The organism is Streptomyces sp. NPDC001443 (assembly GCF_053597355.1).
The window spans coordinates 114,560-172,230 of sequence record NZ_JBSFIA010000010.1; the positions used below are offsets into that span (position 1 = coordinate 114,560).

General features: G+C 68.7%; 51 protein-coding genes, 1 pseudogene and 2 CRISPR repeat arrays (2 of these 54 running past the window's edge). Of the genes and pseudogenes, 29 read left to right on the top strand and 23 right to left on the bottom strand.

What is annotated here, in order from left to right; all coding sequences use genetic code 11:
* From ACWC24_RS13940 to cas2e, 13 genes are all read left to right on the top strand, one after another.
* Window positions 1-1,645: the end of a hypothetical protein gene (locus ACWC24_RS13940; protein WP_450663031.1), read on the top strand. The gene continues 4,643 nt to the left of window position 1, outside the view; only the last 1,645 of its 6,288 coding nucleotides appear in the window; its start codon lies beyond the left edge, outside the window; its stop codon occupies window positions 1,643-1,645.
* Entirely contained in the window at window positions 1,617-2,360 is a 744-nt protein-coding gene (locus tag ACWC24_RS13945) for a hypothetical protein (protein ID WP_450663032.1), read from the top strand. The genes ACWC24_RS13940 and ACWC24_RS13945 overlap by 29 nt, the downstream gene beginning before the upstream one ends.
* A 395-nt stretch (window positions 2,361-2,755) precedes the next feature.
* Window positions 2,756-4,840: an ATP-dependent nuclease gene (locus ACWC24_RS13950; RefSeq protein ID WP_450663033.1), complete on the top strand. Its 2,085-nt coding sequence runs from the start codon at window positions 2,756-2,758 to the stop codon at window positions 4,838-4,840.
* Entirely contained in the window at window positions 4,837-6,651 is a 1,815-nt protein-coding gene (locus ACWC24_RS13955) for a UvrD-helicase domain-containing protein (RefSeq protein WP_450663034.1), read from the top strand. The genes ACWC24_RS13950 and ACWC24_RS13955 overlap by 4 nt, the downstream gene beginning before the upstream one ends.
* Before the next feature lie 399 nt (window positions 6,652-7,050).
* A protein-coding gene (locus tag ACWC24_RS13960; RefSeq protein WP_450663035.1) for an IS3 family transposase occupies window positions 7,051-8,261 on the top strand; the annotation gives its coding sequence in 2 pieces (ribosomal slippage) (window positions 7,051-7,297 and window positions 7,297-8,261; 1,212 coding nt in all).
* A gap of 54 nt (window positions 8,262-8,315) precedes the next feature.
* Window positions 8,316-10,296: a CRISPR direct-repeat array (repeat unit 29 nt; unit sequence CGGGACACCTCCGCTCGCGCGGAGCCGAC).
* A gap of 210 nt (window positions 10,297-10,506) precedes the next feature.
* Entirely contained in the window at window positions 10,507-13,452 is a 2,946-nt protein-coding gene (gene cas3 / locus ACWC24_RS13965) for a CRISPR-associated helicase Cas3' (RefSeq protein WP_450663036.1), read from the top strand.
* Window positions 13,453-13,688: 236 nt separating this feature from the next.
* Window positions 13,689-15,275 carry a type I-E CRISPR-associated protein Cse1/CasA gene (gene casA, locus ACWC24_RS13970; protein WP_450663037.1) on the top strand — a complete coding sequence of 529 codons (1,587 nt, stop codon included), beginning with the start codon at window positions 13,689-13,691 and terminating at the stop codon, window positions 15,273-15,275.
* A 48-nt stretch (window positions 15,276-15,323) separates the two neighbouring features.
* Complete coding sequence (gene casB, locus ACWC24_RS13975) at window positions 15,324-16,055, top strand: type I-E CRISPR-associated protein Cse2/CasB (RefSeq protein ID WP_450663038.1); 732 nt, start codon at window positions 15,324-15,326, stop codon at window positions 16,053-16,055.
* Window positions 16,056-16,129: 74 nt separating this feature from the next.
* Window positions 16,130-17,311, top strand: coding sequence for a type I-E CRISPR-associated protein Cas7/Cse4/CasC (cas7e, locus tag ACWC24_RS13980; protein ID WP_450663039.1), 1,182 nt, complete (start codon window positions 16,130-16,132; stop codon window positions 17,309-17,311).
* Window positions 17,308-18,183 carry a type I-E CRISPR-associated protein Cas5/CasD gene (gene cas5e, locus ACWC24_RS13985; protein WP_450663040.1) on the top strand — a complete coding sequence of 292 codons (876 nt, stop codon included), beginning with the start codon at window positions 17,308-17,310 and terminating at the stop codon, window positions 18,181-18,183. The genes cas7e and cas5e overlap by 4 nt, the downstream gene beginning before the upstream one ends.
* The gene (gene cas6e / locus ACWC24_RS13990) at window positions 18,180-18,860 is read left to right on the top strand and encodes a type I-E CRISPR-associated protein Cas6/Cse3/CasE (protein ID WP_450663041.1); all 681 of its coding nucleotides are present in this window, start codon (window positions 18,180-18,182) and stop codon (window positions 18,858-18,860) included. Before cas5e ends, cas6e begins: the two co-directional genes overlap by 4 nt.
* Window positions 18,857-19,858, top strand: a complete 1,002-nt coding sequence (cas1e, locus tag ACWC24_RS13995; protein WP_450663042.1) for a type I-E CRISPR-associated endonuclease Cas1e — start codon at window positions 18,857-18,859, stop codon at window positions 19,856-19,858. The genes cas6e and cas1e overlap by 4 nt, the downstream gene beginning before the upstream one ends.
* A 21-nt stretch (window positions 19,859-19,879) precedes the next feature.
* Window positions 19,880-20,197, top strand: a complete 318-nt coding sequence (cas2e, locus tag ACWC24_RS14000) for a type I-E CRISPR-associated endoribonuclease Cas2e (RefSeq protein ID WP_450663043.1) — start codon at window positions 19,880-19,882, stop codon at window positions 20,195-20,197.
* Window positions 20,198-20,215: 18 nt separating this feature from the next.
* Window positions 20,216-21,281: direct repeats of the CRISPR family, unit length 29 nt; unit sequence GTTCTCTCCGCGCGAGCGGAGGTGTCCCG.
* A 174-nt stretch (window positions 21,282-21,455) separates the two neighbouring features.
* Here cas2e and ACWC24_RS14005 read toward each other — a convergent pair.
* A pseudogene (locus ACWC24_RS14005) lies at window positions 21,456-21,809 on the bottom strand (DUF317 domain-containing protein); the annotation flags it as partial.
* A gap of 372 nt (window positions 21,810-22,181) precedes the next feature.
* On the opposite strand from ACWC24_RS14005, the gene ACWC24_RS14010 reads away from it, so the two are divergent.
* Complete coding sequence (locus ACWC24_RS14010; protein WP_450663044.1) at window positions 22,182-22,682, top strand: hypothetical protein; 501 nt, start codon at window positions 22,182-22,184, stop codon at window positions 22,680-22,682.
* A gap of 32 nt (window positions 22,683-22,714) precedes the next feature.
* Here the strand turns inward: ACWC24_RS14010 and ACWC24_RS14015 are convergent, their stop codons facing one another.
* From ACWC24_RS14015 to ACWC24_RS14120, 22 genes are all read right to left on the bottom strand, one after another.
* Window positions 22,715-23,854, bottom strand: a complete 1,140-nt coding sequence (locus ACWC24_RS14015) for a DnaB-like helicase N-terminal domain-containing protein (RefSeq protein ID WP_450663045.1) — start codon at window positions 23,852-23,854, stop codon at window positions 22,715-22,717.
* Window positions 23,854-25,125 carry a DNA cytosine methyltransferase gene (locus ACWC24_RS14020; RefSeq protein ID WP_450663046.1) on the bottom strand — a complete coding sequence of 424 codons (1,272 nt, stop codon included), beginning with the start codon at window positions 25,123-25,125 and terminating at the stop codon, window positions 23,854-23,856. Before ACWC24_RS14020 ends, ACWC24_RS14015 begins: the two co-directional genes overlap by 1 nt.
* Complete coding sequence (locus tag ACWC24_RS14025; RefSeq protein ID WP_450663047.1) at window positions 25,122-25,994, bottom strand: hypothetical protein; 873 nt, start codon at window positions 25,992-25,994, stop codon at window positions 25,122-25,124. Before ACWC24_RS14025 ends, ACWC24_RS14020 begins: the two co-directional genes overlap by 4 nt.
* Before the next feature lie 215 nt (window positions 25,995-26,209).
* Window positions 26,210-27,997, bottom strand: coding sequence for a type IV secretory system conjugative DNA transfer family protein (locus ACWC24_RS14030; RefSeq protein ID WP_450663048.1), 1,788 nt, complete (start codon window positions 27,995-27,997; stop codon window positions 26,210-26,212).
* 212 nt (window positions 27,998-28,209) lie between these two features.
* A complete protein-coding gene (locus tag ACWC24_RS14035) occupies window positions 28,210-28,698 on the bottom strand; it encodes a hypothetical protein (RefSeq protein ID WP_450663049.1) in 489 nt (162 codons plus the stop codon).
* A 140-nt stretch (window positions 28,699-28,838) separates the two neighbouring features.
* A complete protein-coding gene (locus tag ACWC24_RS14040) occupies window positions 28,839-29,666 on the bottom strand; it encodes a DUF317 domain-containing protein (protein ID WP_450663050.1) in 828 nt (275 codons plus the stop codon).
* A complete protein-coding gene (locus tag ACWC24_RS14045; protein ID WP_450663051.1) occupies window positions 29,657-30,016 on the bottom strand; it encodes a hypothetical protein in 360 nt (119 codons plus the stop codon). Before ACWC24_RS14045 ends, ACWC24_RS14040 begins: the two co-directional genes overlap by 10 nt.
* 27 nt (window positions 30,017-30,043) lie before the next feature.
* Window positions 30,044-30,832: a DUF317 domain-containing protein gene (locus ACWC24_RS14050; protein ID WP_450663052.1), complete on the bottom strand. Its 789-nt coding sequence runs from the start codon at window positions 30,830-30,832 to the stop codon at window positions 30,044-30,046.
* Window positions 30,829-31,218: a hypothetical protein gene (locus tag ACWC24_RS14055; protein ID WP_450663053.1), complete on the bottom strand. Its 390-nt coding sequence runs from the start codon at window positions 31,216-31,218 to the stop codon at window positions 30,829-30,831. The genes ACWC24_RS14050 and ACWC24_RS14055 overlap by 4 nt, the downstream gene beginning before the upstream one ends.
* Window positions 31,219-31,582: 364 nt before the next feature.
* Window positions 31,583-32,356 carry a hypothetical protein gene (locus ACWC24_RS14060; protein WP_450663054.1) on the bottom strand — a complete coding sequence of 258 codons (774 nt, stop codon included), beginning with the start codon at window positions 32,354-32,356 and terminating at the stop codon, window positions 31,583-31,585.
* A 535-nt stretch (window positions 32,357-32,891) separates the two neighbouring features.
* Window positions 32,892-33,329 carry a hypothetical protein gene (locus tag ACWC24_RS14065; RefSeq protein ID WP_450663055.1) on the bottom strand — a complete coding sequence of 146 codons (438 nt, stop codon included), beginning with the start codon at window positions 33,327-33,329 and terminating at the stop codon, window positions 32,892-32,894.
* Window positions 33,330-33,431: 102 nt separating this feature from the next.
* Entirely contained in the window at window positions 33,432-33,929 is a 498-nt protein-coding gene (locus ACWC24_RS14070; RefSeq protein WP_450663056.1) for a hypothetical protein, read from the bottom strand.
* Between the two features lie 117 nt (window positions 33,930-34,046).
* Window positions 34,047-34,385, bottom strand: a complete 339-nt coding sequence (locus ACWC24_RS14075; protein WP_450663057.1) for a hypothetical protein — start codon at window positions 34,383-34,385, stop codon at window positions 34,047-34,049.
* 169 nt (window positions 34,386-34,554) lie between these two features.
* Entirely contained in the window at window positions 34,555-35,205 is a 651-nt protein-coding gene (locus ACWC24_RS14080; protein ID WP_450663058.1) for a hypothetical protein, read from the bottom strand.
* Between the two features lie 106 nt (window positions 35,206-35,311).
* Window positions 35,312-36,358, bottom strand: a complete 1,047-nt coding sequence (locus ACWC24_RS14085; RefSeq protein ID WP_450663059.1) for a hypothetical protein — start codon at window positions 36,356-36,358, stop codon at window positions 35,312-35,314.
* 96 nt (window positions 36,359-36,454) lie between these two features.
* Window positions 36,455-37,960, bottom strand: coding sequence for a VirB4 family type IV secretion system protein (locus tag ACWC24_RS14090; RefSeq protein WP_450663060.1), 1,506 nt, complete (start codon window positions 37,958-37,960; stop codon window positions 36,455-36,457).
* A gap of 28 nt (window positions 37,961-37,988) precedes the next feature.
* Window positions 37,989-38,453, bottom strand: a complete 465-nt coding sequence (locus tag ACWC24_RS14095) for a DUF6238 family protein (protein WP_450663061.1) — start codon at window positions 38,451-38,453, stop codon at window positions 37,989-37,991.
* A 59-nt stretch (window positions 38,454-38,512) separates the two neighbouring features.
* Window positions 38,513-39,985 carry an SCO6880 family protein gene (locus tag ACWC24_RS14100; RefSeq protein WP_450663062.1) on the bottom strand — a complete coding sequence of 491 codons (1,473 nt, stop codon included), beginning with the start codon at window positions 39,983-39,985 and terminating at the stop codon, window positions 38,513-38,515.
* Between the two features lie 91 nt (window positions 39,986-40,076).
* Window positions 40,077-41,447, bottom strand: coding sequence for an SCO6881 family protein (locus tag ACWC24_RS14105; RefSeq protein ID WP_450663063.1), 1,371 nt, complete (start codon window positions 41,445-41,447; stop codon window positions 40,077-40,079).
* Window positions 41,448-41,487: 40 nt separating this feature from the next.
* On the bottom strand, window positions 41,488-42,174 hold the full coding sequence (locus ACWC24_RS14110) for a hypothetical protein (RefSeq protein ID WP_450663064.1): 687 nt from the start codon (window positions 42,172-42,174) through the stop codon (window positions 41,488-41,490).
* A complete protein-coding gene (locus ACWC24_RS14115) occupies window positions 42,174-42,482 on the bottom strand; it encodes a DUF6112 family protein (protein WP_450663065.1) in 309 nt (102 codons plus the stop codon). The genes ACWC24_RS14110 and ACWC24_RS14115 overlap by 1 nt, the downstream gene beginning before the upstream one ends.
* Before the next feature lie 126 nt (window positions 42,483-42,608).
* Window positions 42,609-43,721 carry a C40 family peptidase gene (locus tag ACWC24_RS14120; RefSeq protein ID WP_450663066.1) on the bottom strand — a complete coding sequence of 371 codons (1,113 nt, stop codon included), beginning with the start codon at window positions 43,719-43,721 and terminating at the stop codon, window positions 42,609-42,611.
* Window positions 43,722-44,238: 517 nt separating this feature from the next.
* On the opposite strand from ACWC24_RS14120, the gene ACWC24_RS14125 reads away from it, so the two are divergent.
* The 15 genes from ACWC24_RS14125 to ACWC24_RS14195 form a co-directional block, all read left to right on the top strand.
* Complete coding sequence (locus ACWC24_RS14125) at window positions 44,239-44,994, top strand: DNA-methyltransferase (protein ID WP_450663067.1); 756 nt, start codon at window positions 44,239-44,241, stop codon at window positions 44,992-44,994.
* A 244-nt stretch (window positions 44,995-45,238) separates the two neighbouring features.
* Window positions 45,239-45,796, top strand: coding sequence for a DUF4913 domain-containing protein (locus ACWC24_RS14130; protein WP_450663115.1), 558 nt, complete (start codon window positions 45,239-45,241; stop codon window positions 45,794-45,796).
* On the top strand, window positions 45,793-46,272 hold the full coding sequence (locus tag ACWC24_RS14135; RefSeq protein WP_450663068.1) for a hypothetical protein: 480 nt from the start codon (window positions 45,793-45,795) through the stop codon (window positions 46,270-46,272). Before ACWC24_RS14130 ends, ACWC24_RS14135 begins: the two co-directional genes overlap by 4 nt.
* A 198-nt stretch (window positions 46,273-46,470) precedes the next feature.
* Complete coding sequence (locus tag ACWC24_RS14140) at window positions 46,471-47,172, top strand: hypothetical protein (protein WP_450663069.1); 702 nt, start codon at window positions 46,471-46,473, stop codon at window positions 47,170-47,172.
* 260 nt (window positions 47,173-47,432) lie between these two features.
* A complete protein-coding gene (locus tag ACWC24_RS14145) occupies window positions 47,433-47,894 on the top strand; it encodes a hypothetical protein (protein WP_450663070.1) in 462 nt (153 codons plus the stop codon).
* A complete protein-coding gene (locus tag ACWC24_RS14150; protein WP_450663071.1) occupies window positions 47,891-48,340 on the top strand; it encodes a hypothetical protein in 450 nt (149 codons plus the stop codon). Before ACWC24_RS14145 ends, ACWC24_RS14150 begins: the two co-directional genes overlap by 4 nt.
* A 57-nt stretch (window positions 48,341-48,397) precedes the next feature.
* On the top strand, window positions 48,398-49,261 hold the full coding sequence (locus ACWC24_RS14155; protein WP_450663072.1) for a winged helix-turn-helix transcriptional regulator: 864 nt from the start codon (window positions 48,398-48,400) through the stop codon (window positions 49,259-49,261).
* Entirely contained in the window at window positions 49,258-49,740 is a 483-nt protein-coding gene (locus ACWC24_RS14160) for a hypothetical protein (protein WP_450663073.1), read from the top strand. The genes ACWC24_RS14155 and ACWC24_RS14160 overlap by 4 nt, the downstream gene beginning before the upstream one ends.
* Before the next feature lie 65 nt (window positions 49,741-49,805).
* Complete coding sequence (locus ACWC24_RS14165) at window positions 49,806-50,951, top strand: MFS transporter (protein WP_450663116.1); 1,146 nt, start codon at window positions 49,806-49,808, stop codon at window positions 50,949-50,951.
* A 176-nt stretch (window positions 50,952-51,127) separates the two neighbouring features.
* Window positions 51,128-52,354 (top strand): ATP-grasp domain-containing protein, encoded by a 1,227-nt coding sequence (locus ACWC24_RS14170; protein WP_450663117.1) that lies wholly within the window; start codon window positions 51,128-51,130, stop codon window positions 52,352-52,354.
* On the top strand, window positions 52,351-53,496 hold the full coding sequence (locus tag ACWC24_RS14175; RefSeq protein ID WP_450663074.1) for an MFS transporter: 1,146 nt from the start codon (window positions 52,351-52,353) through the stop codon (window positions 53,494-53,496). Before ACWC24_RS14170 ends, ACWC24_RS14175 begins: the two co-directional genes overlap by 4 nt.
* The gene (locus ACWC24_RS14180; RefSeq protein ID WP_450663075.1) at window positions 53,493-54,113 is read left to right on the top strand and encodes an HAD family hydrolase; all 621 of its coding nucleotides are present in this window, start codon (window positions 53,493-53,495) and stop codon (window positions 54,111-54,113) included. Before ACWC24_RS14175 ends, ACWC24_RS14180 begins: the two co-directional genes overlap by 4 nt.
* A 28-nt stretch (window positions 54,114-54,141) precedes the next feature.
* A complete protein-coding gene (locus ACWC24_RS14185) occupies window positions 54,142-55,011 on the top strand; it encodes a DUF317 domain-containing protein (protein ID WP_450663076.1) in 870 nt (289 codons plus the stop codon).
* 30 nt (window positions 55,012-55,041) lie between these two features.
* The gene (locus ACWC24_RS14190; protein WP_450663077.1) at window positions 55,042-55,530 is read left to right on the top strand and encodes a hypothetical protein; all 489 of its coding nucleotides are present in this window, start codon (window positions 55,042-55,044) and stop codon (window positions 55,528-55,530) included.
* A 952-nt stretch (window positions 55,531-56,482) separates the two neighbouring features.
* Window positions 56,483-57,671, top strand: partial view of a YDG/SRA domain-containing protein gene (locus ACWC24_RS14195; protein WP_450663078.1) — the 5' portion only. Its footprint extends 173 nt past the window's final position; the window shows 1,189 of its 1,362 coding nt (coding positions 1-1,189); it begins with the start codon at window positions 56,483-56,485; its stop codon lies off the right edge, out of view.

A 57,671-nucleotide genomic window follows, 5' to 3' on the forward strand; every position in this document is an offset into this window, starting at 1 on the left:
AGGCTATCTATGGGCGGTTCTCGGTGACCCCGAGCACGGCGCTAGGTGGCGGGCGGCGCACTGCGTCCGACTCCTCGTTGAACTCGGTTGCAAAGAAGAACTCGACGCGCTGCAGCGCTTCGCGCTGGGCAGTCTTGACGTCACCCCGTTCCACGATGCCCGTCTGCCTTTCTACGACCGACACGCCCTCCAATGGCTACTCTTCGCCCTTGCACGCGCCGCTCAGAACACGGCAACGCATCAAGGACTGATCGAATTCGAGCCGTTGCTGCGTAAGGTCGTCTTCGATGACGAACCGCATGTCGTGATGCAGGAAAGTGCGAAAGTGATCTGCCTCGCCCTGGCCTCTTCCGGCTACGGAAGTCTGACAGCAGACGAACTCGACATCGTGCGCAGCATCAACAGACCGAAGAATGTTGTCAGCCAGCCATGGGCTGAACGCAGGGCAAGGGAATCGAGTGACGCGGATGAGGGATTCCTCGCACTTGAGCCGAGCGATTTCCGGTTCGACTGGGACTTCAAAGACCGCTGGTGCAAATCGCTAGGGGAGGCTTTCGGGATCTCAGAGGAGACGGTCCTGCGACTCGTCGGGCACACCATCACGGCCACCTGGCAGCTCGCCTGTCGTGGCGTACATGAGGACGACCCGCGCTACGCGCTCAAGTTGTACAGGGAAGGAAGCACCTTCGCCCACCATACGACCTGGCCGGACGCTGACGATCTAGACTTTTATCTCTCCACCCACGCCGTGTGGACTGTCGCCGGGGAACTGCTGAAGACGCATCCCGTGTACCAGGACAGCGAGGCGGACACAGACCTGTTCACCGACTGGCTCGGTGACTTCCTACTCACGCGCGACGACGGCAGATGGCTTGCCGACCGGCGAGACCCCTCGCCCCAAAGCGTCTTCCAGGGACCATACGACTCACCAAGACCCGACTGGATCTGGCGGTTGAACAGCCAGCACTTCAGTGAGCGTCTCCTGGCGAGCGACGGGTGGGTCACGGTCTGGGAGAGCTCCGACGACACGAGCTATGAGGCCGCGCAACAAGTCCTGATCCGCAGCGCTCTGGTCACTCCCGAAAAGGCCAGGGCGCTCGCGCTCGCCCTGCAGACCGCCCCTTCGTACATGGCATACCGCATCCCGGACGCCGACGACAGTGAGTACCAGTTCGATACCCAAGGCTTCCAACTGACGGGATGGATTGCCGTCCCGGACGGCCGCGAAGGCCAGGACAACAGAGACCCGCTAGCCGGCGGGGTCCGGTACCCGCCGTACCGGCCCGTTGAGGAATTCGTCGGTCTGCTTGGGCTGGAACCGGACGCAGACATGCGCGAATGGACCCGTGCCGACGGCCTCGCCCTCCGCAGCACTGTCTGGGACGACACAGCCGCGACCAGCTCGGACCGAGTAACAGGAACTGAGGGACAGCGGCTGGAAATCCGGCGCGATGCCCTCCAGCAAATCCTTTCCCTGACCGGACGCAGCATGATTGTTGAAGTGATGATCGACCGCACTCATAAAGATCACAATGAGCCCTACTCGGTGAGGTACGACCAAGACGATGACGAATCCCTCCCCCCACGCGAAAGGTCCTACAAGATTTACCTCTTCGATGACTCCGGAAGATGCGGAGAGCTTTGAGCGCACCCTCGAACTGGGCAAAGAGATCGCAGCTAGCCTCCCGGACCACGATGTACTGGGCCGATGGATGGCCCACCACATCGGCGACTTGATCATCCGCGCCGAGACAGCCTCTGAGGCGGAAGCTGACGACGTACGGCGTGAAACGGCGACCGCTGTGCTCGCGCTTTGGAACCACCGGGCGGCACTCCCCATCTCCAGACCGCCGCTCGACACGTTCGGGTCCGTCTTCACCGCTCTGGAACGGCTGAGCGAGCCTCAAGACCCGTGGGACTTCTACCGGATATTCCAGCGGGGGAGTGAACCCAGCGAGGACGACATGGCAGCAGCGCCGCTGCTTCGGATCGCATTGAACCTTGAGGAGATCGTCCGCCGCGTCGTACGTACGATCGTCACAGTCGCTGCAGGGGAAGCCGCCGACAGGGAGGCGAAGTGGCTGAGGCTCTCTGACCATGTCGAAGACGACGAGCAGCGAGCCGCGCGGGATGCGATCCTCGAGTTGGCACGGACCCTCGAAACGTACGCCGGTGATGCTGACGGTCAACCAGCAGCGGGGGATACCGGGTTCTCGAAGTTGATCAGTGACCTCCTGCGTGCCGAGGCTCAGCTCGGAGAAGCCCGGGGAGCACTTGAGGGCTGGCTACCCGGGAATCGGTCAGAGAGCGAGTCCGGGGGTCCTGTGTGGGGGCGGGGGACATCTGTTGCTGCTGATTGACCTCTGCAGTTCATGACGGCCTCATGCAATTGGCGGTCTTTTTCGGCGTGTTGTGCTGCGCGGGCATGCCTCGTCGATCGGTGGGGTGCCGTCGTCGCCTTCCTGGTGGCCGGATGGGTGCCGTATCTCGAACATTCGGGGATGAATTCAGATCGATAGGCAACCGAAACTGAATCAAATGCGACCGCTGTGCATTTAGAGAATTATGGTGACAAGATACGGCCCCATATCCTGAGGGGGTGACGGCATCTCATGGGGCTTGTGGCTTCCTTTGCTGTGTGTTCCCAGGGTGTTTACGAGCGCAGCAAGGAGCCGCGATGACCCAGCCCAGTGTTCCGCGTGCCATCCCAGGCCCGCGAGACGGCTCCGCCGAACCACACGGGACCGTAGTCCCGGTGCCGCCCCGGCTCACCAAGGCGGTCATCCGCAACTTCCGGCTGCTCCGCAGAACCGAGCTTTCCTTCACGGACAAGGTGACACTGTGCGTCGGACGCAACAACACGGGAAAGACCTCGCTGGCGAAACTGTTCGAATTCTTCGTGGCGAGGAAGAAGGCCGCGCTGCGCATCGAGGACTTCTCTGCCGACTGCTACGAGGAGTTTCTGGCCGCCCATCGCCTCTTCGCCTCGGGTGAGGCGGAGCAGGCGCGCGACACGGTTCCGGCAGTCACCCTCACCCTCCACATCTCCTACGACAAGGACTGCGGCCAGTACGGACCCCTGGCCCCCTTCGTGGTGGACCTCGACCCCGACTGCTCCGAGGTGGTGATCAGGTTCGCCTTCGCGTTGGGGGACGGTGCCTTGAAGGAGTTCTTCGGCGGCGTGCCGGTGGGGCCGGATGCCACGGCCACGCTTGAGCAGTTGGGCAGAGGCATCCCGAAGTACTTCGAGATGTCGGTGATGGCGGTGGACCCGACCGATGAGGCGAACGTCCGACCGGTCGACCTAGCGGACGTGCGCACCCTGGTGAGGGTGGACTTCGTCGAGGCGCAGCGAGGGCTGGACGACGAGAGCGACGGACATGCCGCACCAATCGGAGCGGTCTTTGAGCAACTGCTGACCGCGGCGGAGAAAGGCCAGAACGCGACGTGGCTGGAGGAGCTCGCCGCGAACATCGACACGACGCTCGTGGACACCTCCGGCAGTCTCGACAGCAGCCTCCAGAAGGTCCGCGAACAGGTGGCACCGACGTTGAAGGCATTCGGCTATCCGGGTCTGGCCAACCAGGAGTTCGTCACGGCCGCCCGACTGGACTCCAAGAGGCTGCTCAGGAACTTCGCGCGCATTCACTATCCAGGAGTGGCCGGTGTGCGGTTCCCGGAGTCGTACAACGGCCTCGGTACGCGGAACTTGGTGATGATTCTGCTCAGGCTCTTCACCTGCTATCGCGACCATACGGCGACCTCCCCGGAGTCGGGGATCCATCTCGTCTTCCTGGAGGAACCGGAGGCCCATCTGCATCCGCAGATGCAGGAGGCGTTCATCCAGCGACTCACGTACTCCGTCAATCTGTTCCCTCGGATCGACGCGCAGATGAGAGCGAGGATGCCCGGGCAAAAGGGAGCGGTCGAGGAGAGCAGCACCGCAATCGACAGCAGCCCCCGGTGGAACGCTCAGTTCGTGGTGACCACCCACTCGGCACACGTGGCCAACCGGGGACACTTCTCCGACATCCGGTACTTCCGGAAGGAGGAGGACACCGTGGAGAGCGGAAGCGAGCCGGGGCCGGCCCGCACCGTCATCAAGGACCTGTCCCAGGTGACCGGCGACGAGAGGTTCCTCCGCAAGTACCTGACCCTCACCCGGGCCGACCTCTACTTCGCGGACAAGGCCATCCTCGTCGAGGGCGCCAGCGAACGTATCTTCGTCCCGGCTGCGGAGGAGAAGCTGGCGGCGAGGAGGCCCGGAGAGACGCCCCAGCACCAGTACGTGACCTTGATGGAGGTCGGCGGGGCGCATGCCCACAGGTTCTATCCGCTGCTGAAGGTCCTCGGGATCCCAGCCCTGATCATCACGGATCTTGATCCCGTCGACGACAGGGATCCCAAGATCCGCAAGTGCCTGGTGTCCGAATCCGGACGCACGTCCAACCAGTCCATCAGGGCGTGGTCTCCCGAGATGGCCGACATCACGGTGGCCGAGCTGCTGCAGCGGGCCGAGACGGACCCGCCGATCGCCAGCGGCAGCATGTGCCTCGCCTACCAGGTGCCGGAGGAGCCCGGCGGTCCGTGCGGCCGCACTTTCGAGGACGCCTTCGCGCTGGCCAACCGGGCTCTGTTTGGTATCCCCACAGGCGCCGCTCCCGCCGAGGAACTGGAACAACAGGCCCGTAGCAGCGTGGAGACCAGGCGCAGCAAGGTCGACTTCGCCCTCGACCACGTCCTCGGAGACCACGACTGGCAGGTCCCGAAGTACATCAGGCGCGGCCTCGAGTGGCTCATGGCACAGGACGGGACGGCGACGAAGGCGGACGTCCAGTGACGACCGAGGCGGAAGACGTCACGCACACGATCCTGACGGCTCTCCAGGCGAGCCGTCACTTCAAGGTGGAGGCCGGTGCCGGTGCGGGCAAGACCAGCTCACTGATCGAGGCGCTCCAGAGCATCCTGGCTGACCGCCCCCGCTACCTCCCGCGGCCCCACCAGCGCATCGCCTGCGTCACCTACACCAATGTGGCCCGCGACGAGATCATCAGCCGTACCGACCGCAGCCCGTACGTGTTCGCCGAAACCATCCATGGTTTCCTGTGGCAGCTGCTCTCCCCTTTCCGCAAGCACCTGTTGCGCCACATCGTCGAGCTGGACCTCATGCCATCGAAGATGGAGGGCCACACCTCACTGGACGGCTACACCGTCGAGTACAGCACCGGCTTCCAGAAAGTGGACCACGACAGCCGTCGCGTGCAGCTGGGTCACAACGATCTGCCCGTCCTCGCGAGGGCGTTTTTCGCCCTTCCCAAGTTCCGGGCCCTGGCTGCCGACCGGTTCCCGATCGTCTTCGTGGACGAGTACCAGGACACCCCCACCGGTCTGGCGGAGGCCATGCTGGGCACGCCGGGCGATGAGGCCACCGCGCGCGGCCCCCTCTGCGGCTTCTTCGGGGACCATTGGCAGCAGATCTACGACAACGCGTGCGGGGCACTCGAGGACGCCCGCCCGACACCGGTCTTCAGACGGCGCAATCGGCGCTCGCAGCGCGCCGTCGTGAACCTCCTGAACACGATGCGTCCCGAACTGACTCAGACCACGGCGTCAGGAGTTGGCGAGGGCACCGTTGCCGTCTATCACACCAACGAATGGGCCGGGACGAGGCTTACTCACCACCGGAAGGGTCAGCTCGGCTGGGACGCGGCCCACGCGGCCCGGAAATGGGTACTGGACGACGTCCGCGACCGGTTATGGAGCACCGGGGCATCCGGTCACGATGCCCGGGCGCGGGCGGAGGAGCCCAGTACGAAGATCCTCATGCTCACGCACGAGACGATCGCCGGCGAACTGGGGTATCAGAAGCTCCACGGGGCCTTTCGGCGCAACGATTCTTACGTGAGGAAGGAGGACCACGCCATGGCCTTCTTCATGGACACGCTGGAACCGGCCCTGCTCCACCACCGGAACAAGCGCTACGGCGCGATGTTCGACGCACTCGACCCCCGTGGCCGCCCACCCATCAACTCGTCTGCCGACAAGCAGGAATGGATGGCGTTCCTGACGAAACTGGGGGAGGCCCGCAAGACGGGCACGGTCGGCGACGTCCTCGACCTCTGTCTTGAGCAGCAGCTCTTCGACGGCCTGGGGAAGGTGCGCGAGCGTCACCGGAAGGCCGTGTCACCATCCGGCACCGACCCGCAGGTTGTGAGTGACAACAAGGCCGAAGCCCGGGTGGCGGCGCGGTCGAAGGAGTACCAACAACTGCGCCAGGTGCCGTACGCGGAGTTGCTGGCGTTGAACGAGCACCTCGGCGGCGGCACGCCCTTCGCCACACAACACGGAGTCAAGGGACTGGAGTTCAACCGGGTCCTCGCCGTGGTCAGCAAGGGCCACTCCCGCTTCCAGATCCCCGAGATGCTGGCTAACTTCTCCCGGCGCGACGAACTGATGGACAAGGAACTGGAGGCGTTCATCAGGGCACGCAACCTCTTCTACGTGGCATGTTCACGGGCCAGAGAGCACCTGGCCATCCTCTTCACCACGAAACTTCAGCCCGCTGCACTGGACACCCTCCGGGAGTGGGTCGGCGAGTCGCGGATCACGTCGCTGCAGTTCGACGGGGATACGGTGGCGGGTGGCGAATGAGGGACGAGGCGGGCCGGACGGATCCCCGGGCCACAAGCTCCGTGCCTGCGCAAGGAGTCGGCACCTGCTGGAGGTGCACGAGGGAGAACAGGCTTTGTCAGCAATGACAACTGTCGCGTGCCATCGCAGGGGACGTTCCCAGCGGTCAAGGGCGGATTCACTACCTGGAGGAGCGGACCGCCCCCCAGACTGCGATGCAAGAGGGCGCGGCTGACTACAGGGGGTGGGGCGGCGCGTCAGCCTGACTGTCAGTGGTGCCGCATACCCTGAATGAGCACCTCGGCCGGCTACTTGCCGACGGGTCGTGTCCAGCAAGGAGGATGAGGCGATGGCTGAGGCTGATCCTTTGGAGTGGACACCCTGACAATGGATCTTGATGGTCCAGGGAGGGATGTCCAGGTGGGACGCAAGTCTCCGTATCCGGAGGAGTTCGGGAGGGACGCCGTCGCGTTGCACGGCGCCGCTGCCGGAAAGCGGACGTATGCGGCGGTGGCCGCGGATCTCGGCATCATCGCGGAGTCGCTTCGGACCTGGGTGCGCAAGGACGAGGCCCAGACCGCGCCCGAGGACCGCGTCGGCAGGACAAACACGGCGGAGGAGTCGGCCCGGCTGCGGGCGGAGAACGCCCAACTGCTCAAGGCCGAGCAGGAGTGGCAGCTGGACCGCGAGATCCTGCGCCGGGCAGCGGCCTATTTCGCCCGGGAGGTGAAGTGAGCCCCCGCCGCCGGGACTTCATCTCCAACAACCGCGCCGACTTCGGCGTGCAGCGGATCTGCCGGGTGCTCGGGACGTCCCGCGCCGGCTGCTACCGGCATCTGGCCACTGAGCAGGCCCGCGCCGAGCGCCGGGCCGAGGAGAAGCGGACCGTGAGCGAGATCCGCGCCATCCATGCCGAACACCAGGGAGCGTACGGAGCTCCGCGCGTGCATGCTGAACTGCATGCGAGGGGACGGAGGATCAACCGCAAGCGCGTCACCCGGCCGATGCGGATCAACCACATCGTCGGCCGCCACCTGCGCAAGAAGAAGCGGACGACGATCGCGGACAGGACCGCGCCGCTTGCGCCGGACCTGGTGATGCGCGACTTCACCGCGGACACGCTGAATACCAGGTGGTGCGGCGACATCACTTACACAGCCGTCGGATCGACGTGGCTCCATCTCGCCACGGTGATCGACATCTGCTCCAGGAAGGTGGTGGGCTGGTCGATCGTCGGCCACATGCGCATCTCGCTGGTCACCGACGCGATCGAGATGGCCGTGGCCGCCCGCAGCGGCCGGGTTCGCGGCGTAGTTTTCCACACGGACAGAAGCGCCCCATACAGCGCGGCCGCCTTCGCCGAGGTCTGCCGCCGGCACGGCATCCGCCGCAGCACGGGCCGGATCGGCTCAAGCCATGACAACGCCCTCGCCGAGTCGTTCTTCCAAGGTCTCAAAGGCGAATTGCTCCACGGAAGGCGCTGGACCTCGAAGGCACAGACCCGGCTGGAACTGTTCCGCTGGCTGTCCTGCTACAACCAGCGCCGTCGGCATTCCGCGCTCGGCTACCTCACACCAGCCGAGTTCGAACAGCAACTGACCACATCACATGCGCTGTTGCTCGTCGCATGAAACCCGGTGTCCACTCCCGTGGATCAGCCTCACCGTCGTCCACCCCCTCGGCGCCGGGACACTTCCGCTCGCGCGGAGCCGACGTCCGCGCTCTGCTTCTGCTCGTCGAGCTGGGCGGGACACCTCCGCTCGCGCGGAGTCGACGCCATGGCGATGGCGGCGGTGGTGCGCATGGTCGGGACACCTCCGCTCGCGCGGAGCCGACACCGACGTCGACGGGGCCAGCGTGATCCGCAGCGGGACACCTCCGCTCGCGCAGAGCCGACTCGAAGGTGATCCCCTCGTTGTCAGCGAGCGTCGGGACACCTCCGCTCGCGCGGAGCCGACGCGGGACTGGGTGTCGCCGGTGATGCGGGTGGTGGGACACCTCCGCTCGCGCGGAGCCGACCTCGCCAACAGCCCGGCCAAGGCGCTGGAGCGCGGGACACCTCCGCTCGCGCGGAGCCGACTCCACGCTCGCCACCTGCTTCGTCGGCGCCGTCGGGACACCTCCGCTCGCGCGGAGCCGACCACCTGGGACTGCATGAACGCCAGTCCCGCGGCGGGACACCTCCGCTCGCGCGGAGCCGACTTGTCCCAGAACTCCTCCGGGTCCGAGCCGACCGGGACACCTCCGCTCGCGCGGAGCCGACTCGGACAGGATGGGCATGTAGCCCCGGATAACCGGGACACCTCCGCTCGCGCGGAGCCGACACCTCGCTCAAGAAGCTCGGCGCGAAGCACGGCGGGACACCTCCGCTCGCGCGGAGCCGACGTGATGAGCGCCTTTCCACCGTCCCACAGGGCCGGGACACCTCCGCTCGCGCGGAGCCGACGTGGGCACGTTCGGGTCCGTGGGCGGCGTCGGCGGGACACCTCCGCTCGCGCGGAGCCGACTCCTCGTCCCGGAGACCCTGCGCTCGCAGCTGCGGGACACCTCCGCTCGCGCGGAGCCGACGTGAGTCCCTTGGACATCCGGGCCCCCTACTGCGGGACACCTCCGCTCGCGCGGAGCCGACGACATGTGCGAGGAGCACGGCGAGCGTTTCCGCGGGACACCTCCGCTCGCGCGGAGCCGACGACATGTGCGAGGAGCACGGCGAGCGTTTCCGCGGGACACCTCCGCTCGCGCGGAGCCGACGGCAGCTACGAGACGGCCGACCCCATGGCCGCCGGGACACCTCCGCTCGCGCGGAGCCGACGAGCTGGAGATCACTGTGAAGCTCGTCGACGCCGGGACACCTCCGCTCGCGCGGAGCCGACGTACGGCCACCGGCCATCCGCCCGCGGCGCGTCGGGACACCTCCGCTCGCGCGGAGCCGACACTACACCCGCCCGGAGATCACCAGTGGCCACCGGGACACCTCCGCTCGCGCGGAGCCGACGAGCCACGCTCGCGGCAGGTGTGGGAAGAGGTCGGGACACCTCCGCTCGCGCGGAGCCGACTCCAAGCTCTCCTGGGCGACACAGGCCGCGAACGGGACACCTCCGCTCGCGCGGAGCCGACGACTCCGACACGCCCACCTGACTTACCCGAACCGGGACACCTCCGCTCGCGCGGAGCCGACGGAACCCCGATCGGCCGGCGCCCCGCCCTCGTCGGGACACCTCCGCTCGCGCGGAGCCGACGTGAGCGAGCTGACGTCCAACCGGCCCGCGGTCGGGACACCTCCGCTCGCGCGGAGCCGACCCGGTGAGCGGCAGGCCAGCCGCCTCCCACGCCGGGACACCTCCGCTCGCGCGGAGCCGACTGGTTGGTGCGACTCCGGGTCATGGGTCACAGCGGGACACCTTCGCTCGCGCGGAGCCGACTTGCGCAGCGCTTGTGACGTCCGCGGCAGACCCGGGACACCTCCGCTCGCGCGGAGCCGACGCAGATCAGATCTTCCCGCCCGTCCTGAGCGCCGGGACACCTCCGCTCGCGCGGAGCCGACGCTCGACGACGATGTGCCGGCCACCCCAACAACGGGACACCTCCGCTCGCGCGGAGCCGACCAGTACGCCTAGGAGCAGCCCGCATGTCCCAGCGGGACACCTCCGCTCGCGCGGAGCCGACGCTTCGTGACCTGCATCGTTAAGAGCGCTTGGTCGTTTCTTTACCAAGGTGGTGGCGAGTGATCATCTGATGTGGTGATCTCATCGGTTGAGGAACAGATCGTGCCGTCGTGACGGCTTCTGCGTCTGCAGGTTACCGCGCGGCGTGGCTAAGCAGGGTAAACATACAGGTCAGCTGCTGTTGTCAGTGGCGGATGCTAGAGCTTCCCCCATGAACGACGATGCGGTGCTTGTCGGAGGACGGCTCGACACGCGGGTCTGGGGTAAGGAGCGGGGTCTTCCGTATCCGTACCCGCTGATCTGTCATTTGCTGGATGTCGCCGCAGTGTTCGGCGTGCTTTGGGACGTGTTGTTTCATCCGCGTCTGCGCGAGGGTATTGCCGCGGAGCTTGGGATGAGCGTGGCGCAGGCGCGGGAGGTGTTGGCGTTCTGGGCAGGGCTTCACGATCTCGGAAAGGCCACGCCGCCGTTTCAGGCGCAGGTGCCGGCCGCCTACAAGGAGTTGGTGGATGGCGGGTTCTATACGGCGAAAGCGGGTGCTGAAGGGCTGCGGGAGTTCCGTCATGAGCAGGGGACTCACTGGGCTCTGATCTCGTTGCTGACCGAACGCGGTTATCCGGTAAGGAGGTTGCAGCCGCGGAGTCTGCCGCACCAGGTGGCGCAGATGCTGGGCGGACATCACGGTTGCTTCGCCGATGTGGTTCCGGCCCGGAAGGCTGCGAGGGCTGACGAGTACCAGGAGGGGCTGGGAGCGCGGGGCTGGCAGGGGCAGCGGCGCCAGCACCTGGAGGAGCTGGCGAGGGTGGTGGGCGCCGAGACGGTGCCGTCGGGAGAGCTGTCGGCACCGACCGCGGTGAGAGTGCATGGTTTGGTGGTGTTGGCTGACTGGCTGGCCAGCAGTGTGGATTGGATCGCGCCGCTGTTGCCGGGGCGCGGATGGCCGGGAACGCCGGAGCAGTTGGATGCCCACTATGAGCGGGCCACACTGGCCGCTCCAGGGGTGGTAGCAGCAGCGCGGCTGGGGCGGGCGGAGTTCCCGGCGGGACCGGACCTGTCGTTCGGCAAGCTGTTCCCGTTCAGTCCGAACGCCTTGCAGCGCGACATCGCCGAGGTGCTGCCTGCGGTGGTGAAGGAGGGAGCCTCAGGCCTGGTGCTGGTGACGGCGCCGACGGGGGACGGGAAGACGGAGGCGGCCTTGTTCGCGGCCTCGGTGCTGGGACAGGCCTGCGGCGCCCGGGGGTTGTACTTTGCGCTCCCGACGATGGCGACCGCGGACCTGATGTTCCCGCGTGTGGCCGCCTTCGCGGAGCAGGCGATGACGGGGGAGCGGGCTCTGCTGCTGTTGCACGCTGCTGCGTGGCTGAGCACCGTCATGGACGGCGACCAGGCGAAAACCTCGCCGGACAGCTGGAGCCTGCACGATGCGGTCCTGCCGGACCCAGCGGCCGAAAAGGCTGAAGAAGAGGCGCCGTTCAGTGCCGCGTCGGCCACGGCGGTGGAGGCGCAGCAGTGGCTTCGGCAGGGCGGTAAGCGCGGGTTCGCGGCTCCGCTGGGCGCGGGCACGATCGACCAGGCACTTACGGCGGTCCTGCCGGTGTCTTTCAACGCGCTGCGTCTGTTCGGCCTGTCGGACAAGGTGTTGATCGTGGACGAGGCGCATGCGTACGGCCCGTGGATGCAGATCCTCATGGTCCGTCTCCTGGAGTGGCTCGGAGCGCTTCGGGCTCCGGTGGTGCTGCTGTCGGCCACCCTGACAGGGCGCACCGCGACGGCACTGGTCGACGCCTACCGGCGGGGCGCCGGTTTCACCGAACCCAGCCGCATCCAGCCAGCCTATCCGGGGTGGCTGTTCGCCGAGGCGGCCACCGGCACGGTGACGGGCCCTCGGCCGGTCGCGACCAGTCGGCCCCGTACCGTGGACCTGAGCCTGCACCGTGTGCTCTGGGACTGCGAGGACACCTCAGGAAAGCCGGTACCGGGCGGACGCAGAGGTGCTCTGCGGGACCTGCTCGCCCCGGTCGCCGAGCATGGGGGCACGGCACTGGTGTGCTGCACCACGGTCGCGGAAGCCCAACGCACCTATCGCGATCTGAAAGCCGCCTTCCCCGAACTGGCGGCCCGCCAGGGCGGGATCCTGCTGCTGCACTCACGGTTCCCGGGCCTGCTGCGACAGGAGATCACCACCACCTGCGAACACATCTACGGCAAACCGGCCGCAGATGAAACACCTGCCGCGCGGCCGGCATCGATTCTGGTGGCCACTCAGATCGTCGAGCAGTCACTCGACTTCGACTTCGACCTCATCGTCAGCGATCTCGCCCCCCTCGCCCTACTCCTGCAGCGCGTCGGCCGTGGACGCCGTCATGCCCGCGGGCCCAGTGGTCGGCCCTCATGGGCTGCGGCCGAGGACCACCCGGCCCTCGCCGTTCTGGAACCCGTCGGGCCCGACGGGCGCACGCAGCCACCACGGTCCTGGGGTGACGTCTACGACCACGGTCTCCTACTGCGCACCGCCACCCTCCTCGCGCAGAATGCCCAGAGCGGCATCGCCGTTCCCGGTGACGTGCAGGCACTGGTGGACGCCGTGTACGCGGAAGACTTCGTCGACCATCTGCACGCGGCCGGCCGCACGGAAGCCGAAGCTGCCGCAAGCCGACTCGTAGTTCTGGACCAGCGCCGTGAGGGCGAGCGGATCGCGGAAGAGACCCTCGCGGTCATGACCGGCATCAGCTCCCCGTACGCGGTGTGCGGTGACCTGTCCGTACTGAGCAAGGGCACCGCTGGGGTCACCGCCGACCTGCTCACCACCCGCCTGGGTGCCGACACCGGACGCGTTCTGTTGCTCTTCACCCAGGATGACGGCAGGACCACGCTCGACGAGGAAGGCCATTTCCCCCTGCCGGGCAAGGGGAATCTGTCCCAGGCCTTGGTCCGTCGGATCGTTGCCCGCGCTGTTCCGGTGCCCGGGAGATGGCTCCCGCCCGTGGAGGGCCGAATGGTGCTGCCTCCGACGTGGCGTGACCGCAGCCACCTGCGCGACCTGGTGCTCCTGCCTATGGCCCGGGCCAGCGGGGACGGTGAAGAAGCCCCTTGGGGCGGTCAACTCGGCGGAAAAAGTGTGGAGTTCACGCGTGCGGTCGGGATTGAACGAGTGTGACCCAATTCCTTAGGTGAATTTTCCTGATTGGTGCTACGCCATACAGTCTTTGGTTAATGATTGACCCTGGCCCCTGATGGTGCCAGCATTCAGGGGTCAGGGCCATAGGCGCCCGTCTGCGCGGGCGTGGGGGGAGTTCCGCAGTCTGGCTTCGCCACACAGTCGGGACACCTCCGCTCGTGCGGAGCCCTCCACCATTGTGCCTAATCCCGCGTCTCGGGAGTGTGATCTGCGAAGTGTCCCTATTCTCTCTTGGCGAAGAGCCGTGGCTGCCGGTCTTGTGGACGGCGGACGCACATAAGATCGGTGTGGCGCTGCCCGAGTCGGTCGGGCTGCGCACACTGCTGGAGCGCAGCCACGAGATCAGCGCTCTCGCGATCACCGAACCGCCCGCCCACGCCGCCCTGTTGCGGGTCTTGTACGCCCTGACCGCGCGGGTGTGCGGCCTGGATGAGGCCGCCGACGGCTCGGGCGAGGACTGGTCCGACCGCCGCTTCACCGTCCTCGACGCGGGTCGGCTGCCTGCCGCCGGTATTGCCGCCTACTTCGACAAGTGGGCTCACCGGATGCGCCTGTTCGACGCCACCCGGCCCTGGATGCAGGACCCGCGCCTGGCCGAGCAGTGCGACCCGAAGCGTTCCGCCGGTGTCAACAAACTGGTGCCGACTCGTCCTTCGGGCAACAATCATGCCTGGTTCACCCACGTTCAGGATGAGGACCCCGAGCCCATTCCGGCGGCCGAGGCCGCGTTGAGCCTTCTGACCTGGCACTACTACGGGCCCTCCGGACGCGGTTCGGCCCGTACCGTCAACGGCACTGCCACCGCGAGCATGAAGGCCGGACCTCTGCGCGGTGCCCTGTCCTACCACCCGGAGGGCGCCAGCCTCTTCGAGACGCTGCTGGCCGGCCTGATCCGCCCCGAACCGCAGGTGCGCCGCAGCCAGGACCGCTGCATGTGGGAGTGGGAAGAACTGCCCGACCCCGATGCGGCGCCGCCCGCCGTGCAGGGGCCTTGCTCGCGGCTGACGGCCGTCTCCCAGCACGCCCTGCTCCTCGTGTCCGCCGGAGACGACAGCGGCAGCGTGACGGACGCGTTCATCACCTGGGCCTACCGCGACGGTCGGCTTCCCCGTGACGATCCGTTTCTGATCTGGCAGGTCAGCCAGCAGGGCAACCCTTATCCGCGGCCCGCGGACGCCGGCCGTGCCCTGTGGCGCGACCTCGACGCCCTGCTCCTGATCGAGCCCGGCGGAACTGCCCAGGCCCGGCATCCGGAGGTCTTCGCCTACGGACACGCCTTGGAGGTCTCCGAGACGCTTGAGCGTCCGCTCGCCGTGCGCGCGCTCGGCTTCGACCAGGACGGCCAGGCCAAGGACCGGCAGTTCGTCGCCGGTCTGACCCCGCCCGTCCTCGACTGTGCGGAGGAGGTCAGCCCTGCCACCCACATCGCGGTGGGGCGGCTGCGGCGTATGGGGGAGATGTTCGGGCGGCGCCTGGAGTACGCGGTGCGCCGTGCCTGCCAGCTCTACACCGGCGAGCCCAAGCCGAAGGAGGCCGAGGCGTGGGCCGCCCGCGCGGCGGCCGTGTACTGGCCGCAGGCGGAAGACGAGTTCTGGAGCCGCTTCGCCGCCCTGGACCGCGACGAATCCTCCCGCGTTGAGGCCGGCCTGGACCGGGCCGACGCACGAGCGGCGTTCCAGCGGATCGCCGAGCGCGCCTATGAGCAGGTGACCCGGCCCGTCTGCCACACCCAGCGCGGTGCGCGGGCCGCCGCCGACGCCCGCATCGAGCTCTACGGCGGCTATCGACGCCCCCGCCCCTGACCACGCCTCAACTCCCACCCCTGGCCTGTGTATCGGGAGGACCACCGCATGACTACCACCACACCGTCCCCGACTCGCCTCGACGCCTACCGCAGGTATGTGGCGTTCATCGAGAAGACCTGCGCGAAGGATCCCGGCGCCCGCGTCGCGCTGCGGCGTGGACTGCGCCGCGGTCTGGACGACGTACCCGGTATGCACCGCCTGGTAGCCGAATGGCTGCCACACAACCGGTCCGAGGCCGAGGAACGCGCCTTCTACACGGTGGCCGCCCTGATCGCCGACCGCCCCCGCCACTCCTTCACCGTCGCCGACGAGGAGGAACCGGACACCGGCCAGGCGGCCGACGGCCACACGCTGACCGGGACGGTGACGGGGAGCGAGGACGCGGCAGAGTCGGAACCTGCGCCGCAGGAGAGGCAGACCCGGGTGCGCCGGGACAGCCTGGGTGCCGCGTTCGCGCGCGCCGTCCCCGCCCGGACCGGACAGCCGGGCGTCCGGCTGGAGACGGCCGAGGCCCGACTCAACCTGCTGACCCGGCAGAGCCTGGACGGCCTGCATCGCCACCTGCCCGGCAGCATCCGTCTGCTGCGCACCAGCGACACCGATATCGACTTCGCAGTCCTGCTGGACGACCTCGCAGCCTGGCCCCGCTATTCGAAGACCATCAGTCGACGCTGGCTCCAGGACTTCTACCGCCTGCGCCGGGCCGCCCTGGAAGCCGCCGCCCGCCATGCCGACACCGATAACGATGCCGACGACGCATCCGGCTCCCACGACTGACTGTTCACCCCACGCCGATCCCACCCCACCGGCGTCAGCCGGCAACAGACCACACGCCGTTCGGAGGACCCGCCATGCCCGCAAGGCCCCGTTTCCTGGACATCCACATCCTGCAGTCCGTCCCCTTCGCCAACCTCAACCGCGACGACACCAACTCCGTCAAGACCGTCCTGTACGGCGGCGCCCTGCGCACCAGGGTGAGCAGCCAGTCCTGGAAGCGGGCGGTGCGCGTGGAGTTCGAGCGGATCTCCGGTGACAGCACCCTGCGTACCCGCCGTATCGGTGAGGCCGTCACCCGCGAACTCGCCGACCGTGACTGGCCGCGGCCGCTCGCTGAGCGCGCTGGCGCCCACATCGCCGCTGCCGTCGGCAAGTTCGAGGTCGACATCGACGACGCAAAGAAGCCGGTCCCCAACCGTGTCGTGACCAACGCGATGGTCTACGTCCCGCAAGCCGCCGTGTCCGAACTGGCCGACTACGCCCAGGAGCACCGCGAGATCCTGGAGTCGACAGCCAAGGACATCAAGAAGAACGGCGACGTGAAAGCTTCCGCGCTGCCGAAGGCCGGGATCGATGCGGTGCTGCGCAGCCGCAACGACGTCATCAACCTCTTCGGCCGCATGCTCGCCGAGATCGAACGCGCCGGCGTCGACGGCGCCGTCCAGGCCGCCCACGCCATGACCACCCACGAGAACGACGTCGACCTGGACTACTTCACCGCGGTCGACGACCTCACCTCCGCCTGGAAGGACGCCACCGGCAGCGCCCACATGGGCCACGCCGAGTTCAGCGCCGGCACCTTCTACCGCTACGCCACCGTCGACCTCGGCGAACTCGCCGCAAACCTTGCCGGCACCGGCAGCGACGTCCAGGAACTGCTCACCGCCTTCCTGACCGCATTCGTGCTGGCCGTGCCCCAGGCCAAGAAGAACTCCACCGCCCCCCACACCCTGCCCCACCTCGTCCACCTCTCCCTGCGCGCCGACCGGCCCGTCTCCTATGCCGCCGCCTTCGAACAGCCCGTACGCCCCGCCGCCCGCGGCGGCCACGCCGTCCCCTCCGCCGAAGCCCTCGCCGCCTACGCCCAGGCCGCCGGGGCGTTCCTGGGCATCCGGCAGCTGCTCTGGCAGGGATGGTCCAGCCCCGAGCTGAAGGACCTCCCCGACGGCCTCGGCCTGCGTGCCGACGGCCTCGACGCGCTGATCACCGACGCCGCCGCCCGCCTCTCCGCGCAGGACGAGGACGACGTCGCGTGAGCACCGCCGACCGCCCCCGTGTTCCCGGTCTGCTGCTGCACCTGTCCGGCCCCCTGCAGTCCTGGGGCGAGCACAGCCACTTCAACGACCGCGACACCCTGCCCTTCCCCAGCCGCTCCGCACTGACCGGCATGCTCGCCGCCGCCCTGGGCCGACCTCGCCACCAACCCCTCAACGACCTCGACATGACGCTCACCGTGCGCGTCGACCGGCCCGGCAACCGCCTGCGCGACTTCCACACCGTCGGCGGTGGCCTGTCCGGCCAGCGCAGCGTCGTCACCGCCGACGGCGGCCGCCGTCCCGGCGACACCTCCACCCTCACCAGCACTCGCTGGTACCTGGAAGACGCCGCCTTCACCGTCGCACTCACCCTGCCCGACCACACTCCGCCCCCTCCCACCTGGGCCGATGCCCTGCGCTCCCCGCGCTGGCCCCTCTACCTCGGCCGCCGCTCCTGCCCCCCGGCCGGGCCCCTCCTCATCGGCTCCAGCACCGACGTCCACGCCGACCTCGTCCGCCTCCCCCTCGCCCAGCCCGCCCCCGCAGCCCGCCCGGAACCGCAAGGCGCCCAGGAAGAACGAGCCGTCGAGGTGCTCTTCCTGTCCGACCAGCCTCTGACCACCCTCCCCACGCCTGCAGGGCACAGCACAGGTGACGCCGGACAGGTGCACTCCACCGTTCTGGATGCACCTGTCGACTTCACCCCCGGCCACCGCCGTTACCGGGCCCGCCCCCTCTACCGGCGCACCCTCCTTATTCCCGCCGACTGGCGCGCCGGCTACGGCTCCGCCTACCTGCGAGCACTGGCCGCGTACGTCTCGCCCTCCTTCACACCCGAAGCCCGCCCCGTTGCGGAAGGGAGTATCCGATGACCCTGTGGCTCACCCGGCTCACCCCCAGCCCCACCTCGCGCCTGGCCCAGCAGGAACTGGGTGGCACCCACGTCACCTCCCTGCACCGCCGCGTCATGTCCCTGTTCCCCGACGGCGTCCAGGACGCGGCCCGCACCCATTACGGCGTCCTCTTCCGCATCGAGGACACCTCCCGCGGCAGCCACCTCCTGCTGCAGTCCAACCGGCCACCCGACCCCGCAGGCCTCCCCGCCGACTACGCCACCCTCACCACCCGCCCCCTCGACGACCTCCTCGCCGCCCTCCAGCCCGGCCGCACCGTCCACTTCCGGTGCACCGCCTCACCCGTCCGCAAGCCCGGCGCCACCACCCGCGCCCTCTACAGCCTCCCCGCCGTCGTCCCCCTGCGGGGCAACGCCGCCGACGAATGGTGGCAGCGCCAGGCCGACGCTGCCGGCCTGAAGACCCTGACCCTCACCTCCCAGCCACTCGACGCCGTCCGCGACCGCCCCGGCACCCGCCCGGCTGACGCCGCCAAGTCCGCCAACACCATCCGTCACCACCGCGTCCGCTTCGACGGCACCGCCACCGTCACCGATCCCGACCTACTGCGCAACGCTCTCCAGCACGGCATCGGCCGCGGCAAGGCATACGGCTGCGGCCTGCTCAGCATCGCCCCCGCCCCGGACCCGGCATGACCACCCCCACCCCCGCGGCCTCCGCCCCCTCCAGCGGGGGCCGCCGTCGTCTTGCCGCCCCCACCGTCGCCATGCTGCCCCGCGTCATCGACAGCCTCTCCTTCCTCTACCTCGACGTCGTCCGCATCCACCAGGACGACACCGGAGTCCGCGCCGAGATCACCACCGAACGCCGCGGCCGCGAAACCGTTTACCTCCCCACCGCCGCCCTCGCCTGCGTCCTCCTCGGCCCCGGCACCTCCATCACCGCCCCCGCCCTGGCCACCTTCGCCCGCCACGGCACCACCGTCCTGGTCACCGGCATGGGCGGCGTCCGCTGCTACGCCGCCACCGTCCCCGGCACCCTCACCACCACCTGGCTCGAACACCAGGCCCGCGCCTGGGCCGACGACACCCGCCGCCTCGCCGTGGCCACCGCCATGTACGAACACCGCTTCGGCCCCGGCCAGGCACCACCCGGCGCCACCCTCCAACAACTGCGCGGCCTGGAAGGCCAACGCGTCAAAGCCCTCTATAAACTCCTCGCCCAGCAACACCGCATCGGGCGCTTCCGCCGCAGCTACGACCCCGACGCCTGGGATACCCAGGACCCCGTCAACCTCGCCCTGTCCGCCGCCAGCACCTGCCTCTACGGCATCGTCCACGCCGCAATCGTCGCCCTCGGCTGCTCACCCGCCCTCGGCTTCGTTCACAGCGGCAACCAACAAGCCTTCGTCTACGACATCGCCGACCTCTACAAGGCCGAACTCACCATTCCCCTCGCCTTCTCACTCCACCAGTCCACCCACCCCGAAGCAGAAGCCCGCCGCTCCTTCCGCGACAACCTCCGCCTCTTCCGCCTCATGCCCCGCATCGTCCGGGACCTCCAAAACCTTCTCGTCCCCAACCACACCCCGACCCGGCCCGACGACGAGGAACTTGACGAAGAACTGGTCGACCTCTGGGACCCCGTCATCGGCCCCGTCCCCGGCGGCACCAACCACGCTCCCGCAGACTGACGACGAAAGGCCCACCCCACCGTGCCCGCCGTGACCGTCATCTCCGCCACCGCCGTCCCCGACCACCTCCGCGGCGCCCTCACCCGCTGGCTCCTCGAAGTCACCCCCACCCTCTACATCGGCACGCTCTCCGCCCGCGTACGCACCGAACTCTGGAACAGCCTCACCTCCTGCCTCACCGACGGCAGCGCCGTTCTGGCCTACCCCGCAGCCAACGAACAGGGCTTCACCCTCCACACCGCCGGCCCCCAACGACGCGACCCCCTCGACTTCGACGGCCTCACCCTCATGGCCTTCCAACACTCCAGCACAAGTCAAGAAACTGCAAAGGGCCTATAGAATCGCAGGTCGCGAAGTGTTCTCTCCGCGCGAGCGGAGGTGTCCCGTGGAGATCGTGCAGATGATTGAAGGCGGCATCGTTCTCTCCGCGCGAGCGGAGGTGTCCCGCCGTACTACGTCGTCATGCCGGTGGCCAGCAAGTTCTCTCCGCGCGAGCGGAGGTGTCCCGGTCCCCAGCATCTCCCAGAGCATGTCGGTACGGTTCTCTCCGCGCGAGCGGAGGTGTCCCACCCCTGTCATCGAGCAGCGGCGCCGCGGCCGGGTTCTCTCCGCGCGAGCGGAGGTGTCCCGGTGGTGGAGGCCTGGCGCGGCGTCCAGGGCGGGTTCTCTCCGCGCGAGCGGAGGTGTCCCGAACGCGGTGGTGCGCAGGATGCCCGAGCCGCCGTTCTCTCCGCGCGAGCTGAGGTGTCCCGGTCACCAGCGAGCCGGAGACCTACCGCAAGGGGTTCTCTCCGCGCGAGCGGAGGTGTCCCAAGGGCGGCAAGGTCCTGGAGGCTTTGGCCCGCGTTCTCTCCGCGCGAGCGCAGGTGTCCCGCCCAGCCCGTCGAGCAGCAGCCCGCCATCCCGGTTCTCTCCGCGCGAGCGGAGGTGTCCCGCTCCCCGACCGGGTGAGCCTGTGCGGGAACGAGTTCTCTCCGCGCGAGCGGAGGTGTCCCGTTCTGGACCGACCACTCCAACTTCACGGAGTCGTTCTCTCCGCGCGAGCGGAGGTGTCCCGGACTCGTCCGGGAGTTGGCGGGGAACGCTCACGTTCTCTCCGCGCGAGCGGAGGTGTCCCGGCGAACGCCCCCGGCGGTCACCAGGGGCGTTCGTTCTCTCCGCGCGAGCGGAGGTGTCCCGAAGGCCGCTGAGTCCGCTAAGACGGAGCTGGGGTTCTCTCCGCGCGAGCGGAGGTGTCCCGGAGGGGTGGCAGGTCCGCTCTGACCAGCTCTCGTTCTCTCCGTGCGAGCGGAGGTGTCCCGCGGACCGGTTTCCGGATCGTGCGTCAGTGGCCGTTCTCTCCGCGTGAGCGGAGGTGTCCCGAACCAGCTCGGCCCCGAGATGGCCAGTGGACGGTTCTCTCCGCGTGAGCGGAGGGGGCCCGTCGGGCGTCGCCGTGATGTGTTGGGGAGTGTCTGATCAACGGCGGCATAGCCGTTGGCGTGGTGCGAAGACGCGTGACGCGCTCGCGTGGGGCGGGGTTGGATTGGCGGGTGCCAGTTGCGCGGGTGAGGGTGTCGGCGAGGTCGGCCAGCAGTGAGTGGGGGGTGTAGGGAGACGCTGTGACGGTCCAGGTGGGGTGGTCGATGCTGGGGCCGGCCCAGATGGTCCAGGTGGCCAGGGTGCTGTTGGGCTTCTGGGCGGCGAAAGCGTCGAACTGGATGCCGACCTCCTCGGACGGGTTCGTCCAGCGGATCCAGCGTCCGTCGACGGTGTGGTTCCATCCGGCGCTGGTGAGGGGCTTGGTGGCGGCGGTGACAGTCTTCTCGGTGATGGGACTTCCGATGGCGGTGTCCCATCCGTCGCCTTCGGCGAGGTGATGGAGCAGGATCTGGAGTACGGGGGCGGGAGTGGTGCCGGTCGCGGTGAGGTGCCACATCCGGTCGGAGACGGGTGTCTCGTACGCGGCCATGGTCCAGGCGGTGTCCCGGGGGTCGGCTTCGTGGACGCGTTCGATGCGCAGAGTCTGTGATTCGTGAATCGCGTGGGTGGTGTCGTCGGAGAAGGTGTGCCACTTGTCCCAATCGCCGTGCGTGGTGAGGAACTGGTCGAGGATGATGTCATGGTCACCGGCGTCGGCAGCGTAGGCGGGCACGATCTCCGTTTCTTGGACGGTCGGTTCGGGGTTTGCAGCCGGTGTGCCTGGCAGAGTGCGGGCTTGGGCGGCGGCGTGCTCGGTGCTCGTGAGGGGTGCGGGGCCGGGGCGCAGAGCATCTCCGTGTAGACGTTCGAATGCAGTGAGGGCCTGGGCGGGTGAGGAGAAGGTGTCGGCGATCTGCCGCAGGTGGTTCTCGCCGCGCAGGTAGACGCTCCCGGTGTTGTCGCGGTAGGTGCCTATGGCGACGGTGGTGCCGTTGTCGTCGGCGTGGGCGTGGATGATGAGCCGCCCGTGGCGGATGTCGTCGTAGATCTTCTGAGCCTCGTTCGAGGCATCCCGGGCCTCTGCGTGGATGCGCCAGGACATCGGATTCGTGCCCTGGGGCTGCTCCTTGTCGATCGCGGCGCGCAGCCGGGTGGTGACCTCGGTGGTGAAGCCCTCTTCGGTCAGAGTCAGTGCGGCCTCCTCGGCCCAGTACGGCTCCTCATGGTCGATGCGGGCCATGACCAGAGTGTCGTCGTCGATAGCCTCGAAGCCGCGGGTGCTCAGCAAAGTGCGAGCCTGCTCCTGGGCGGGGCCGCTGATCGTGGCGATCACGGCGCTGTGCGTGGGGTGGCTGTCGAGGCGGATGTGCGCCTTGGCGAAGGGGGTGATCACGAAGGGGTGCTCGTTTCTGCCGGTGGCTGAACCTTTTCAAGCCCGGTCACCTGCGGGTTGGTTCAAGGCCAGCGGGAGATATGCGCTGCATAGGGAGTTGTGGTCCGCGGTGGGCCGGCCTGGGAAGGGGTTGCGGCCCTGGTGTGTGGGGGCGTGGTCGGTGGTGCGGGTGAGGTGGTGTGGTGCCAGCGGGTGCGCACGGTGGACAGGTCGGCGAGTGCGCGGCGGCTTGCGATGACGAGTTGATGCGGGGTGATTGCCGGGTCGTCGGCGAACGCCTCGATGCGTTGGCCCACGTGCTGCGCGATCGCGAGGAGGGAGCGTCGGAGGATCCGTTCGCCCCAGTGCTGGGGGGAGCCGGGCGAGGCTGCGAGGACATCGAGCAGGTCGGCAGGCTCGGTGCCGGATGCAAGGAGGCCGCGCTGCTGGGCCTCCCACAGGAGGGTGACCGGGTCGACGGGGGTACGGCGCCGGGTCAGAGCAGTCAGGCACTGCCACAGTCCGGCGTGCAGGGGCTGTGTGAAGTCGTCGGCGGTCAGCCACCGCATCTCCTCGACGCTGATGGGGTGTGCCGTTGAGGTTGCGAGCAGCTGCCGCTCTTCTTCGGCCGCCTCCTCGGCGTTGTCGGTGGCAGTGACCGGTGGGGGTGTGGGGGTGCGGGGCAGCAGGGCGGAGCGCGGCGGGAACCGTGCGGCGATGGCCTCCACGGCTGCGGCGAGGGTGTCTGCTGTGGCGAGGGTGGTGGGCACGGGGTGCGGGAGCGTGAGGTCTGCTGCGGTCTGGGTGAGGCGCTGGGCGTGGGCACGCAGGGTACGGCGGGCATGTCCGCTCTCGATGATCCGCGCGTACGCGGACGCGTGGCTGGGTGACGGGCAGATCTGGATCAGTGTGTGCAGGTAGGAGGCGGTCAGTCCGCGGTTCTGCCGACAGGCGGCAGCGAGTACCGCGTTCAGCCAGCTGGTGGTCTGTGCGTGCTGGACCGGGTCGGGGGCCGGCAACGTGCGGATCGCGGTGAACAGGGCACCGTGCGCGGGGGCAAAGAACGAGGCGGGCTCGATCCCGGTGACATCGTCGAGGCGGTGGGGTTCGAGCAGGAGCGCGCCGAGGAAGGCCTGTTCGGCGTAGTGCACGGGCTGTGGTGGATGCGGGCTGGGCAGACTGCCGAGGTCGTCGTCCTTGTCGTGGGCAGGGGTGCGGAGCATCAGGCGGCCAGGGTGAAGACGTCGAGGTCGAGGGTGATGTGAAGGTGTGGGGAGAGGAGGTGGGCCGCGAGGAGCGGGGGCACGGCGTTGCCGATCTGTGAGAACTGCTGGCCCTTGTTCCCGGCCCAGGGGTAGTCGGCGGGAAAGGTCTGCAGGATGCCGGCCTCGCGGGCGGTGATCCGGATCGGCTCCGGCATGGCCTGTGCCTCCTTCCGTGTGCTGTCGGCCGGTTCGGCGATCCAGGTGCGTTCATTGGCGCGGTGCCCGAAAAGCAGCGTCCCGGCCGGTTCATGGACGCTGCGGACGGTGGCGTTGGCCTGGTTGTTGCTGCGCAGGGACCACTTCCAGTGGGCGGCCTTGCTGGTGAATGTGGGCGCTGGCGCGTGGGCCGGGGTGGCGGCGCGGGTGCCGTGCCGAGCGGTCCAGCCCACCCCGCGGGCCTGCGGTTCGAGGACCACGTATGCACCGGGCTGGGATTGCCAGTTGCCGCGGTCGCGGGCGGTGGCGAGGGCCCGGCGGGAGCCGGAGGGAAAGGGTTCGGGGCCCCCGCCGGGGCCTCCGCCGGCGCAGACGGTCGGCACCGGGCGGTCGGTGGCGCCCCAGCCGAGAGCCTGGGCCATGCTGACCCAGCGCGCGCGGCCCGGCCCGAACAGCGACTCGGGTTCGGCGGTTTGGGAGTGGGTGGGCGACGGCGGTTGTGCCGTGCGCACGCGGGAGGCGAGCAGGATCGCGCGCCTTCTCGTCTGCGGTACGCCGTAGTCGGCGGCGTTGAGGATGCCGGTCCACACGGAGAATCCCCAGTGGCGGAGGACAGCCGCGTACTGCTGCCACAGGGGCAGGACATCGGGCACTTCCTCCAGAGCGACCCACTCCGGTTCGCCTGCCTGGTGAAGGGCATGGAGATAGCGCATGGGTTCGGCGGCGAGCAGACTGCGCTTGTCCCGGCAGGCGCCGAGCAGCTTGGCGCGGGTGTCGCGTCCGGCAGCAAGGTCGGCGACAGCTTGGTGCACGAGGGGCTGGTCCAGCAGCCCGAGGCGCTTGCCGGCCATTGACCATGCCTGGCACGGCGGGCTCCCGATGAGTCCGACGGTCCGCCCGAGGAATGGCCACACGGGATACACGGCCACGTCCGTGCGAATGGTCAACTGACCGGCCGCGGCACGGGTCTTGCAGGCCCACACGTCCCATTCCAATCCGACGTCCCGTACGCCGAGGACGTTGAGTGCGTGGCTCCATCCGCCCGGTCCCGCGAACAGGTCCACAACGGTCAAGACGTGAGCCCGAAGTCGTCCTGCACTGGTGCGACTTCACCACGGCACGCCCAGGGCGAGCAGCCGTCGACGACCCCCTGCTCCAGCTCCTCCGGATCCGGTACGGCGTCAGCGAGTTCCCGCTGCATCGCCGCCCACTCGGCGGTGGTGACACGGTCGATCGGGGCCTGGCCGAGTGGGATGCGGGAGCGATGGAGGAACGCCTTGCCGAGCAGCTTGTTGCCGGTGGCGTTTGCACGGGCGTTTCCCTTGCGGATGGCAGCGTCGAAGGCCACCACGTCCTCCCACTCCTCCGGGGAGTTGTCGCGGATGTGGCGCCATTGGGCGTTTCCGTGGAATGGGCATCCGAGGCAGCTCGACTTCGGTGTGTCGGCCAGGCCGAGCGATGTCAGGTAGTGGATGCAGTCGGACCGTGACCAGCCCATGTCGATGAGCGGATGCCGGTTGCGCATGTACTTCACGTCGGCGTCCTTGGCTCGATGGAATTCGTCCGTGGAGATGCCGACCCACTGTTCGACAAAAATCCCCCTGGGGACGCGTGCCGGATATGGGTAGCCGAGGAGTTCCCGGACCTTTTTCTTGATCGGTTTTATTTTGTATTCGCCTGTGTATTGGCGCCGTGACATCCCAGGTCTGCCATCCTCGTTGAGGATGTGGAGAGGCATGGAGGCGAAGCGATGCTCCGGGTCCAGGGCGTCCTTGCGAATGTTTCCGGAGGAGACGCGGAGGATGGGTATACCTGCGGGTTCGGCTATCTTACGTTCCAGGCGCTCCAGGTGGGAATATACGGCCTTCGGCTCCCAGCCTGTATCGGCGAAAATGGCATAGTCGACCTTCGGCAAAGCGCCTTCCGCTGACAGGGCGAGCATGGCGCTGGACTGAATTCCGGCGCCTAGTGAGATTGCCCGGAAAATGGGAAGTTCGGAAATGATGGGTCCTTGAAGAGGGGAGGGTGGGGCACGGCCCGACAGTGATGGGTGATGCGGGCGTTGATGAGTGCGGGGCGGCGGATGGGTAGGGCGTGCGGGCGTGGCTCTGGAGAATCGAGGACGGTGGGTGCGAGCCGGCGTGTGCCGTGGCCGGGTCAGGCAGCGGTGCCGTAGCTGTCCTGGTGGGGTGCGTGCTTGGCGACGGCGCGGGTGGTGATGGCCTTCGAGGCGCGGGCGGAGGCGGCGGACAGCTCGTCGGCGCCGGGCTCCAGGTACCAGGGGCGCAGGTCGAGCATGGCGGCGCGCAGACCGGTGGCGAAGCACAGCGCGGTGCCCTTGGGCAGAGCGCGGATCGCGTCGGCGGGCAGGATCCGCTCCTGCCGCATCGACACACTGGTGGACTTGCCGGACTCGGAGTGGGAGGTGGAGGTGGTCTCGACGTCGTGGTCGCCGATCAGTCGGGAGAGCTTGTCGGCGAAGTCAGGGTCGTCGATGCCGGAGCCGATGACCTTCACTGTCGAGGCAGACCACATGGCGTCCATGCCTGCGTCACCCCAGACCTTCTGGCCCTGGCGGTACGACTGGAGGATGGTGATCGGGATGATCCCGCGTGATCCCAGGTGCGAGTACAGGTCCGGGAGATCACTGATCTTGCAGACGTTGGCGGCTTCGTCGAGGATCGCGAGCATCGGCGGGTCGAGCCGTCCACCGGCGCGTTCGGCTTGGGCGGTCGCGGCCCGCATCACGGAATCCGCGCACGCTGCGATCAACGCGGATGCGCCTCCGCCGCCGTCCTTCGACAGCAGGTAGAGCGTGTCCGTGGAGGCGACGAACCGCGACGGACGGAACTCGGAGACATCCTCTTGCGGAGTGACCCACGCGGAGATCTCGCTGTTCAGCAGTGCGGCGGCGTATTGGCGGGCCGTCTCGTAGATGCCGTCCCTCGTCTCTGGCGGCCCTTCCACAGTTCCCTTGAGCTGTGCGGCGACGGCGGTGAATTCGTGGTCGCGGAGGATGTCGAGCGGGGTGCGGTCGGCGGGGAAGGCGAGCCACTGCATGACGTCGGTGATCGGGCGTTCGTCGAGGGCGGCGGCAAGGAAAAGTTGGGACAGGATGTTCGATCCCGCCTTGGACCAGAAGTCGCCCTGTTGGCTCGCGTCCACGGACGCGGCGAGGAAGTGGCCGGCCAATCGGCCGGCGCCGTCCAGGGTCTTGGCGTCGGCGAGCGGGTTCCACCACATCCGGCGGGCGGCGTGCGCGATCTGCTGCGGGTCCATCGACCATGTCCGGCCGACCTTCGCCCGCGCGTCGATCGTTGCGGTGAAGGCATCGCCCGCGGCCTTGTTCGAGGTGAGCAGCACCGGACCCGGGGCAGCGAGGATGGACGGGATTGCGAGGCTGGTGGTCTTGCCGGAGCGTGGTGCCATGATCGCGACGGCGACGTCCTCGTACCCCATGCGGATCTCGTGCCGGGTCCCCTGCAGGTTGCCGAGGAGGATGCCGGTGTCCTTCGCGTCGATGTGCTTGGCGGTCTTCAGACTTGGGCGCAGGGAGCGGGCCTTCGCGGTGATCGCCTTGGCCAGCAAGGGTTCGATGTCCTTCGGCCTGGCCATCCCGGCGATCTTCTTCCGGCTGCCGCTGCGGTTCTTGTGGCGGGAGAACAGGACACCAGCTGCGGCGCCGAGTGCGAGCAGCGCTGTGATCGGGACGATCCGAGCGCCGATCAGCAGGGACGTTTCGCCGGTCTGTGGCCATAACTGGTCGGGATGCAGCAGAGCGGCGGTCGGCTGGTAGGGGGCCCAGTCGTGGCCGGTCAGCCAGGCGGTGACATTGCCCGATAGCCAGGTGAGTTGGGACAGGGGGATGACGACCGCGAGCACTCCGAGAAGGAGGCGGAAGGCGATGTCGTACCCGTCGGAGGAGTTGTTAGTGGGAGGAGGCAAAGACAGTGTGCGCTCTCGGTCGAGGGCGGGGAGATCGGCCGGTGCGGCCGAGGCTGGCGAGGACGACGCGTGGCATCAAGAGGTCGTGACTTTGGCTCCAGTCGCAAACGTGATGCAGGGGGACGGTGACACATGCGGGATCGCCCACGCCGACCAGGTGACGCGGGGGGCGACGAAGCCGATCTCCAGGGTCTCGGGAGCCTTGGACACCATCAGTTCCGTACCTTGCCGACCTGGCCGGTCCAGGGAGCTGCAGTCACGGTCGGCGCCGGGGCCAGGGGCGAGGGGGCGTGTCGGGCGGCAGCGTTGATGTCGCGGATGACGTGGCCGTGGGTAGCCCAGTCGTCGAGGGAATTCCACGCTTCGGCGTGATAGGTGGCGAGGGCGTGGTCGAACGCCTCGGTGCCGGGGCGGGCGTCAGCGGGGAGGCTGTTGCAGGTCTGCAACCACCGCTCATGCAAGGCATCAAGGCGATCGAGTGCCCCGTGCAAAACGATGAGCTGCCACACCCAGCGGCTCTGCACCGTGTGGGCAGGCAGTCGCGTGAGCTGGATCTGAGCGGTGGCCAAGAGATAGTGCGCACTGTCGCGGACCTTCTCGAACGCCTCGGCCGTGGCGGTGTCGCGAAGGCTTGCGCGCCGGCCATAGGAGTCATCGTCGTAGGGCCAGCCGTCGAGGTCGGTGTGCTGGTCGGAGTACACGTTCCAGGAGTGGAGGATCCTCTGGCTGTCGCGCAGGAAGCGGTCGAGGCTGTCGAGCAGCGCGCGGTGGGAGTCGGCGGGTGTGGAAATGTTGGGTTCCTTGCGAGAAGCGTGAACTTGAGCCTGCTATGGCCGACTGGTCAGCGTCGGAGGGGAGATGCTGAGGTCGTGGGCGGCGGCGCCAGAGCTTTGTCGGCGACCGTCCGTTGACGGCGGCGAGCGGCGCGTGCCTGGGTGCGGAGAGCGCCGAGACGGCTGGTGTGCGCGTCGGCCACCTGCTGCGGGGTCAGTGTGCTCTGCTCCTGTACGGCGCTGTAGTGGGCGATGCGGTCGGACATGCTGCGCTGCAGCGGTGCGGTGTCAGCGAGCGCGGTGATGAACGCGCTGACCAGGTGAGTGGGTGTGTGGTGGTCGAACCAGGCGTGCCAGATCCGGGGGCCCGTGGGACGGCCCTGGTCGTGCTCGTACGTCTGGATGTGCCAGGACGGTGTGTCCCGCTCCCCGAGGGAACGCAGCTGGATCTGGCACATGGTGTCCGGCGAGCGGGCACTGTTCTGCGCGTCGAGCAGCCAGCCAGCCGAGGACAGCGTCTGCCAGGGATCCGGAGACTCGGTGCGCGTCGGGCGGACGAGGGCGTCGGTGACGCCGGCCAGGATCTCGGCGGGGACGAGTTCGCCGAACTCGGCATACCAGTCCGGTTCCGCGTCGGTGGGTTTGCTCCGCAGGCGCCACCAGGCGAAGGTGGCGGACTGCGGGTCGAACTGCAGGCTGTAACGGCGGTCGGGGCTTTGCAGAACGATCTCTGCGCTCAGGGGGTCGGATGCGAGGGTCCATCCGACGGCGGCGAGGCCGTGGGTGACGTGGCGCGCATCACCGGGGCCGACGAGGTAGCGGGGACTGGTGTCGAACGGAATCTGCCAGGCATGCTTGTCGGCGAATGTGGCGAGTTGCCGTTCGTCTACCGGCATCGGCGGCACTCCGGGGCGCTCGGCGAGGTGTTCACGAGGAGGATGCGCAGGTCGTCGAGAACATAGTGGAGGACGTGCCGGTCGGTCTGCTCCCACGCGGCGGTGCGCAGTTGCGCGACGAGCATGCGCAGATTGGGGGAGCGCGGGGTGTCCGGGTGGTCGGCCACGGCGCGGGCGAGGGCGCGCAGAGTATCGCCGAGCTGGACGGGGGTGCCGGTGTACTCGTCCAGCAGCGGCTCGACCAGAGCGAGCACCTCGCAGGGGTCGAGGTCCTCGTTGCGCAGGTACTCGGTGAGCCGGGACAGAGCCCCGGCGGTGTTGTGGATGTCGTGAGAGGTCGGTACGGGCACGAGGCTCCTTGGAACGGTCCGACCTGGTCAGCGGCGAGCGCGGGCCTGTTTGACGCCAGGGTGGGGGCGGGTTGTGGCGCGGGACGGGCCGGCTGACCGTTTGCGGGCCCAGGCGGCGGAGATGCGGGCCTGTTGCCAGGCGCTGAGCTGAGAGGGGAGAACGGAGACGGAGGTGGTGCGGATCCGCGAACTGTGCGGGACTCGGCCGCGGGGCCGCATCACGGGGTCGGGGTTGGCGAGCGCCGCGGCGAAAGCTTGGACGAGGTGCATGGGGGTGGAGGCGGTGAATGCCGCGGTCCAGCCGGTGCCCTGCTGGTCACGTGCTCCGGACCACCACATGGCGTGACCATCCTGGTCCTTGCGGAACTGCATCCATGCCGTCCCGTCAGGGCTCTGTGCGGTGAAGCGCTCCGTGTCGTGGGTGGTCTCCCAGCGCTGTTCCTGCAGCGGAGCCCAGACGTTGGGAGCGTGCGCGGAGGGAGGACGGGCGAGAGCGTCGGTGAGTCCGGCGATGATCTCTACCGGTGTGTACCGGCCCAGGGTCACCGTCCATTCGCTCTGGCGAGCGGTGGCCTTGCTGTGGATCGTCCAGCCGCCTGGCTGAACATAGGGGTTGAAGCCGACCCGGACAGTGCGGTCTGGGCTGTCGAGCACGAGTGGGCCGTTGCGCCTGGACTTGTCCTGCCATCCGCAGGCACGCAGAAACTCCGAGACGTGCCTCAGGTCGCCGCCGCCGGCGAGGGAACGGGGCTCGATGAGGTAGTGCTGTTCCGCCTGCTCGTCCGCTCCCCAGCCCTGCCAGTGCTTCCTCTTCACCGGCGCCGCCGTACGACAAGAGGGGCAGCAGTCGGGGGCTTCGCGGTGGTGGCGCACCGTGTGCCGAATTCGGTGAGGGCCTCGGCCCCGTCGAGGTCCAGGCCGATGTCATGGAGTCTGTTCGCGGCACGGCCGAGGGCGAGCCACACCTCTGCCGACAGGGTGCCGCGTTCGGCCTGGGCCTGGGCGAAGACGCTGCCGGTGGCCACGAGAACAGTGAAACGGCCGAGGATCCCCTCGTCGGGGTCGAGCACACGTGCGAGAGCCTGGGTGGCTGCCTCTGGCGGGAGGCCGGGCTGGGCGAGGTACTCGGTGAGGTCCCTGAGCTGGCGTCCGATGCTGTCGGCGAGGGAATCGGCGTACGTCTTCTGGTCGGTGCGGGACATAGTGCTCCTGAGCGGGGCCGAGGTCAGCGGTGAGGGCAGTGGTCGATCCGTCGGGCCTCGTCGAGTGCGCTCTCGGGGTGTACGCCGACCAGTGACGCACTTCGGACAGGGTCGGTAGTAATGCAGGCGCGCAGGTAGTGACGGAACAGGGCAGTTGCCAGCCGCGGTGGGAGACGGCGGGACATGGGCGATGGTGTGCGGGGATTTACGGTCTTCTCCGGCGGACGGTGCGGTCTGAGGGCGGCCCCGGCGAGTACCGGGGCCACCGTTCGGGGTCACGCCCTGCGAAGGCCAACCGCCAGCGTGGGCTGAGGCTTTCAGGGCGGGGGTGTGGATCTGGGCCTGGGAGCGCCGGACGCCTGCTTCATCGGCTCCGCGCGGTAGAGGCGCGGGTCTGGCGCGGCGATGCCGCTGGCGCGGCGGCCGTCGGAGCGATCCGGCCCGAGGGCCGCTGAAGCGCGGTGGCGATGCCCTTGGCGGCAAGCTGTGCGCCGGTCTTGCGGACGGCTCGGGCCTGAGCGGCGGTGTCATCGCCGCTCAGCCGATACGTACCGGTCTGCCGGTCGTGGACGAATCCGTTGGCGATCAGGACAGCTGCGGCCGTTTCACCCGCGGGAGCGCCGGCGAGACTGCCGTCGACCTGCCAGGTCAGAATGACCCGCCCCGGATGGGACGGCCGTGTGACGGGAGGCTCACGGGACAGGTCCGTGGCGTTCTGACGTACCTGGGCGAGCGCGGCGTCGTAGCGGGTCAGCAGGTCACCGGCGACCAATTCGGCGCTCAGGAACGGATCGTCGCTCAAGGCGACGCCGTCCGGCTCCCGTGTCCCCCGGAACGCCTCCCCGGGGACATCACGCGGGGCTACAGCAGCGATGAGGAAGCCGTCCCGCTCGTCGTGGCGGTCGAGCAGGACGAGCTGGGCGCCGTCGTCGCGGGTCAGGACGGCTCCGTGTTCCAGCGGGTGTTCGGCAAGGGACTCGGCGACGAGGTCCATGTCCCAGACGCGGTCGTCGAGTTCGGCGAGGTCGTCCTTGTGCTCGGCAGGGTGGTAGGTGCTGCTCCAGGACCCGGGCAGTTCCCCGGCGAGTACGTCGGCGAATGACGCGAGGGGGCCGGGAGCGTAGTCGTGTTCGTGCATTTTTCCTTGCAAGGTAGGAGAGGGGCAACGGAGCCGACTGGTGAATGCCAGGAAGTTGCGCGGTGCGCGGCGGTGGAGGGCAGGCGCACAGGCTGAGGCTTCGAGCTCTGTGACCGGGACTTCTTCGGTGCAGGTGTTGCGGCCGGGCGCGGGGCGTGCCGTTCGTCGAGCGAGCTACGTGTGTGGCGAGGCTCGCCGGCAAAGCGGCACAGGTGTTGGCCAGAGCACCGAGGGGCAGGTGGCGGTACAGGTGCCGGTCGCTGTCGAACGCTTCGGCGCAGTCGGCGTGATGGCCAACAGTCTGCAGCGAAGCCATGGCATCGGCGGCGAGGGGAATTTCGATGGTCTCGTCAAGACCGGTGGGAACGCGGCGGTAGGTCTCGTGCACGCGGTCGATGGGCACGAAGCCGCAGCGACATCCGAAGTGGCCTCGAAATGGCGTCCGTACGCACTGGCGCAGCACCGGGTGGAGGTACGAAGGGTCAGGAACCGGTCGCCAACGGCCGAAGAGGTCCGGGACGGCGCAAGGAAAGAATCAGCGGCCGCCCCGGGCGTCGTCGACGTGCACGAGCTGACCGAGAGCTGTGGTGGTGTACCAGCCGCAGTCGACCACGATGTCACCGGCCGGGTACTTCGGCAGGAGGTAGTCGCCCAGCGCCCGTACGTAGATCATGCAGTCCGGGCACGGACGGGAGAGGTGGGCCAGGTAGCGGGGGTGGGCCGTGACGTAGGTCTGCCGGCCGCCGTTCGGGTTACGCAGCCGCCAGCCCTTTTCGTCGGTAGGGGTGTGCCAGGACGGGGTGACGACGCGCATCGAGTCGCCCCACAGACCGCTCCCGGCGACACCTTTGAGGACGACGACCTGCTCACCGGGCCGGAAGTGCTGGTGGGTGATGTCCCGTTCGGGCGTGAGCGGGTCGGGCGTCGGTGTGACGACGGCCGGTGCGGTCGGGGGCCTGGAGGGGTCGGCCATGCGGGTTCTCCTTCCACGCGGAGCGGGCGACAGCGGGGGATCAATGGTCCGCAGCATCGCCGGTTTGGCCAACCGGCGTTCGCTGGTTATGTTCCGGCCGCGTCAGCGGAACGGGTTCTCCGTCCCGCGGTCGGACTCGCCGGCGGCATCGAGAAGTTCGACCAGGTCAGGGCCATCTGCCTCCCGCTGGTCGATCCACCATCCGGCCCGGGTGATCGTGCGGGCCTTTTCCTCCAGCTCCGTCCAGTCCGCTTCCTCCCAGCTGCCTTCGACGACGAGGGCGGTGTGAGCCGAGGCCATCAGCTGGTGACGGGAGCGCTCCCCCCAGTCCAACGTCCTCTCCGCCCCTTCCAGCGGTGGCATGTCGAACTTCTCCGCCCACTCGGCGGCAGCCTCCTGCTCCTCGGCTCGCCTGGCCGCGAGCCACTGCTCCCTGGACACGGTGTCAGCGTCGCGGGAGGCCTTCCAGCAGTCGCTGCAGTCCCGGTTGGCCAGCCAGCGGGCGAAACCCGCCCGCCTGTCGGCGGGGCGGTCGGACAGATCGTGGACGATCTCATGGCCGCACAGATGCTCGACGGTCCACTTCGTACGGACTGCCATGGAGGAATCTCCTCAAGTGAATTTGTTCAAGGCGGAGTTGGGATAGCGCTTCAGCTGTGACGTGCGGGCGTCACGTTGTGCCCAGGGGCGCTTATGTGTTGGGCGTCTGAGGTCAGCTCAGTGGTGCGTCCGGCGTCCTGTCGGCGGTGCCTGTGCGGTCATGGCCGGTCGGCAGTTCGGTGTGGACTGGCCGGGGCGCGAGATGTACAGATCGGGGTCGAGGTGCACCGGGTAGCGGGCGGCGGTCAGCATTTTGGCGGCCCAGCTCGCGTGCTCGTTCTCCCAGGCGCGGCCGAGGTCGAACGGCAGGCGGATCCAATGGCCGTGAAGAGACGGCTCGAACAGGAAGCCTGCTCGGCGCAGGATCTCTGCGACGAAGGCGTCGTAGGGTCCTGCGGCTTCGACCTCACCACCCTCACCACGGGTGATGCGGATCGGTTCACCAGATGTCTTCACCGGCCACAATCCCGCCTGGCGTCCACGGACGCGGTGCCGGCAGTACGTGGCACTGCGGTTGACAAAAGGGTGGGCAAGGCGCTGATGGCCACAAGGCCGTGTTCCGAAAGGGCACGGACGCGGAAGTGGTCGGACAGAGTCGGATCCCTTTGCAGGTCAGCGGCGGGGTTCAAGGCATCGTGCTTCTGGGGCATCGGCGCGGTCCTCTGCGCGGATTGGCCCGTGGAGGGAACACGGATTGGGAGCGAGTGCCACCGGCTGAGTGCACGATGACGTGGAAGCCGCGATGCTGTAGGCGTTGCAGGCTCCTGATCAATTGGCGCCTCGCCTGCTTCGCGGCGAGGGTGTCCGGCAGGTGGCATTCGCCGGTGGCGGGGTCGAGCAGGAAGCCGCCGTGCGCGAGCAGCTCGCTGAAGGCGCCGATGTAGCCGGTGCGGATCTGCGGACGCTGCTGCGTGTCGAAGGCGACGTGGACCTGGAGGTGACCGGGACTGCTGCGCCGGATCGGGATGAGGGAAGCGAAGCGGTAGCCGGCCAGTAGCCGATGGTGCAGCAGGGGCGCGGCACGGGCGGGGTCGGCGGGCACCGCGATGCCGCGTGGGGCTCTGAGGCCCTGGACGTGCTGGTGGCTGGTGTTGGCAGGCAGCATCGGCAGCACCAGGTACTCGTCCATACGGTGGGGGCGGTGCATGACATACAGCTGCAGGCCCCAGTGGTGCGTGATCACGCTGCGCTGGACGTCGCCCGTTTCGAAGGCGGCATACGGCAGGGGGCCGCTGTCCCAGATCCGGTTGCTGGCGGGGTCGTCGGTGATGGCCACCGTGACCGGGGAGGGCCGCCAGCCGGGCAGGCGGTCGGCGAGGGCGTGGGTGAACTCGATTATGTGCAGGGGGTACTCATCTCGTGCATCGTCTGGGCGATACCAGTCACGAGGAGGTGGTCACGCTGTGGGCGTCGGTGCGGCGGCAGGTGTAGCCGAGCAGCGTTGCCTTGCCCGGCGTGGTGGGGGCGGTGGCGATGTCGGAGCAGGTGAACGTGTACGTGAAGGACGGGCTGTTTGTGGTGCCGAGCCAGGCACGCTCTTTCTTCTCCGGCACGATCTTCAACCCGGGATACGAGACCGCGTCGTGCTGGATGTGCGTGTGTGCGAAGACGACCAGAGCGCTGCCGTCGGCGGTCTTGAGGGCGTAGCTGTCCGTGAACGGTGAAGTCGCGGCGGAGAACACGGTGGTGCCGTGGTCGCCGAACTTGTGGATCGTGCTGTCGTGCGCCTTGACCTGCCTGTCGGACGCCGCGGAGGGGGTGAAGACCTTCCGTCCGGTGACATCGCCGCCGGTGGAGAAGTTGTCGCCGACGGCCGCGCGCAGCACATTGACCGGGACGGCGACGTTCTCGGCAGAAGCGGCCTCGAGGGCGGTGGCATAGCCGTCGGAGTCGAGAGCGATCTTCGGGAGCTGCTTCTTGTCGTCGAGGTCGACAGCCGCAACCATCTCCCACTGTCGGCTCTTGGCCTGCTCGGCCATGATCAGCACGCGGGCGTACCGGTCGTTCTTGCCGCTGTAGGTGACAGCGGCGAACCATCGATGTCGGCCGGAGGCGAAGCGGGGGATGTATACGTTGGTGGCATCCAGGTCGTATGACCAAGGCTTGTACTTTCTGCGGTCGGCCTTGTGCAGGCTCTCGTCTTGCTTGTAGTCCGCGACCGACATGGCATACAGCGAGCCGTCCTCGACGGTGTCGAGCAGTCGGCGGTCGTAGCGCGCGTTCGCCCTGTTATTGATCTCGGAGTAGTGGGCTATCTGGGCGAGAGCCTCCTGCTTCGTCAGCGCAGGGGCTGCGGTCGGCGTGGGGGAGACGCTGTGGGTGGCTCGGGCCGAGGTGCCGGTGGTGGTGCTGGAGGAGCCGCAGGCCGTGGTGGTCAGCGCGACGGACACGACGGCGGTGAGGAGCCAGCCGGTGCGGCGAGTGCGCAAGTGCAGGAGGATGACGTGCTCCGAAATGGATGGTCAGCGGGTACGGGATGAAGCCAGGGCGGGGCGAGCATGGCCGAGTTGGTCGGCGACGTCGTGTCAGTGCATGCGCGCATCGGTGTCGAACAGAGCCAGTTCGTGCGGGTGGAGGAGGTGCTGGACGACGAATGACCGGCCGGCAACCTTCCACAGGCCCCTTCCTCGGTTGAGGTGGGCGATAGCGTCGGTCTCGACCGTGGTCAGTCCCAGCAGGGAGGCTGCGGCGTGGAGTTGGTCGGTCTCTTGGCGGTAGACGATGCGAGTGGAGCAGTCCGCCAGTAGGCCCTCGGCGAGGGCACGGCCCTGCGATCCGACGTCGCCCGCGGTGAGCAGGTCGGACAGCCGGTGGATGACCATGAGGTTCGCGATGCCCAAGCCACGGGAGAGCTTCCACTGTGCTTGCATGCGCTGCAGCAGTCCGGGATGGCGCATCAGGCGCCATGCCTCGTCGTAGACGATCCAGCGCCGGCCACTCTTCGGGTCGGTGAGGGCTGACTCCATCCACGCGGAGGCGCAGGCCATGGCGAGGACGAGGGCGGTGTCGTCGCCGGAGCCACCGAGCCGGGACAGGTCGATGGTGAGCATCGGTGAGTTGGGGTCGAAGGCCACGGTGGAGGGGGCGTCGAACATGCCCGCGAGATCTCCGTGGACCAGACGGCGCATGGCGTGCGCGAGGTCGCGGGCTGCTTCCCCGAGGCGCCCAGACATCATCCCGGCGGCTTCGTCGAGCGCGGTGGGGTTGTTGAGCGTGGTGGCGACATCGCCGAGGAGCGGGGTCTTGCCGGTTTCGACGGCGTGGGTGACGACGCTGTCGAGGGCGATGTCGAGGGCGGTGTGCTCCATCGGCTGCAGGTCCCGGCCGAGGACGGTCCGGGCCAGCGATCCGAGAAGGAGAAGGCGGCGCTTGCGGGTCTCCCCGACCCAGTCGGCCTCGGTGACGGAGGCGGGCCGAGGGGCCGCGTCCAGTGGGTTCAGCCTGCCCGGCAGTCCGGGGCCCAGGGCGACGGAGGTGCCGCCCAGGGCGTTGGCGACCGGCGTCCACTCGCCCTTGGGGTCGCACGGGACATAGACGCGGTAGCCGAAGGCGATCGAGCGGAGGGCGAAGCTCTTGGCGAGTGCGCTCTTGCCCTGGCCGATCACGCCGGCGAGCAGGAGGTTGGGGTTGGTGAAGCCCTCGACCTTGCCGTACAGCGCGAAGGGGTCGAAGACGAAGGATGCTTCGGCGTGGACGTCGCGGCCGATGTAGATGCCCTCGGCGCCGAGTCCGCCTTCGGCGAGGAACGGGTACGCGCAGGCGGCGATGGCGGTGGTCATGCGATGGACCGGCAGGCGCAGTCGGTTCCCACGGGCGGAGGCGGGTCCGGGGCGTCCGCTCGGCGGGTAGAGGGCGGCGGGTGCTGCGTGCTCGGCGGGGACGGCGCGTGCGGGGTGGCTGGTCGCTTCGGCGCGGGCCTTGGTGGTTGCTTCGACGAGCCGACGGCGGGCTGCCCTGCGGCTGGTCTGGTCTGTGTCGTGCGGGATGAACAGGTGGCTGGCGGAGGTGCGGCGGGCGGGCCGGTGACTCACCAGCGGCCCTCGATCCGGCGAGTGGTGCTCACCGCACGCATGCGGTGGTGTGCGGGCGGTTGAGGTCGGTGGGGGTCGTCCTGCGGCGCACCATGTGTCCTGCGGCCAGGTGGCGTTGGCAGATGGTCAGCACCGGTGGCCCCTCCGGGAGCCGCTCCGGGGGGCATTCGGTGCTGTCTGCCGGGGTGGCGGGGAGGGCGGGAAGGAGGTGGAAGGCGGAGTGCACCTCGGTGCCGGCCTGCCACAGTCGGGTGTGCGCGGTGGAGAGGTGCTGGCCCGCGGCGGGGTGCGCAGGGCGGGTCGTTCCGGCGAGCTGGTCGAGGAGCTGGTGCAGGGCGGTGAGGTGGGCATGCAGTACGTCGAGGTGTACGCGGTCCACCGGTACGGGGGTGGCGGGTGCTGAGCGGACCAGGGCACGTGTGTGATGGCGGACTCCGGCGCTCGCGGCCCGGAGGTAGGGGTGCGCGTCGTCCGGATGCGTACGAGAGGTCAACTGGATGGGTTCCTTCCTGTCGCCGTGTGGGGGCAGGGGGCGGTCGCTGAGGGGGTGGCTCACAGAGCGGTGCGGGCGAGGGGAAGCGCGGCGAGAGTGAAGGCATCGGACTGCTGGTAGAGGAGGCGGCGCAGGTCGATGCCGGCGGTGACCGCGGCCGTCTCGATCTGCGCGCAGGCCGCGTCGAGGAGCGTGTCGGTGTTGGCGGTGACGGTGACCAGGCCGGTCAGGGCGACGTCGGCGTGCCCGGCGATCAGCTGGCGTTCGCGTTGCTTGACGTCGGCGTACTCGACGGAGTCTTCCTCGCTGTCGACCTGGCCGCGGCGGGCGCGTTCGTTGGCGTCGGCGATGATCTGGGCCTTCTTGCGCTGGACGTCCCGCAGAGCTGACTCCAACCCCTGTGGCACGTAGATGAGGGACAGGCTGCGGCGGACGCCGGCGGTGAACATGATCGAGTGGAGGAACCCGGCCCTCATCTCGGTGCGCGGCCAGTTCTCCACCCAGTACGTGGCGTGGCGGGCGGTGTCGGTCGCGAGCCGGTCGTACTCCTCGACCTGGACCACGGGCCCGGCTGCTGCGGGGTCGGCCTCGGCGCGGCCAGTTGCGGACCACTGCTGGATCGCCGCGAGCGCCCCGGGGTCGTATGCGGTGCGGATGACCGCGGCGATCTCCCGGGCGCTCAGCCACCCAGTGATCACGAGTCCGGCGTTGCGGGCGGCCTGGGCGACGGAGGCGGTGGTCTGCGCCATGACGGTGAACGCGCCCGGGAGACCGCCCCCGGCCTGCGAGGTCAATCGCTTGGCGGCCTTGAGGTCGAGGGAGATGGCGAGATAGGTCTCGTGTGGGGCGGCGGCGGGGCCGGCGGAGGTGACCAGTTCGGAGTAGATCTGTCCGGCGACGGGTGTCTGGGGCCGGCCGTTCTGCGTCCAGTGCCGGGTGAGGGTGTCGCCGCTGTCGGGAACGGTGCGCTCAAGCACCTGCACGGTGACGATGTGCCCGGTGCGGGCGACGCTGGCCAGCGCGCGTCCCCAACTGCCCACGTTGTGGTTCTGGGCCGCAGGGTCGAGGAGGGCGAAGGCACGGCTGCTGACGCGGGCGATGGCGGTCAGGGTTCGCTGATGCGGGTCGTGCACGGCTGCAGCGCCGTTCGCGGAGTCGCCAGGGGTAACCACCTTGAGGGAAGCGGCGGTGCCGGGCAGATGGAGGACGCCGTCCTGCCGGGGTCGGGTGACGGGACGGGCAAGGTAGAGGATCTGCCCGCTGAGGCGGCGGTGCGTGTAGCGGGCGACGATCGGTGCCCAGTCGATCAGGGAGCGGCCGTGACGGCGGATCACGACGAGCGCGGCGATCACCGCCCACAGCGGAGTGAGCGCGATGGCGCCGAGCAGTCCGGTGGAGGTGAGTGTCACCAGCAGCAGCGCCAGTGTGCAGGAGACGAGGACGAGTTGCGGGAGGGAGAGGCCGAGGAGGACACCTCGACGGGAGCGGTGCGGGAATTTGACCGTGATCGGGACGACGTAGAGATCAGACAAACGGGGCTGGTCCAAGGCTCGCGGGCGAAGTCCCGGGGGCGGGAGGGGATGAGCGGAGCGCGTCCCGCCCCCGGGGGATTCGGTCAGATGGTCAGAAGCCGGTCGGAGGCGGAGAGGATGACGTGCCGCTGCTCCCGGCGGTCTGCGGGCCGGGGGCTGGCGGGGCGCCCTGTGGTGGCGGGGTTGTGGTCGGCGGGACTGACCGCCGTCCGCTGGGCTGGCGGGACGCGACACCTGCCCCGGGGCCGCCCGCATCCGGGTTGCCGCCTGTCTGGCCGCCGGGGTCGTCGGGGACACTGGCCGACGGGGGCTGTACGTCCTTTTCCGGACCGGACTCTCCTGCACCGCCTCCCGCAGCCGCACCGGACCTGCCGCACTGGGAACTGTCCTGGCCCTCGCCTGCGCCGGCTGAGCTGGATGCGATGTCACCGGGGAATCCGCTGCCGCCAGGAAGCATGTCTGGGCCCTGCGGCGCGGCGCCGGCTCCTGCTGCGGCACCGCCGATGGCAGCCATCGCGGCTGCCTTCCTGACCCCGCGCTCGGCATGCTGCCTGGCGATCCGGGCGCCGGCTCCGCCGGAACGATGCAGCGTTTCGGCGTCCGAGCCTTCGGAAGCGGCCCAGTGCACGAACTTGAACGTCGCGTACGGGCACAGCAGGACGAGCGACAGGACGACGATGCCCGCCATGACGTCGGCGAGGGCGGCAATACCGTCCCTGGCCTCGGTCTTTCCTATTGCCGCGATGCCCAGGACGAAGATGACGGTCATGAGCAGTTTGGAGACGACGAGGGTGGCGGTGGCTTCGATCCAACCCTTGCGCCAGCGGCGGGCGGTCTCCCAGCCGCCGCCGGCCCCGGCGAAGATGGCGAGGGTGACCATGACGAGGATGCCGACCTTGCGGACCAACATCACGCACCAGTAGAGGAGGGCACCGATCGCGGCGCCGATGCCGGCGAAGACCGCGACAAGCCAGCCCAGGCCGGGCAGGAGGCCGATCTGGCCTACCTTGACGACGCGTCGTACCGCTGCCGCGATGTCCAGGCCAGCGGCCTGGAACAGTCCGTCGGATACGGCATCGACCACTTCGACGGCAACGGTTGTGAAGGCGATCGCGGTAGAGGCGAACAGCACGCCGGTGGCGGTGCCGGTGAATGCCTGGGTGAGGGCCTGACCGTCGCGGCGGATCGCGGCCCGCGCGAGCTGGGCGCAGAACGTGGCGACGAGGACGATCAGGCCGATTGGCAGGATCATCTCGTAGTTGGCACGGAACCATCCGGCATTCAAGTCGACCCTGGTGGTGGTGTTGACCGCCTCGGCGGCCAGGTCGGCTGCGGCCGCGGCGAGTTCACCGGCGCTCTTGGCCAGCCAGTTGCCGATGGCCTCGCCCGGGTTGGTGGCGAAGTTGGCCGCGGTGCCGATGGCACAGAGCTTGTCCGCGACGGGGAGATCACAGAAACCCAAGGGGAGGTCATCCCTCCTTGTCTATGGCGAGCAGAGCGTGTCATGGCACGACAACGGGGGCGATGGAGGCCAAGGAACAGTTCGCGTCGGGGCGGCACTGCACGGCGAGGGTGATCGATCGGTCCTCCGAGCCGGAGCCCCCCTCTTTCCAGGCGATCTGCTGCTTGCCGGTGACGGTGACGGCGTAGATGTACGCCTCGGTGATCGCCGACGGATCGTCCGCCAAGGCCTGCCTGAACGCGGAGGGGTAGTGGGCCTCGGACACGGCAGCGGTGGCGTACTGGTCCTGATCGGCCATCCGCGACCACAGCACCGGATCGGGCACCTGGGCGGTGAGGGAGGACCAGTCGGCGTACTTCGTCTCCGGCGTCAGCCACGCCTTCATCCCGGCGAGCTGCTGATCACGGCTGAGGGTTCGGGTGTCGTACGACCACAGCATCGTTGCGGCGGCCTGGGCGAAGGTGACCGGGTCCGCCACCGGTGGCGGCTTCGCCATCGAACCGGCTCCGACAGACGCCGTCGGACCGGCAGGCGCCGTTGTACTGGCGGACGCGGAGGCAGCGCTCGCTTCGGACGGGGCGCTGGGCTTGTCGGCGCGGCCGGTGAACAGAGCGACCGCGGCGGCAAGGGCGAGCAGAACGGCGAGGCCGATCGCACCGGCCGTGATGCGCTGTCGGGCTGACCAGCCCAGGCCGTAGTCGGCCAGGGAAGAGGTTCGATTCGGCATCAGTGGACCTGCGACCCCAGAGCGGAGAAGAAGGCGACGACGCCGTTGGCGGCGCCGAGGCCGAGAGCGGCGCCCGCCGACACGACGGCACCCTTCTTGCCGTTCGCCTCGGCCTGGTGGCCGCCCGTGTGGTGGCCCCAGGCCCACACACCGAGCGAGACAGCCAGCGCGCCGACCACGGCGACGATCGCGAAGAGGTTGATGCTGTTGACGACGTTCTTCAGGACGGTAAGGCCGGGCAGGCCGCCGTCCGAGGGTGTGATGCCCGGGTCGTAGGCGAGGTAGACGAGTCGGTCTGCAAAAGACATGGGCGCGGCGAGGACTCCTTGCAGGCGCAGGGCGAGCAGCCCGGCGGTAAGCGGGGGAAGAGAAGCGTGAGGGGAGCCGCAGCGGAGCGGGACGGCAGGATGCTCCGCCGCGCCGGACGCAACCCGTCAGAGGACACGGCGGGCGGCGAGGATGTCCCAGTCCGCCAGCGGCGTGATTCGAACGGGCTTTCCGGTTCGAGGTGCCTCGATCGCGAGTCCCGAGCCGATGTACATGCCGACATGCTCGGGACGGGCAGCGCTGCCTCGGGAGAAGATCAGATCACCGGGCTCAAGACGCTTCGGAGAGACGGCGTTGCCCTCGTCGACCTGCGTGTACGTGGTGCGGGGGAGCCGGATCCCGACGTGCGCGTACGCCTGCTGGGTCAGCGAACTGCAGTCGCAGCGGCCCATCGGATCCGGGCCATGCGGAGCCTTGCAGGTACCGCCCCACTGGTACATCGTGCCGAGCTGCGCCATCGCCCACGCGATCGCTCGGTGCGCCTTCGGATCGGCGTCTTTCGGAATCGAGTAGCCCTTGGGCACCGAGCCTTCGGGGATGACGCCGTAGTCGGAGCCATCCTCGGCCGCCGTACAGGAGATGGCGCTGGAGATGGTGCCGGGGTCCGTGCCAGAGGCATCCTGGCCGGTGTCGGGAAGCGTGGCAGCGATTGCCGTCTGCAGGGCGGTCGCCAAATCCTCCCATCGGCCGTAGGCGTCGGGGTAGGCGGAACGCTGGACCTTCTGCGCGGCCTGGGCGACGGTCAGTTGCTGCCATCCGTCCACCGCGAGCAGGTGCTTGTAGAACTGGGTGGAGGCGTAGACGGGGTCGCTGATCTGCTCGGCGGTGCCCCAACCCTGGCTCGGGCGCTGTTGGAACAGGCCCAGCGAGTCACGGTCGCCGGAGCCGAGGTTGCGAAGCCGCGATTCCTGCATGGCAGTGGCGAGCGCGATGGTCTGGCCCTTCTTCGGGACATGAAGGCTGATCCCGGCGGCCACGATGGTGCGGGCGTTGGGGATCTGCTCCTCGGGCAGTGTCAGGCCCTCGATGTGGACGTCCTTGCCGGAGGCACCGTTGAGGATGTTGGTGACCTGATCGGCGACATCGGTGTCCATGCCGGTCAGGCAGTGGAGGTTGCTGGTGTAGGCGGCTTTGCTGGAGGAAGCCATCAACATGGCCACGCCGCCGAGGAGGAATGGGGAGAGGAAGACGACGCCGATGCCGACGGCGAGTGCCTTCAACCGGTGTGGCCCCCTCGCGGGCCGGCGTTGTGGTGCATGGGCGGGTAACGAGGCGTCATGGACGTTTCCTTCGAGGGGTGGTATCTGTCGTGCGGCCTACGTGGGGCAGGGCGGAAGGGGAAGCGACGGCCGGTGATGGGCGATGGGGGAGTACAGGCGTGGGCGAGTTGCCACTCGCTCTACGGGCCGAGTCGTGAGCTAGATGTGCCGGGGCGGAAAGGGAACCTCCGCGATGTGTGGTGGGGGATGAGCTGGCGGAGGTGTGCGCCGAGCGGTTCCAAAACAGTACGACCGGATCGCCGGTCGGCCAAAAGGCCGCCAAAGGGGGCCGGAATCGGGCCCCTTGCCAGTGCCCTTATTGGCCGACAGGCGCTATGGGCCTACAGTTTTGGGACTCCCCTCGCCTCTTACCGGGCTGTGGCCCTGGGCTTCGGCATGCTCCATTCCCGCCTGTAGGGATCCTGCCGGGCATCGGGGGTTTCCTTCCGCGCTCTCCCACCCGAATCGGGGTACCTTTTTGCCTTTTTCCTTGCACCGGGGCGACGCACTGAGCGTCCTCGCCGCCCTGCCGGACGACTGCGTCGATTCGGTCATCACCGACCCGCCGTACAACTCCGGTGGGCGGACGGCGAAGGAGCGCACGTCGCGCAGCGCAAAGCAGAAATACACATCCGCCGACGCCGGCCACGGCCTGGCCGACTTCACCGGCGAGAACATGGACCAGAGGTCCTACGGATATTTCCTGACGCAGATCATGACCGAGGCCCAGCGGCTGACGAAGACCGGCGGGACGGCGATGCTGTTCACCGACTGGCGTCAGCTGCCCATCACGACGGACGCGATCCAGGCGGCAGGCTGGCTGTGGCGCGGGGTGCTGGCCTGGCACAAGCCACAGGCCAGGCCACAGAAGGGACGGTTCACCCAGAACTGCGAGTTCATCGTCTGGGCGTCCAACGGGCCCATCGACGCCGCCCGCAATCCGGTCTACCTGCCCGGTCTCTACAGCGCCTCGCAGCCCTCGGGCGCGAAGCGCCAGCACATCACGCAGAAGCCGGTCGAGGTGATGCGCGAGCTGGTGAAGATCGCCCCGCCGGGAGGCACGGTGCTCGACTTCTGTGCCGGATCCGGCTCCACGGGTGTGGCCGCGCTGCTGGAGGGCCGCGACTTCATCGGAGTGGAGAAGACCGAGCACTACGCCTCCATCGCCGCCGACCGGCTCACGCAGGCCGTCCGCCAGACACTCACCCAGGACGACGTCGTCCTGACCGCCTGAGCTTTCAACACCATCCGGCCCACGGCATGCAGGGCGCTGCGCGGATTGCGGTACAACGCCTGGACCAGAGCTCTTCCTGCCGCTCTGCCTGGCATCCAGGCTCCGGCACCTTTTCTTCCACGGCTTCAAGGAGGCCCGTTCTCACATGCCCGAATCCGTAGAACCGCACGAAACACGGGAGTTGGAGCCGGTCCGGGTTCCCGACCCGCACCTCGAAGGAATCGAGGCCAGCGTCCGGAAGCTGATGGAGCAGTCCGCGCAGCAGGCACAACAGCTCGATCACCTCGCCGCGACGCCGGTCACCGGCCCCTCGCCGTTCGCGGCGTTCGGCCTGCCGGGGATAGGCGGGCCGCCTTCGGCCGCTCCGCCTGAGCCTCGCCCGATCCTGGAACTTGAAGGCGAGGAGTACGAGGACGAACTCGACTCGCTGTCGGACTGGGTCGATGACTTCCTCCTGCCGGTTTACGGGGCCGAGGTCACCACGGCGGCGCCCTGGTGCCTGCAGTGGCAGGAGCACGACGATGTCGTGGCCTGGCTGCACGCCCTGTGGCTCGCCTACGAGCAGCACAAGGACCCCGAAGCCGGCCTGAGCGGACTGTTCGTCTGGCACCGGGACTTCCTCACCCACGCCATGGCGGCGATCCGGGCTCCCGGCGGTCCGCTGTCCGCGTGCATGACCTCACCGGAACGGCCCGCGCACCGGCTCCTGCCCGGCCCTCCGCCCTCGGCCCGCCCAGCGAAGGCGAACCTGCCGGAGGCCGCCACGCCCGGTTCCGGTGAACCGGGCCAGCCGACATCATGAACGAGGGGCAGCCGGCCTTCGGCCTCACCTTCGACCCTCGGGCCCTGACCGACCTCCTGCAGGCCCCCAGCGACATCCGCGACTTGGCCCTCGCTCAGCTCCAGGACGTGGTGAACGCCGATCTGTTCGGTACCAAGCTGACCGGGGACTTGTCCGGCCACCGCAAGCTCGTCGTGGACTCCCGTAAGGAATGGCGCGTCGTCTACGCCGTGCGCCCGGCGCCACCGACGTCCGCACACCGCACGGAGATCCACGTTGTGGCCGTACGGCCGCGGGCCCGCAACGACATCTACGACACCGTCGGCCAACGCCTGGGAATGGCTCGCCGACCCCTGAGCGCCCGCACCCACGCAGCCCGTTCCCGCTCGCCGCAGCTCACGCCCAGAGACCCCGTTCCGAAGCCGGGCCCTCTGCCCTCCGCGACGCGGGGCCTGCCCCACTCGGTCCATGCTCCCTCCGCGCGTCACACGCGCTGACCCAAGGAGTACTCACCTGCGCCGGGCAGTCGGTCGCGTTGACCGACGACGGCCGTGCCGCACTGGCCGCTAGCCACCGATCGGTTCCGGCCGCCGCCGCAGCCCGTGTCCGGTCCGGAGCTTGTCCGGACACCTACAAGCCCCGCCACTGCCCTGCGCCTCCTACCGAAAGCCCCTATGCCTTCACCAGAACCGGACTTGTGCCTGGACGACTTCGAGGCTGCCGACGAGCTGACGGAAGAGAAGTTCTGGCACGCCATCGAGATCGAGCAGTACATGCTCACTACGCTCGCCGAGCACCATTCCGCCGACGGGGCGCGCAGTTTCTACGTCCTCCACAACGGGGCCGTCACCTGGGGTGTCCCTGGCGAACCGCAGATCGTCGCCCTGCACCTGGAGCGGGACTTGAAGCGAAAGACCTTTCGTTTCGAGCACGCCGCACTGCCCCTGCCCGCCATGGCCCAGTCCTGGCTCATCCACCGCGGCTGTCCGCGAGACGCCATCGGCCTGCGCCCAGGCATGGGCACCAGGCCCGCCGACGACGCGACCCACGCGCTGGAGCAGCGCTTGATGGACGACGGGGACCACTTCGCCCTCGTGCACAGCCACACCCAGGACGACCCTGACGACATGACCACCCTCGTGGTGCTGCACGTCCTCGACGTGTGCGACCCCGCGCCGTTCCGTGTGTTGCACGAGGAAGTGGACACCGACGCCTTGACCCACACCCTGCGTGAGGGCGGCTTCGCCACTGCCGAAGAAGCATTTCAGTGGTGCGACAACCGCCTCAATGGAGAGGCCGCACCCTTGCCGCCCGTCCGGCTCGAGGCTCTGCTCGCCCGGCGGCCGGGCCCAGTGCCGGCACCCCCTATGAAACGCCCGCCAAGGCGAAACCGCTGAACATCAAATCCGCTCAGCGGGGCGCAACATAGCTGACGATCGCCGGTTAGCCAAACCGGCGAATCAGTGGACTCTTGTACAGCCGGCGGAGAGAAAGCCTGGCTGTCTCCTACCGGAATTCTCGTTTCCCCGTACGAAGGTTACTGCCGCGGAGAGATGCCGCCGAGCTGTCGCAAAGGCGGCTGGGTCGGCCGACTGTTCCCCGCTGTCTCCTCCGTAGAAGTTCAGCATTTGCCGTGCCCCGCAGAAAGGAGTTCTTTGTGTCCGACGGCATAGAGGATGTCGTGGGCGTGCTCGCCGAACAGATCGAGCGTCGCTTCGGGATGAGCATCGACGAACTGGCTGCCGCGGTGGCTGCGGCGCCGGAAGCGAGCCCGGAAGCCACCGACGTGGTGAGGTGGCACAAGCTCCTGACCGAGTCCCAGGCGGCGCTCGGACGAGCCGAGGACGACCTTCTTGCCGCGCTGGAGACGCAGCCCGGTGAGGTCGACGATCCGACGATGGACCTCGCCCACCGCGTCAACGCGGCCGTGGCCATGCGTGACGGACGGGCCATGGTCGTGCGCTGGCTCCTCGCCCCCAGTGCCGCAGGCAAACAGAGCGTTGCCGCAGAACGTGCGGCCCGTGCCAACCGCTGGGCCCGCCGAGGCCCGGCCGTACAGACCAGCGCGCCGGCCCGACCCGCGACGGCGCCCGCAACAAGCCGAGGAGTCCTGCGATGAGCGTCCGTGACAAGCCCTGCACTCAGGACGCCCGGCTCCGGGAGGTCTTCGGCGCCCCGGTCGCCCAGCTGTATGTGACGGCCGTAGGTCCGGACGCCTCCGCCGCGCTGACCCGGGCGCTCGAACTGCGCTCGTTCCTGGCCCTGGCTGAAGAGCAGGTCGCCCGGATCCGTGACCGTGTACACGAGGCGATGGCGCCCGAGCGCGACATGGACGAGCTGTCCTCCGACGTGCTGCGGATGGACGCGCAGTGGCTGGAAGCGGCACTGGATACCCGCGACGGCTGCCGTGCAGTCCTGGACGACCTGCTGCGCAGCATGACTCCGCCCGGACAACAGACCCGGCTTGTCCGCATGACCCAGCAGACGGTCACGGCGACCCCGCCTCCTGCCACCGATGCCCCAGCACCTCGGAGCGGCGGGGCGCCTCGGGCGCGCCGGCTGTGAGCGCTGCCCCTACATGCTGACCCGCCCCAGCTCCTTTCGCACCCAGGAGATCCCCCCTTGGCCACCACCGGGCTGCCACTCGCCGTCGATGCCGACATCGCCCGCGTCACCGAAGCACTCCGCATGATCACCCCGCGCTGGAACGTGCGGATCCTGCTGGCCCTGAATGAGCAACGGCAGCGCTACACGCAGATCGCGGACCAGCTGCCTCATCTCCAGAACGGCCAGCTGCACCCGAAAATCCGCTCGCTCTGCGATGTCGGCCTCGTCGATCGCAGCGAATACTCCGTCCGCCACGTCACCTACGGCCTCACCCTGCGCGGCCGCCAGCTTCTGACGGTGCTCCCGTTGATCGCTGCCTGGGCCGAGGAGCACTTGGAGAAGCCGGAACAGCCGCTGTCCACGATCGAGCAGGTCGAGGACAGCCTCACGCTCCTGGCCCGTAGGCAAGCCCCTGCGATTCTCTGGGTACTGAAGGTGCGTCAGGAGACAAGCGCCCGGGCCCTGGCCCGCATCGTCATACCCGCCGGCTACTGGACCAACATCTATCCACCGCTACGCCAGCTCATCGACGACGGCTTGGTAGTGACTGATGGCCCGGGACAGCCCTACCGCCTCTCGCCGTCCGGCGACAGACTCAGCCAGGTCTTCGGCACGCTGTCCATGTGGGCCGCCGGACGGCCGATGGGCCACGCGGCGAACCACCCGCTCTGGGGCAACAACCCAGATCCGCAGGGGAACACCGCCGCCCGCACCTGGGCAGGCCACCCGTCCCGGCTGCCGACTCCATCCGCACCACCCGCACCAGCTGTACAGCCCCAGCCCGCCCACCACCTTGCCTGGCCCAACGGTGAGCTGTTCTCCCACGCCACACCGGTCGGTCCTAAAACCGCCCCGCCGATGGCAGGAGCTCGCCGATGATCCCCGCCATATCCCCTCAGCAGCTGCAGCACGCGTGCGCGGCGCTGTCCTCTGCCGACCTGATCTGCCTGGTCAGCGAGATCGACGACCACGAAGCCATCCCGCCCCGAGCACTGACACGCACCCTCACCGCCCTCACCACGCACCAGATCCGGCAGGCCGTCGACCAGGCAGACACCCTCGGACTCCTCGACCGCTCCCTCTCCGGACTGGAGCTCACCGCAGCCGGACGGGACCTGGCCGACCTCTACGATGCGACGGCCCGCTGGGCCCGACGCAACAACTACCCGGCCGCAACTGGTGACTTCGCCGGACGGATCCATCACACCTTCGCTCTGCTGGCAGAGACGATCGCGGATGCCCGATTCGCACGCTTCGAGGTCGACGCAGAACTCCGTCGGATCCGCCGGCAGATGGCCGATTGGTTGTCCGCCCACCAGCCTCAGCAGACTTCCTGTACCTCTGGCGTCGCCGCGTGACGCCGATCGCGGGCCTGGCGTGCAGGATCTATCTGCCGCGCGGGGCGGACGCCGCCGCGTTCGCGATGACGACCTACGGCGTCCCCCTGCTCGTCCTGGCAACTACCGGCTCGGTGGCTTTGACGGGTGTGTCCTTCGCGCTGGGGTGGCTCCCGCGCATCGGCGCGTTCACGGTGGCCGGCAGGCTGGTCGACCGCTACGGCACGGCCCTCGTCTTCCGCACTGCCTGTCTCGTGCGGGCCCTGGTCGTAGTCGCCGCTGCCGCCGTCTTGGTGCTCCTCGACGCCCGCACGCCTGCCTCGACCCTCATCGTGATGGTGCTCGCCGCGTCCATCGGCGTACTCACCGAGGTCAGTTACGTGGCGGTCGAGACCTCGGGCGGCGAGGCAAGCCGGAAGGCCGGCACCCAAGCGCACCGGGTGCAGTCCGTCCTGCTGGGGATTGACCAGACCGCCACCCTTGCCGGGCCTGCTCTCTCCGGCCTGCTGCTGGAGCACGGCGGAGCGGTCGTCATGCTCGCCTCGCTCGCGAGCTTCTCCCTCCTCGCTGCCGCGCTCGGGCCCCGCAAGCCCTCCCCGCCGACCGGCCCGGTCACTGTCGAGTACGGGCTGCGCACGGGCTGGGCGACACTGCGCTCACTGCCTGCCCTTGCCTGGCTGGTGGGCGGGCTGGTCGTTTCCAACGGTTCTGTCGCCCTTCTGCAGGCCGCCGTCCCGGTTGTCGTCGTCACCGAGCTGGGGCATTCCAGCGCGGACGCCGGACTCATCTGGTCCGCCGCAGCCGTGGCGTCCCTGCTCGCCATCACCGCATCCCGCAACGCCATCGACCGATGGGGCCTGTGGCCGGTCGGCGCCGTGGCCGCCATCGTCGCGGCTGGAGCGACGCTCGCCCTCGCCTGGGCCGACACATACCGCGGCTACCTCCTGCTGATCGCCGCCTTGATGGCGGGCGAAGGCGGCCTCACAGTCGTACTGCGCACTCTGCGCTCACGGCTGATCCCGTCCGACGTGTTCGGCAGCACCCTCGCCGTGACGATCCTGCTGCTCCTGATGCCCTTCCCCGCCGCCGGTCTGTTGGTTGCGGCCGTACCACCCGACCATCTGGGACACGCCATCACCCTCGCTGCCGTCGGGCAGGCTATCGGCCTCGCCATCGCCTTCACCCGCCTGCGCACGCTCCCCCTTACTGCCGCGCCCACGTCGATGGCCTGACCCCCGGCACGAGCGAAAGCTGCTCGTCCAGCACCCTGCGGGGGCCTTCGCGATCGAGATCCGTCGCCGACGCGCGGTCTGCGAGCACCTGCCGCAAGGCCTTTCCACCATCTGAACTTTCGAGGAGCACCTTCTTGTCCGACCGCCCTGTTGTCCTGATCGTCGCAGCCGCCGACATGGAAGCCGAGGCGTATCGCGGCTACTGCCTGCAGTCCGTGGCCGCGACCTACGACGTCGTCCTGATCACCAGCGAGGAACCGTCGTGGGAGGTGCCGTACCTCCGCGACTGCGTGGTCGTACCCGACCCGACCGATCAGGCGGCGTTGTCCGCCGCCGGCCGGGCCCTGGCCGAACGCTACGACCTGGCCGGGGTGTTCACCTGGACCGAATGGTACGTCGTCCCGACCGCCCGTCTCGCACGCCAGCTCGGTCTGCAGACCAACGCCCCGGAGGCCATGCAGGCGTGCCGCAACAAGGCCACCTCGCGCAGTCTGTTCGCCCGGTACGGGGTTCCCTCGGCCGCCTCGGTGAGTGTGCGCACGCTTCGGGAGGCCGAGGCGGCGGCCGAGCGGATCGGCTACCCGGTCGTGCTGAAGCCCGCCGCGCACGCGGCCAGTATGGGCGTGATCCGCACAGACACCCCTGAACAGCTCACCGCTGCCTACGAGTTCGCCGAGAAGGCGGCCGCCTTGGGGCGGGAGAACACCAGTGTGCTGGTGGAGGAGTATCTCGACGGACCCGAGGTGTCGATCGAGTGCGTCACCTACCACGGTGAGACCACCGCCGTCGCGGTCACCCGCAAGACCGTCAGCGCCCCGCCGTACTTCGAGGAACTGGCTCACAGCGTTGACGCGAACGACCCGCTGCTCGACGTGGTCGCCCCGACGGCCCGAGCTGCGATCCGTGCTCTGGGCATCACCGACGGGGTCAGCCACATCGAGATGCGCCTGGTCGACGGCCGCCCCCGGCTGATCGAGGTCAACGGCCGGATCGCGGGCGACATGATCGGCCACCTCGTCCGCCTGGCCACCGGCATCGACCTGCCGCGCGCTGCCGCCGGCATCGCCTGCAACCGCGCCCCCGACCTCACCCCCACCCACTCCTCGGCCGCCGCGGTCCAACTGATCTACCCGGAAACCTCCGGCACCGTGCGCCGCCTCCACTTCGACGGGAGCCGCCCGCCGTGGCTGGAGCGCATCCACTTCCAGCGCCGTGTCGGCGACCAGCTCCTCCTTCCGGCCGACGGCGGAGACATGTTCACCGCCCGCATCGGCTACCTGATCACCTCCGCGCCCACAGCGGACCTGGCGCAGGCTCGAGCCGAGCAGGCCGCCTGCCGCATCCAGGTCCACGTCGTGCCCCGCACGGTCGACGAACCTGTCGTCGTAGGGCGCCCCGCATGAGCCGCACCGACGTCTCCCTCCGGCACAGCCGTGCCCTGCTGACCGGCTACTTCCTCGGCCTGGGTGTGGTGATGGCTGTCTGGGGCGCCCGGATGCCAGCTGTCCAGCACGCAGCCCACCTCACAACCGGCAGTCTCTCCCTCGTCCTGCTTGCTGCCGCTGTCGGTATGGTCGCCGGACTGCAGGTCGGTGGTCGGCTCGCCCGACCCGAACGGCTTCCCGGGCTCCTGGTCGGCGGAGCTATCGCACTGGCGGCAGCACTCGCTCTGGTCGGGCAATGCAGGACGCTGGCCTCGCTGCTCGCAGCGGCGCTTGCCTTCGGCGCCGCGCACGGTGTTTTGGACGTCGCCGCCAATACCGAGGCGGTCCGCTGTCAGAACGCCTACGGCAAGCCCATCATGTCGTCCCTGCACGCTGCCTACTCGGTCGGCGCGCTGAGCGGCGCGGCCCTGGCCGCGGCCACCGCTGGCACAGCCCACAGCGCTCTGTTCCTGACGGTCGGCGCCGCGCTGACGGCGAGCGTGCTCGTGGCCGGGCCGCGTACCCTCACGCTGAGCGGCACCGATTCCAAGTCCTTCGACCCCCACGGGCCCGATCGGGACCGGCCGACGGGCCGGGTGTGGCTGCTGGGTGCGCTGGCGGCTGCCAGCTTGCTGGGGGAGGGAGCGGCAGCTGACTGGGCCGCCGTGCACGTGCACTCCCTGCATGCCGGTACGGCTGTCGCCGCGAGTTCCTTCGCCCTGTACAGCACCAGCATGGCGATCGGCCGACTGACTGGCGACCGGCTCACCCTCCGCTTCGGCGCACCTGCCGTTGTCCGCGCCGGCGCGATGCTTGCCGCAGCCGGGCTGGCCACCGGTGTCCTGGCCGACAGCGTGGCCGCGGCGCTGGCCGGCTGGGCGGTCTTCGGGCTCGGCCTGTCCACCACCGTCCCCTCCCTGATCACCGCCGCCGGGAGCCACGGGCCGAGAGTCGTCGCCACGGTGTCCGTCACGGGCTACCTCGGCCTGCTCGCCGGCCCCGCCCTCATCGGCGCCATCGCCAGCATCACGACCCTGCCCACAGCCCTGCTGCTACCCGCCCTCCTCGCAGCCACACTCGCTGCCCTCGCCCGTCGCGCCCTGGAGAAAACCGCCCCTTGACCCGTCTCACCAGCCTCGACGCCGTCATCCTCGACTACAACGGGGTCATCGGACTGCAACCAACCCGCGCCCACTGGCTTCGACTGGCCCGCACCGCCTCATGGCCCGAAGACGATCTCGCAGGCTTCCAGCGAGCCTTCTGGAACGCCCGCGAACTCTACGATGTCGGCCAGCTCAGCGACTTGGCGTACTGGGCACGCGTCCTTGGCACCCATCCCGGCTCCCGCCTGCTGGACGAACTCCTTGCCGCGGACACGGCCATGTGGACCAAGACCGACGAGAGCGTCCTGGCCGTCCTACGTCGCGCCCACGCCACCGGACTGCGAATGGTGCTCCTGTCCAACGCACCTGCCCACCTCAGTACCGTGCTCGACACCCACGACTGGCGACGCATGATGACCCAGGCGCTGTACTCAGCTCGACTTGAGGTGTGCAAGCCCGATCCGGCCGCCTATCAACACGCACTGCTGGCCACCGGAGTCTGCGATCCACGACGCGTTCTGTTCGTGGACGACCGTGCCGACAACTGCCAGGCAGCCGCCCGCTTGGGCCTGCGGACGCTGCACTACACCGGCTCCAGCGAAGCCCTCCAAGAAGCCCTGGTGCTCGCCGCCTGACCCGCTCGTCTTCACCACTCAGGAACCTGTGACCTCTTACGACGAACTGCGCACGACCGACGGAGACGTCTTCGTCTCGCCACGCCATCTCGCCTCCACCACCGGGATCGGAGACCCAGCCCTCGCTCCGCTGATCGACCTCGGCTGGGACCTCCATAACGACGACCTCGGCAACGCCTACGTCAACGCTCCCGACCGCAAGGTCCGCCTGGGCTACCTCCCCGAGGGGGAGGACGACGGGCTCTGGCGCATCAACGCCTACCGTGATCCGTTCGGGCCGCCGACCTGGGGCGTCTGTTTCAATGACCGAGTCCCCACCGAGTTCGTCCAGGCGTTCACCACTGTCCTCGCCACGGCGTACGAACAGGGGCCGGACGCCTACCTGGCCCGGCCGGTCTACGGGACCGACGATCAGGATCCGTTCCTCGCGGTCGTGCCCCTGCTGAAACGAGGTTGGGAGATAGACCGTCCACGCTGGGGCGTGTTCGCGGTCCATGCCCCGGACGGGCTCGCCGGCCTGGAGTTCACCACCGGCCACCTCGACCCGGAAGCCGAACTCACGACGCGCGACGCCCGCTGGCAGCTGTGGGCGGGCAAGTCCATCGACCGGCCCGTCTGGTACACCACGGCCAGCACCGACACCCCCGTCGCCCTCCTCACCGCCGTCACCCAGTGTGTCGTCGACCCGGCTCCACTGCCCCGGTGGCGTGAGGACACCTTCAGCTACATCCAGGGCATGGCCCGGCTCACCCCGATCCTTCCGCCCGGACCGCCGATCCCCACCCCGCTCGACGTACAGCGGGGGGCTGCGTCCCGCCGTTCGGCAGTGCTCCCCGCAGCCAGCGTCCCGCGCTGGAGCACCACGAGTCGACGGGCCCTGCCCGGTCCACGGCGATAGGACCAGCCCGACCCCTACCGGAGACCCCTCTTGTCCCTGCAGGCACCCGAGTTCTTCGCTGAGCTGTACCTCCCCTTCCACGATCGCACCGTCGTGGGCAACACATACTTCGCCGCTCCCGTCCCCGGCGCTGCGCTGCGGCTGCGGATCGATTTCACCCCCACTGTCTATGCGGACACCTACGGCGGCCTGCGCCTGGCGGTAGTGCACCGGGACCGCGGCGAGATCGACGCAGTCGTCCTCAGCTTCCTCGACCATGGCACTTTCCACCGCCGAGACGAAGCGACCAACACTCGGCCCGACACCAAGCAGTACGGCACCTTCGACAAGTACCACCGCCCCGGACGGCCGCCGTGGGACGGAGCTGTCACCACCGGGCTGCGCGACGCCATCGAGCAGTACACCGCCGTCTGGTTCCCCGGCGCCTGGACCGCGTCCGCGCAGAGCCGGGCCACAGGCCGGACCGCACACACGGCCCCCGCTGTGCCGGTCTCCCGCAGCGGCACCCGTGCCCGCTGAGCCGCGCACGCACCGCCAGCTCAGCCGTTCCGGCACGGGAGCCCTGTCCGTTGCGTTCCCGTCCTTAGGCCTCCTCCGCGACGGACGGACCTACGAACTCATGCCACCCACCACTCTCGCGGCTTGACAGACCGCATTAGGAATCGGTGATCACGGATTAACCGGCCGATCCCCGCCGTCGGGTCGGGCTCCGTCGCGGAACCAGCTCAAGGAGGGACGTCATCACTTCGAGGGCAGCCTTCTGGCGCTGAGGCTTCCGAGACCAGACTGCCGGGCAGACCACCCCGAAGAAGAAGAACGACCCCAAGATCAGGCTCGGGGCCGCCGACATCGCGGCAACGGTCAGGTTGCCCTGGAGTCCTGCGGCGAGGGCCCCGGTGCTTGTCATTGCCAGACCTGCGGGAGCCAGCCAGCGGGTGGAGCGCCGCGGCGGCTCCGCACCAAAGGCTCCGCCCATGACCTGGCTCGCTTCGCCAGTCAGAGCATTCCCCGTACCCTCAGACATGTAGTTCTCCGTACCTATAGATGGGGACTACGAGCAAAGACGGCTTCCTGTTGGCGCAGGGAGCCGTCGCTCGTTGCGGAGCAGCCGACTCAGCCGTTGGCGCAACGATCGCAGATCACCACGGCTTGTGTATCCGCAGAAAACATCGCGGGACTAGAGCGTGTTAGAGTTATCGCAGATCAGAGTACGTTCAAATGCGTTGACTGTGATCCATACCACTCATCAGAAGGGGCACTATGTGATGCATATCACAGTGAGGAAATGGCTCGGCTTCTACCTGTGAAGGGTGATGGGTCCCTGGCTGCCTTCGCGAGAGCGCTTCGGGAGTTCCGGGAAGGGGCGGACGGAACAGTCGACGCGGCGGTCACGCGCGGAGCGTCAAGGACGGCGGTCTACGCGGCGCTGAGCGGTACCCGCCTGCCAAGCGCGCAGACGCTGGATCTAGTCGTGAGCGCATGGGGGAGCGGCAATGTTGCGGAGCGGGACTGGTGGCGCAAGCGTCGGCGCGAAGCCGAGGAGGCCATTGCGGAGGAATCTCGCCTCATGGGCGTTGCCGCTCCTCGCCGTACACCAGAAGAGACCGACTTCGCCGAGGAGCTGCGTGCGCTCTGGGATGAGTGCGGCAGCCCGGCGACTGAAGCGGTCGCGCGCCATTGCAAGGTGAGCGCTCGCACCCTGGACTCCTACCTCGGCGGGCTGACCTTTCCGACGCCAGAGCGGCTCGACCAGCTCCTCATCGGACTGGCTTCTGCGACCGGAGCTGACGACGAGGCGGATGAGCCAGCCGTACGCGGGGCCCCGCGTACGGAGAGACTTCGGGAGGCCTTGCTCCGGGCTCGCACGGCTCGCACGGAGGAACGCGCCAGGGTTCGGGAGTTGGCGACTGCCCTGCCTGGTGGGCAGTCGGGGCGGGCCGTAGACACACCGCCCTCCTTCACCGGGTTCGGTCCGGTGCCGGGAATCCTGCCGGGGCGTCGGTTCGACGATCGCGGAGCCCTGGTCCGGGCTGGTGTCCACCGGCAGTTGATGGCCAGCATCGCCGGCGGCGAGAGACTTGGCGCCGAGTCGGTCGTCGTCAGTGGTGAGCACACCGATGACGACGACCACGGTGACGTCATCCTCCATACCGGCGAGGGGATGATGGGTGATCAGCAACTTACCCGCGGCAATGCCGCATTGGCGACGAGTGCGTCCACTCGCGCCCCCGTCCGTGTGGTGCGCCGGATCATGGACACCTCTGGTGACTGGGTCTATCGCTACGCTGGGCTCTACACAGTTGAGGACTATTGGTCCGAGCAGGGTCCAGAAGCCCGGCGTGTCTGGCGATTCCGCCTCGTCCGGCGGGCGCCTGCCGAGCAGGGCGTACCGAACCTTCCACAACTCGACGAAGTCGAAGGGGCGGAGGTGGGCGGCGACGTCCGATCGCCCCTCTCGATCCAGCGTGTTGTCCGCAGCACGGCCATTGCCAACCTCGTGAAACAAATTCACGACTTCACGTGCCAGGTCTGCGGGGTCCGCCTTCAGCTACAAGCCGGCCGCGCATACGCCGAGGCTGCGCACATCCGCTCGTTGGGGAGACCTCACGGAGGTCCAGACACGATGGGCAACCTCTTGTGCCTGTGTCCCAACTGCCATG

Coding starts and splice junctions, on each gene's coding strand:
- ACWC24_RS13945 (WP_450663032.1), top strand. CDS start 1,617: ATGACTCCGGAAGATGCGGAGAGCTTTGAGCGCACCCTCGAACTGGGC.
- cas3 (WP_450663036.1), top strand. CDS start 10,507: ATGAACGACGATGCGGTGCTTGTCGGAGGACGGCTCGACACGCGGGTC.
- casB (WP_450663038.1), top strand. CDS start 15,324: ATGACTACCACCACACCGTCCCCGACTCGCCTCGACGCCTACCGCAGG.
- cas7e (WP_450663039.1), top strand. CDS start 16,130: ATGCCCGCAAGGCCCCGTTTCCTGGACATCCACATCCTGCAGTCCGTC.
- cas6e (WP_450663041.1), top strand. CDS start 18,180: ATGACCCTGTGGCTCACCCGGCTCACCCCCAGCCCCACCTCGCGCCTG.
- cas1e (WP_450663042.1), top strand. CDS start 18,857: ATGACCACCCCCACCCCCGCGGCCTCCGCCCCCTCCAGCGGGGGCCGC.
- ACWC24_RS14015 (WP_450663045.1), bottom strand. CDS start 23,854: ATGCTCCGCACCCCTGCCCACGACAAGGACGACGACCTCGGCAGTCTG.
- ACWC24_RS14025 (WP_450663047.1), bottom strand. CDS start 25,994: ATGCTCGCCCTGTCAGCGGAAGGCGCTTTGCCGAAGGTCGACTATGCC.
- ACWC24_RS14040 (WP_450663050.1), bottom strand. CDS start 29,666: ATGCCGGTAGACGAACGGCAACTCGCCACATTCGCCGACAAGCATGCC.
- ACWC24_RS14055 (WP_450663053.1), bottom strand. CDS start 31,218: ATGTCCCGCACCGACCAGAAGACGTACGCCGATTCCCTCGCCGACAGC.
- ACWC24_RS14060 (WP_450663054.1), bottom strand. CDS start 32,356: ATGCACGAACACGACTACGCTCCCGGCCCCCTCGCGTCATTCGCCGAC.
- ACWC24_RS14065 (WP_450663055.1), bottom strand. CDS start 33,329: ATGGCCGACCCCTCCAGGCCCCCGACCGCACCGGCCGTCGTCACACCG.
- ACWC24_RS14070 (WP_450663056.1), bottom strand. CDS start 33,929: ATGGCAGTCCGTACGAAGTGGACCGTCGAGCATCTGTGCGGCCATGAG.
- ACWC24_RS14110 (WP_450663064.1), bottom strand. CDS start 42,174: ATGCCGAATCGAACCTCTTCCCTGGCCGACTACGGCCTGGGCTGGTCA.
- ACWC24_RS14115 (WP_450663065.1), bottom strand. CDS start 42,482: ATGTCTTTTGCAGACCGACTCGTCTACCTCGCCTACGACCCGGGCATC.
- ACWC24_RS14130 (WP_450663115.1), top strand. CDS start 45,239: ATGGAGCAGTCCGCGCAGCAGGCACAACAGCTCGATCACCTCGCCGCG.
- ACWC24_RS14135 (WP_450663068.1), top strand. CDS start 45,793: ATGAACGAGGGGCAGCCGGCCTTCGGCCTCACCTTCGACCCTCGGGCC.
- ACWC24_RS14150 (WP_450663071.1), top strand. CDS start 47,891: ATGAGCGTCCGTGACAAGCCCTGCACTCAGGACGCCCGGCTCCGGGAG.
- ACWC24_RS14160 (WP_450663073.1), top strand. CDS start 49,258: ATGATCCCCGCCATATCCCCTCAGCAGCTGCAGCACGCGTGCGCGGCG.
- ACWC24_RS14165 (WP_450663116.1), top strand. CDS start 49,806: ATGACGACCTACGGCGTCCCCCTGCTCGTCCTGGCAACTACCGGCTCG.
- ACWC24_RS14170 (WP_450663117.1), top strand. CDS start 51,128: ATGGAAGCCGAGGCGTATCGCGGCTACTGCCTGCAGTCCGTGGCCGCG.
- ACWC24_RS14175 (WP_450663074.1), top strand. CDS start 52,351: ATGAGCCGCACCGACGTCTCCCTCCGGCACAGCCGTGCCCTGCTGACC.